This window comes from Streptomyces sp. NPDC030143 (genome assembly GCF_055573695.1).
Genome location: NZ_JBVIAY010000011.1, coordinates 125062 through 181887, shown reverse-complemented (window position 1 = coordinate 181887; position 56826 = coordinate 125062). Strand labels below are relative to the sequence as shown.

The 56826-nt window shown below is 73.7% G+C and carries 48 protein-coding genes and 3 pseudogenes (1 of these 51 only partly in view); 19 read left to right on the top strand and 32 right to left on the bottom strand.

The genetic code is table 11. From position 1 onward, the window contains the following. Window positions 1-122, bottom strand: partial view of a hypothetical protein gene (locus tag ACZ4YY_RS20765; protein WP_468291985.1) — the beginning only. The gene continues 220 nt to the left of window position 1, outside the view; the window shows 122 of its 342 coding nt (coding positions 1-122); the start codon lies at window positions 120-122; its stop codon lies off the left edge, out of view. Between the two features lie 95 nt (window positions 123-217). On the opposite strand from ACZ4YY_RS20765, the gene ACZ4YY_RS20760 reads away from it, so the two are divergent. Beyond that, a complete protein-coding gene (locus tag ACZ4YY_RS20760) occupies window positions 218-433 on the top strand; it encodes a hypothetical protein (RefSeq protein ID WP_468291982.1) in 216 nt (71 codons plus the stop codon). A 288-nt stretch (window positions 434-721) separates the two neighbouring features. Here the strand turns inward: ACZ4YY_RS20760 and ACZ4YY_RS20755 are convergent. From ACZ4YY_RS20755 to ACZ4YY_RS20735, 5 genes and pseudogenes are all read right to left on the bottom strand, one after another. Next, window positions 722-1153: pseudogene (locus tag ACZ4YY_RS20755) on the bottom strand (ATP-binding protein); the annotation flags it as partial. A gap of 184 nt (window positions 1154-1337) precedes the next feature. Further along, window positions 1338-2099: a DUF6193 family natural product biosynthesis protein gene (locus ACZ4YY_RS20750; RefSeq protein WP_468291980.1), complete on the bottom strand. Its 762-nt coding sequence runs from the start codon at window positions 2097-2099 to the stop codon at window positions 1338-1340. 151 nt (window positions 2100-2250) lie between these two features. After that, the gene (locus ACZ4YY_RS20745) at window positions 2251-2544 is read right to left on the bottom strand and encodes a putative quinol monooxygenase (RefSeq protein WP_468291977.1); all 294 of its coding nucleotides are present in this window, start codon (window positions 2542-2544) and stop codon (window positions 2251-2253) included. A gap of 26 nt (window positions 2545-2570) precedes the next feature. Continuing rightward, window positions 2571-5132, bottom strand: coding sequence for a GH32 C-terminal domain-containing protein (locus ACZ4YY_RS20740; protein ID WP_468291974.1), 2562 nt, complete (start codon window positions 5130-5132; stop codon window positions 2571-2573). Window positions 5133-5349: 217 nt separating this feature from the next. Then, on the bottom strand, window positions 5350-6312 hold the full coding sequence (locus tag ACZ4YY_RS20735) for a carbohydrate kinase family protein (RefSeq protein ID WP_468291971.1): 963 nt from the start codon (window positions 6310-6312) through the stop codon (window positions 5350-5352). 249 nt (window positions 6313-6561) lie between these two features. On the opposite strand from ACZ4YY_RS20735, the gene ACZ4YY_RS20730 reads away from it, so the two are divergent. The 4 genes from ACZ4YY_RS20730 (at window position 6562) to ACZ4YY_RS20715 (ending at window position 10703) form a co-directional block, all read left to right on the top strand. After that, a complete protein-coding gene (locus ACZ4YY_RS20730; RefSeq protein WP_468291968.1) occupies window positions 6562-7584 on the top strand; it encodes a substrate-binding domain-containing protein in 1023 nt (340 codons plus the stop codon). Between the two features lie 154 nt (window positions 7585-7738). Further along, on the top strand, window positions 7739-8752 hold the full coding sequence (locus tag ACZ4YY_RS20725; RefSeq protein WP_468291964.1) for an ABC transporter permease: 1014 nt from the start codon (window positions 7739-7741) through the stop codon (window positions 8750-8752). Beyond that, the gene (locus ACZ4YY_RS20720) at window positions 8749-9585 is read left to right on the top strand and encodes an ATP-binding cassette domain-containing protein (RefSeq protein ID WP_468291961.1); all 837 of its coding nucleotides are present in this window, start codon (window positions 8749-8751) and stop codon (window positions 9583-9585) included. The genes ACZ4YY_RS20725 and ACZ4YY_RS20720 overlap by 4 nt, the downstream gene beginning before the upstream one ends. 77 nt (window positions 9586-9662) lie before the next feature. Then, the gene (locus ACZ4YY_RS20715) at window positions 9663-10703 is read left to right on the top strand and encodes a LacI family DNA-binding transcriptional regulator (protein WP_468291958.1); all 1041 of its coding nucleotides are present in this window, start codon (window positions 9663-9665) and stop codon (window positions 10701-10703) included. A 63-nt stretch (window positions 10704-10766) separates the two neighbouring features. On the opposite strand, the gene ACZ4YY_RS20710 is transcribed toward ACZ4YY_RS20715, so the two are convergent. Next, window positions 10767-11411, bottom strand: coding sequence for an NADPH-dependent F420 reductase (locus tag ACZ4YY_RS20710; protein WP_468291955.1), 645 nt, complete (start codon window positions 11409-11411; stop codon window positions 10767-10769). 856 nt (window positions 11412-12267) lie between these two features. Between ACZ4YY_RS20710 and ACZ4YY_RS20705 the strand changes: the two genes are divergently transcribed. Further along, on the top strand, window positions 12268-12816 hold the full coding sequence (locus ACZ4YY_RS20705; RefSeq protein ID WP_468291952.1) for a DUF1062 domain-containing protein: 549 nt from the start codon (window positions 12268-12270) through the stop codon (window positions 12814-12816). Between the two features lie 598 nt (window positions 12817-13414). Here ACZ4YY_RS20705 and ACZ4YY_RS20700 read toward each other — a convergent pair. From ACZ4YY_RS20700 to ACZ4YY_RS20665, 8 genes are all read right to left on the bottom strand, one after another. Further along, a complete protein-coding gene (locus ACZ4YY_RS20700) occupies window positions 13415-14611 on the bottom strand; it encodes an NAD(P)/FAD-dependent oxidoreductase (RefSeq protein WP_468291949.1) in 1197 nt (398 codons plus the stop codon). 157 nt (window positions 14612-14768) lie between these two features. Further along, entirely contained in the window at window positions 14769-15713 is a 945-nt protein-coding gene (sigJ, locus tag ACZ4YY_RS20695; protein WP_468291946.1) for an RNA polymerase sigma factor SigJ, read from the bottom strand. Window positions 15714-15954: 241 nt separating this feature from the next. Then, complete coding sequence (locus ACZ4YY_RS20690; RefSeq protein ID WP_468291944.1) at window positions 15955-17844, bottom strand: ATP-binding cassette domain-containing protein; 1890 nt, start codon at window positions 17842-17844, stop codon at window positions 15955-15957. Between the two features lie 228 nt (window positions 17845-18072). Further along, the gene (locus ACZ4YY_RS20685; RefSeq protein WP_468291941.1) at window positions 18073-20979 is read right to left on the bottom strand and encodes a poly(A) polymerase; all 2907 of its coding nucleotides are present in this window, start codon (window positions 20977-20979) and stop codon (window positions 18073-18075) included. Beyond that, the gene (locus ACZ4YY_RS20680) at window positions 20979-22703 is read right to left on the bottom strand and encodes an RNA ligase family protein (protein ID WP_468291939.1); all 1725 of its coding nucleotides are present in this window, start codon (window positions 22701-22703) and stop codon (window positions 20979-20981) included. The genes ACZ4YY_RS20685 and ACZ4YY_RS20680 overlap by 1 nt, the downstream gene beginning before the upstream one ends. 410 nt (window positions 22704-23113) lie before the next feature. After that, on the bottom strand, window positions 23114-23758 hold the full coding sequence (locus ACZ4YY_RS20675; RefSeq protein WP_468291936.1) for a dihydrofolate reductase family protein: 645 nt from the start codon (window positions 23756-23758) through the stop codon (window positions 23114-23116). A gap of 87 nt (window positions 23759-23845) precedes the next feature. After that, window positions 23846-24049, bottom strand: coding sequence for a hypothetical protein (locus ACZ4YY_RS20670; RefSeq protein WP_468291933.1), 204 nt, complete (start codon window positions 24047-24049; stop codon window positions 23846-23848). Window positions 24050-24378: 329 nt separating this feature from the next. Next, a complete protein-coding gene (locus tag ACZ4YY_RS20665; protein ID WP_468291930.1) occupies window positions 24379-24672 on the bottom strand; it encodes a hypothetical protein in 294 nt (97 codons plus the stop codon). A 240-nt stretch (window positions 24673-24912) separates the two neighbouring features. Between ACZ4YY_RS20665 and ACZ4YY_RS20660 the strand changes: the two genes are divergently transcribed. The 6 genes from ACZ4YY_RS20660 (at window position 24913) to ACZ4YY_RS20635 (ending at window position 29966) form a co-directional block, all read left to right on the top strand. After that, entirely contained in the window at window positions 24913-25323 is a 411-nt protein-coding gene (locus ACZ4YY_RS20660) for a VOC family protein (protein WP_468291927.1), read from the top strand. A gap of 159 nt (window positions 25324-25482) precedes the next feature. Next, entirely contained in the window at window positions 25483-25932 is a 450-nt protein-coding gene (locus ACZ4YY_RS20655) for a helix-turn-helix transcriptional regulator (protein ID WP_468291925.1), read from the top strand. 105 nt (window positions 25933-26037) lie between these two features. After that, entirely contained in the window at window positions 26038-26313 is a 276-nt protein-coding gene (locus tag ACZ4YY_RS20650) for a hypothetical protein (RefSeq protein ID WP_468291922.1), read from the top strand. Window positions 26314-26560: 247 nt separating this feature from the next. Next, window positions 26561-27736, top strand: a complete 1176-nt coding sequence (locus ACZ4YY_RS20645) for a spore photoproduct lyase family protein (protein WP_468291919.1) — start codon at window positions 26561-26563, stop codon at window positions 27734-27736. Between the two features lie 165 nt (window positions 27737-27901). Next, window positions 27902-29599, top strand: coding sequence for an aa3-type cytochrome oxidase subunit I (gene ctaD, locus ACZ4YY_RS20640; RefSeq protein ID WP_468291916.1), 1698 nt, complete (start codon window positions 27902-27904; stop codon window positions 29597-29599). A 19-nt stretch (window positions 29600-29618) separates the two neighbouring features. Then, window positions 29619-29966: a cytochrome C oxidase subunit I gene (locus ACZ4YY_RS20635; protein ID WP_468291913.1), complete on the top strand. Its 348-nt coding sequence runs from the start codon at window positions 29619-29621 to the stop codon at window positions 29964-29966. A gap of 144 nt (window positions 29967-30110) precedes the next feature. Here the strand turns inward: ACZ4YY_RS20635 and ACZ4YY_RS20630 are convergent, their stop codons facing one another. Then, window positions 30111-30686 (bottom strand): nSTAND1 domain-containing NTPase, encoded by a 576-nt coding sequence (locus tag ACZ4YY_RS20630; RefSeq protein ID WP_468291910.1) that lies wholly within the window; start codon window positions 30684-30686, stop codon window positions 30111-30113. 176 nt (window positions 30687-30862) lie between these two features. On the opposite strand from ACZ4YY_RS20630, the gene ACZ4YY_RS20625 reads away from it, so the two are divergent. Further along, the gene (locus tag ACZ4YY_RS20625) at window positions 30863-31084 is read left to right on the top strand and encodes a hypothetical protein (protein ID WP_468291907.1); all 222 of its coding nucleotides are present in this window, start codon (window positions 30863-30865) and stop codon (window positions 31082-31084) included. A gap of 471 nt (window positions 31085-31555) precedes the next feature. Then, window positions 31556-33211 (top strand): sigma-70 family RNA polymerase sigma factor, encoded by a 1656-nt coding sequence (locus ACZ4YY_RS20620; protein WP_468291904.1) that lies wholly within the window; start codon window positions 31556-31558, stop codon window positions 33209-33211. 373 nt (window positions 33212-33584) lie between these two features. Here the strand turns inward: ACZ4YY_RS20620 and ACZ4YY_RS20615 are convergent, their stop codons facing one another. From ACZ4YY_RS20615 to ACZ4YY_RS20595, 5 genes are all read right to left on the bottom strand, one after another. Next, window positions 33585-34403, bottom strand: a complete 819-nt coding sequence (locus ACZ4YY_RS20615; RefSeq protein ID WP_468291901.1) for a class I SAM-dependent methyltransferase — start codon at window positions 34401-34403, stop codon at window positions 33585-33587. A gap of 447 nt (window positions 34404-34850) precedes the next feature. Further along, entirely contained in the window at window positions 34851-35963 is a 1113-nt protein-coding gene (locus ACZ4YY_RS20610) for an ADP-ribosylglycohydrolase family protein (RefSeq protein ID WP_468291898.1), read from the bottom strand. 743 nt (window positions 35964-36706) lie between these two features. Next, on the bottom strand, window positions 36707-38827 hold the full coding sequence (locus ACZ4YY_RS20605) for a SpoIIE family protein phosphatase (protein ID WP_468291895.1): 2121 nt from the start codon (window positions 38825-38827) through the stop codon (window positions 36707-36709). Window positions 38828-39087: 260 nt separating this feature from the next. Beyond that, on the bottom strand, window positions 39088-39234 hold the full coding sequence (locus tag ACZ4YY_RS20600) for a hypothetical protein (RefSeq protein WP_468291892.1): 147 nt from the start codon (window positions 39232-39234) through the stop codon (window positions 39088-39090). A 104-nt stretch (window positions 39235-39338) separates the two neighbouring features. After that, complete coding sequence (locus ACZ4YY_RS20595) at window positions 39339-39824, bottom strand: DUF4265 domain-containing protein (protein WP_468291889.1); 486 nt, start codon at window positions 39822-39824, stop codon at window positions 39339-39341. Between the two features lie 632 nt (window positions 39825-40456). Between ACZ4YY_RS20595 and ACZ4YY_RS20590 the strand changes: the two genes are divergently transcribed. From ACZ4YY_RS20590 to ACZ4YY_RS20580, 3 genes and pseudogenes are all read left to right on the top strand, one after another. Continuing rightward, window positions 40457-41185, top strand: a complete 729-nt coding sequence (locus ACZ4YY_RS20590; protein ID WP_468291887.1) for a hypothetical protein — start codon at window positions 40457-40459, stop codon at window positions 41183-41185. A 108-nt stretch (window positions 41186-41293) separates the two neighbouring features. Continuing rightward, entirely contained in the window at window positions 41294-42454 is a 1161-nt protein-coding gene (locus ACZ4YY_RS20585) for a hypothetical protein (protein WP_468291884.1), read from the top strand. Between the two features lie 194 nt (window positions 42455-42648). Further along, a pseudogene (locus ACZ4YY_RS20580) lies at window positions 42649-42795 on the top strand (helix-turn-helix domain-containing protein); the annotation flags it as partial. A 9-nt stretch (window positions 42796-42804) separates the two neighbouring features. Here ACZ4YY_RS20580 and ACZ4YY_RS20575 read toward each other — a convergent pair. Both ACZ4YY_RS20575 and ACZ4YY_RS20570 read right to left on the bottom strand, forming a co-directional pair. Continuing rightward, complete coding sequence (locus tag ACZ4YY_RS20575) at window positions 42805-43551, bottom strand: class I SAM-dependent methyltransferase (RefSeq protein WP_468291881.1); 747 nt, start codon at window positions 43549-43551, stop codon at window positions 42805-42807. 61 nt (window positions 43552-43612) lie between these two features. Continuing rightward, window positions 43613-44200, bottom strand: coding sequence for a tetratricopeptide repeat protein (locus tag ACZ4YY_RS20570; protein ID WP_468291878.1), 588 nt, complete (start codon window positions 44198-44200; stop codon window positions 43613-43615). 190 nt (window positions 44201-44390) lie between these two features. Between ACZ4YY_RS20570 and ACZ4YY_RS20565 the strand changes: the two genes are divergently transcribed. Further along, window positions 44391-44831, top strand: a complete 441-nt coding sequence (locus tag ACZ4YY_RS20565; protein WP_468291875.1) for a hypothetical protein — start codon at window positions 44391-44393, stop codon at window positions 44829-44831. Continuing rightward, window positions 44828-48739, top strand: coding sequence for a hypothetical protein (locus tag ACZ4YY_RS20560; protein WP_468291873.1), 3912 nt, complete (start codon window positions 44828-44830; stop codon window positions 48737-48739). Before ACZ4YY_RS20565 ends, ACZ4YY_RS20560 begins: the two co-directional genes overlap by 4 nt. A gap of 147 nt (window positions 48740-48886) precedes the next feature. Here the strand turns inward: ACZ4YY_RS20560 and ACZ4YY_RS20555 are convergent, their stop codons facing one another. From ACZ4YY_RS20555 to ACZ4YY_RS20515, 9 genes and pseudogenes are all read right to left on the bottom strand, one after another. Then, window positions 48887-50065 carry an acyl-CoA dehydrogenase family protein gene (locus tag ACZ4YY_RS20555; RefSeq protein ID WP_468291870.1) on the bottom strand — a complete coding sequence of 393 codons (1179 nt, stop codon included), beginning with the start codon at window positions 50063-50065 and terminating at the stop codon, window positions 48887-48889. 122 nt (window positions 50066-50187) lie between these two features. After that, the gene (pqqE, locus tag ACZ4YY_RS20550; protein ID WP_468291867.1) at window positions 50188-51321 is read right to left on the bottom strand and encodes a pyrroloquinoline quinone biosynthesis protein PqqE; all 1134 of its coding nucleotides are present in this window, start codon (window positions 51319-51321) and stop codon (window positions 50188-50190) included. Next, a complete protein-coding gene (gene pqqD, locus ACZ4YY_RS20545) occupies window positions 51318-51539 on the bottom strand; it encodes a pyrroloquinoline quinone biosynthesis peptide chaperone PqqD (protein ID WP_468292150.1) in 222 nt (73 codons plus the stop codon). The genes pqqE and pqqD overlap by 4 nt, the downstream gene beginning before the upstream one ends. 629 nt (window positions 51540-52168) lie before the next feature. Continuing rightward, window positions 52169-52882, bottom strand: a pseudogene (gene pqqC, locus ACZ4YY_RS20540) (pyrroloquinoline-quinone synthase PqqC); the annotation flags it as partial. Further along, window positions 52879-53793, bottom strand: coding sequence for a pyrroloquinoline quinone biosynthesis protein PqqB (pqqB, locus tag ACZ4YY_RS20535; RefSeq protein ID WP_468291864.1), 915 nt, complete (start codon window positions 53791-53793; stop codon window positions 52879-52881). The pseudogene pqqC and the gene pqqB, both read right to left, overlap by 4 nt. A gap of 9 nt (window positions 53794-53802) precedes the next feature. After that, on the bottom strand, window positions 53803-53943 hold the full coding sequence (gene pqqA / locus ACZ4YY_RS20530; RefSeq protein WP_468291862.1) for a pyrroloquinoline quinone precursor peptide PqqA: 141 nt from the start codon (window positions 53941-53943) through the stop codon (window positions 53803-53805). A gap of 85 nt (window positions 53944-54028) precedes the next feature. Then, window positions 54029-55162, bottom strand: a complete 1134-nt coding sequence (locus ACZ4YY_RS20525) for a PQQ-dependent sugar dehydrogenase (protein WP_468291859.1) — start codon at window positions 55160-55162, stop codon at window positions 54029-54031. A 313-nt stretch (window positions 55163-55475) separates the two neighbouring features. Beyond that, window positions 55476-56261 (bottom strand): FAD-dependent monooxygenase, encoded by a 786-nt coding sequence (locus tag ACZ4YY_RS20520; RefSeq protein ID WP_468291856.1) that lies wholly within the window; start codon window positions 56259-56261, stop codon window positions 55476-55478. Further along, the gene (locus tag ACZ4YY_RS20515) at window positions 56252-56569 is read right to left on the bottom strand and encodes a hypothetical protein (RefSeq protein WP_468291853.1); all 318 of its coding nucleotides are present in this window, start codon (window positions 56567-56569) and stop codon (window positions 56252-56254) included. Before ACZ4YY_RS20515 ends, ACZ4YY_RS20520 begins: the two co-directional genes overlap by 10 nt. Window positions 56570-56826: the final 257 nt, after the last annotated feature.

The following is a 56826-nucleotide window of genomic DNA, read 5'->3' as shown; positions in this document are numbered from 1 at the left end:
TTCGGAAGCTCCACGTCGGCGCCCTCGGCCAGCCTGCGGGCGGCCGCGAACCTCTCCCGCACGGGCTGCTTGCGGACCAGCTCGCGCTGCTCCCTCCGCCGGTGCCGCGACTCCTTCGACATGGCAGACCTCCGTGCCGGCCTTCCCACCCCACCAGCGTACGAGCGCGCCGAGCGCCCCGCATGCGCCGGACGGGCTCACGCCGCACGCTGGTCGCATGGCCTCCCCGAAGCCCATCGTCGTCTTCCCGCCGGCCTCGGACGGCGGTCGGCGGGTTCGCGTCGACGGCCGGTTCCTGGGGGTGGCGTACGGGCTGCTCGACCTCGTCGAGTTCCTGCTCGAGGCGGGGATCGAGGGCGCCGACGAGACATACGTGCACAGGTCCGGGCTGATCGAGTGGCGCGGAGGCGGAGCCGATGTGTGGCCTCGGTGATCCGCGTACGGCGGCGTCGCCGCTCGGTGGTGGCCCCGGGGTGCGAGGTGTCAGGGATCGTCTCCGTCCGGAGGCGCCCCGACGGTCCGCCGGGCCCTCGGGGCGGCCGGGGGTCGGCGGTCCTTCTCCGTGTCGGGAACGGGCGCGCCGGCGGCCCGGTCGGCGGCGAAGCGGACCACCCCGTGGAACGGGAGGCCCTCCCCCGGCTTCGACGGCCGTTGCGGTGGCGGCCGTTCGGGCAGCACCGGCGGGAGGCAGCAGGTGGCGGGCTGCCGGGGGACTCGTCGATCAGCGCCCGCGCCCCTGGCCGGGCGCCGGTGCGGGGGAGCCGGTGGGCTCGCCCAGTTCGGCCCGGACCGTCTTGCCCCGGCGGGCGTGGCGGGTTCCCCACCGTTGGGCGAGCCGGGCGACCAGGAGGAGGCCGCGGCCGCCCTCGTCGAGCACGCGGGCCCGGCGCAGGTGCGGTGTGGTGCTGCCGGCGTCGGAGACCTCGCACAGCAGGGTGCGGTCGTGGAGGGGGCGGAGCCGCACGGGAGGCCGGCCGTAGCGGATGGCGTCGGTGAGGAGTTCGCCGACGACGAGTCCGGCGGTGAAGTCGAGTTCCTCCCGTTCCCAGGCGCTCAGCTGCCGGGAGACGTGCGCGCGAGCCGAGCGCGTGCGCGGCACGTGACAGCAGACCGCCGGCCGTGGGCTCGACACCGACGACGGTACGCCGTCCGCGGGCGTACCTCCCGGGGGCTGCTTCTCCCCCGGCCCGGGAGGAGAAGGGCGGGTCGCCGCCCCTGCACGGGGCGACCGCGGCGGGGTTCCTCGGGCGGAGAAGGCCGCCGACGCGCAGGTGCGGGGCCGCGCGCTCCGCGGGCGCCGAGGCGGTCGCCGTGCGGGCCCCGGGAGGACGACCGCCTCAGGGGCTGTCGGCGGGGACCGCTCCGGACGTGACGGGGCCGGACCGGTGCGGAAGATGACGGACGGCCGCCGCCACCGCCTCCCGCGCCGTGGTGGTGCGGGCGAGGACCTCCGTGCCGGTGAACGTCGCACTGACCGTGTACCGGTCGACATCATGGGCGAGCAGGCACGGCCCGAGGACGGTCAGGTACGGCCGGGTGGTGATCGAGAAGCGCAACGTCCAGTGACTGGTGAACGGGTAGAGGCCGCGCAGGGCCGGCTCGGCCCAGGCCGCCTCCACCAGCGCGCGATAGGCGTCCCCCCACGGCAGGTCCACCTCCCTCGCCTCGGTGCGCAGATGCCGCCACTCGGACTCGGTCAGACGCACCGGATCGTGGTCGGGCACCTCGAAGCGGCCGGTCAGGTGCACGAACGGCGCCGCGTTGCGGATGTCGCCCAGGGCGGCTCCGTCGTGCCACGCCTGCGCGGCCCTGGCGAGTTGCGGCAGATCGTCGGTGTCGCCGTCGACGAGTGCCATGCCCTGGATGGTCTCCTCGCCGCGGATCGACCAACAGCGTTCGACCGCCCACGCGCTGACGAGGAGAGGCGCGCGGTGCGGCAGCCTGCTCGCGACGGTGGCACGGGTCAGCGGCCTGGAGTGCGAGGCCGTGACGGGGAGGCGGAAGCCGCCCTCCTGCGCTGCCGCTCGCAGCGCCGCGGCGAGGCTGCCTCGGGTCGCGATGTCGGGGTACAGGGCGACGGGATCAGGATGGTGGGCCACGGCCGCCGATTGTGCCGCAACAGGGCGACGGTCGCCCAGCCGCGGCACCGGGGCCGTGCCGCTTCCAGCCGCGGCGGACACCGCCGGCCGGGCAGCACTCGCCGCTGCCCGGCCGACGGCGGCCGGACTCGGCTCTCAGAGCTCCGAACTCTCAGTCCCTCGGGTCGAGGAACGTCAGGACGGAGGCGTCCTCCTCGATGAGCGGGACGAGTGCCGCGTTGAACGGGCCGCCGTACGGGGCGTTCAGGTGGGCCTGGAAGGCCTCCTCGTCGCGGTACACCTCGAAGATCCAGTAGGCGCGGGGGTCGGACGCCTTGGTGTAGACGTCGAAGGCAAGGTTGCCGTCTTCCTCGCGCACCGTCCGCGCGTAGTCCCGCAGCAGACGGGCGACCTCGTCCTCGGCTCCCTCGCGGGCGGTGAACTCGGCGAGCAGGGTCTTGTTCACGATGTGCTGTTCCTTCGTGGTCGGGGTCAGTCGCGGGAGGAGTCGAGGTGCCAGACACGGGCGCGGTCCAGCTTCACGGAGCCGTTCTCGGCGAAGAGCCGCACGCCCAGGCTCGCGGGGTCGGGGAAGATCTGGTCGGTGATCACCGCTTCGCCGCTGCCGCCGAAGACCTCGACGGACGACCAGTCGACCAGGATCCGCAAGGTCACCTTGCCGTTCTTCGCCTTCAGGGGCGCGGTCTGGACGCCGGGGAAGGTGCCGGCGAAGTCCACGGCGCCGGAGCGGGTTCGATCGACGTACAGTTCCTGCGTCGTGGTGTCGTAGCCGATGACGGTCTCCTCTCCCCCGGCTCGGGTGCGCACCTTCAGGCCGAACCGTTCGGCGTCCTGCAACGAGAAGGTCGCCTCGATGTCGAGCGCCCTGCCGTCGGCCGCGCGGCCGGTCAGGGGCCGCGAGGTGTTCCTGACGGTGACCCCGGTCGCGGACACCGGCGGGCCTTGTCGCAGGGACGTCAGACTGTTCACCGGGGTGCTGGTCAGCCGGACGCGGCCGTCGACGGTGCGCAGGGCCATCTCCCGGGGGACGCTCTGCGCGCCGCGCCAGGGGGAGGTGGGGACGGCGCCGGCGTAGTCCCAGTTGTTCATCCAGCCGATCATGTACCGCTTGCCGCCCGGGGCGTTCTCCCAGGAGACCGCCGCGTAGTAGTCCTTGCCGTAGTCGGCCCAGTCGGCGCGCTGCACGACGGAGAGGGCGGGAGCACCGGCGGCGGTGAACCGGTCGGCGAGGACGTGGCCCCAGCCGGCGGTGTTGTTGTCGACGATCTGGATCCGCGCCTGCCTGCCGAGGTAAGGGCGCATGTCGAAGGAGGCCCAGTCGAGGGTCTCGCTGTCGGAGCCGGTGGCGCTGCGGACGATCTGGCCGTCGACGACCAGGTTGACGGAGGTCTCCCGGGACACGGGCCGGGCCCGGCTGTCGGACAGCACGATGTGGTCGACGTTGATGTGACCCCAGCCGCCGGTGCTGTCGTCGACGATTTTGATGTGCGCCTTCTTGCCGACGAGGTCGCGGACGTCCCAGGAGGACCAGTTGAGGGCCTCGGCGTCCTGTCCGGTGGCGCTGCGCACCACCTGGCCGTCGACGAGGAGTTCGATGGCGGTCGGGTCGGTGGAGCCGGCGGGGTGGTTACCGCCCCCGATGAGGAAGTTGACGTAGTCCTTGTCGAGGGTGAACTCGGGGGAGGTGAGGGTTCCGGTGGTGGAGTCACCGTTGACGAAGGTGTTGACCAGGCCGCTGCCCAGGAATCCGGAGACCTCCTGCTGGCCCGGGAGGGTGCCGGGGGCCGGTGCCGGGCCGAACGCGTCTCCGGTCGTCGTCCAGTCGCCGTAGGTGCCGCCCTCGAAGTCGGCGAGGACCGTCCCCTCGGGCGGCGGTCCCTGTTCCATGGCGGTTCCCGGTACGTGCGGGTGCCGGCCGCCGCCGACCTTGAAGTTCAGGTAGGGGCTGGCGACGGTGAAGGAGGGCGAGGTGAGCGTGCCGGTGGTGCCGTCCCCCGAGTGGAAGCTGTTGGCGAGGCCCTTGCCGTCGTAGCCGTCGACCGTGCCCTGCCCGGTCAGTGCCCCGGCCGCCGGTCCCTGGCCGAACGCGGTGCCGGTGGTGGTCCACGTTCCGAAGTCGGTGTTCTCGAAGTCCTGCGTGACGGTGCCGGCGGGCGGGGTGTATGTGCCCTTGTCGTCGGCGGTGAACTTCTTGCCGTCGAAGTCGCCGATGAAGTACTGGGCGGCCGAACCGCCCGCGATGCCGCCGGGGTTGATGTTGACGACGAGGACCCACTTGATGCGGTTCGGGTCCCCGTCGACCGCGAGGGGGAACAGGTCGGGGCACTCCCACACGCCGCCCGTCGCACCGGCCGGCCCGAACTCGCTGAGCAGGCTCCAGTCCTTGAGGTTCTTGGACGAGTAGAACCGCACCTTGTGCTCGGTGGACAGCGACACCGTCATCAGCCAGCTCCTGGTCGGCGCGTACCACTGGACCTTCGGGTCGCGGAACTCCTTGGAGCCGATGTCGAGTACGGGATTGCCCTGGTACCTGGTCCAGGTGCGGCCGCGGTCGGTGCTGTAGGCCAGCGACTGGGCCTGGATGCCGGTGTCCTTGGCGTGGCTGGTGTAGATCGCCACCATGGGCGGGTTCCCCGGGGTGCCGAACCCGGTGGTGTTGTTCCAGTCGACGACCGCGCTGCCGGAGAACACCATCTCCTCGTCGTCGTGCGACAGGGCGAGCGGCAGTTCCTTCCAGTGCACGAGGTCCGTGCTCACCGCGTGTCCCCAGGACATGTCGCCCCAGGAGTTCCCGTTGGGGTTGTACTGGTAGAAGAGGTGGTATTCGCCCTTGTAGTACACGAGGCCGTTGGGGTCGTTCATCCAGTTCTTCTCCGGGGTGAAGTGGAACTGGGGCCGGTAGGTCTCGCTGTACGGCGGGGTGTCGGCGGCTGCGGCCTGAGGGGTGAGCGCGGCTGCGGCCAGGGCGCAGACGGTCGCCACCGCCGCGACCGGGCGCAGGCGGGCATGCCGGGATACACGTCCAGAGCTCATGCTGTCTCCTGTGCTGCGGCCATCCGCACCGCGCAGCCCGCGGTGGACGGTCCGAAGAGTGACGCCCCGGCCGGCGGTGTCGTCCACACCGCCGACCAGGGGTGTCATCGTTGACATGTGTCATCGATGACATCGAGTGGCCCGATGACTATGAGCGCAGTCCGGCCGACGCGTCAACGGCCCGGACGGGATTCGTCCGGCGCCACCTCCCCGTCCGTCAGGCGCCACCGGCGGCGGCGAGCGGCGTCAACTGCCGCTGCCACGGCGGGTTGGGGCCGGCGACCGAGCAGGTCAGGGCGGCCACCCGGGTGGCGAACCGGCAGGCGTCCTCGACGTCGTCGAGACCGATACCGGTCAGCCGGCCGCCGAGGAGACCGCGGCCACCGAGGCGGTGCAGCAGCCCGGCGGTGAAGGAGTCCCCCGCGCCGACTGTGTCGACGACCCGCGCCGTCACCGCGGGCACGCGTACCCGTTCGCCGTCGAGCGAGGCCAGGGCACCGTCGGCGCCGAGCGTGATCACGACGAGCGGCACCCCCGCCTCGTGCCAGGTGTCGCACGCCTCCTCGGGTGAGGCGCCCGGCAGGAGAAGGCGCAGGTCGTCCTCGCTGAGCCGCAGGAGGTCCGCGAGGCCGCACCAGTGCGCCAGCCGGGCGCGGTAGACCTCGGGGCGCACCAGGAGGGGCCGGACGTTCGGGTCGATGCTGACGGTGGCCCGGCCCGAGGCCGCCGCGAGGAACTCCTCCACCACCGCCGCTCCGGGCTCGCGGACCAGCGCCAGCGACCCGGTGTGCACACAGGATGTTTCCGACAGATCGACTCTCGCCAGCTCCTCCGCGGTCCACTGCCAGTCGGCCGTGTTCTGGGCGTGGAAGGAGAACGCGGCCTGCCCGTGGGCGTCCAGCTCGGCCACGGCCAGCGTGCTGGGCTCGGCGGCCGCGACGGTGTACGACAGGTCGACGCCGGAGGCCTCCAGATGGGCCCGGAACAGCCGGCCGAAGACATCGCCCGACAGGCGGGCGAGGAAGCGGGCGGGGGTGCCGAGCCGGGCCAGGGCCACCGCCGTGTTCGCGGGTCCGCCGCCGGGCAGCACCCGCAGGGCGAGTTCGTTCGAGGCGCTCGCGGTTTCGGTGAAGGCGTCGGCGACGCACTCCCCCAGGACGGTGATCTGACGCGGACTCATGGGCTGCTCTTCTCTCGGGCGGACGGGCGGACGGGACGGGCCGCGCGCGGGTCACCGGTCGGCCGTGGGCCGGCGGCGACCGTGGGCGTTGCCGATTTGTGACGGGCGGAAGGCATTGACGTTGCCGGGACGGGGAGTCCATCATCCTCGCCATGCAGTGTCAACGATGACATAAGTCAACGCTGACACCCGGGGCGGCATGCTCCGTTCCCAGCCCCCGTGCCGCTCGCTATCCCACAGGAGTCGATCATGTCTCGCAGCATTCGCCCGTCCTCCTCCGTCCTCAGAGCCGCCGCCGTCACCGGCATCGCGGCCCTCACCCTGACGGCCTGCGGATCCGGCTCCGGATCGGGTTCCGCCGGCGCCGGTTCGGGCGACGTCAAGGTCGGTCTGATCACCAAGACCGACACCAACCCGTTCTTCGTGAAGATGAAGGAGGGCGCGGAGAAGACCGCGAAGGCCGAGGGCGTCGATCTCATGACCGCGGCCGGCAAGTTCGACGGCGACAACGCCGGTCAGGTCACCGCCATCGAGAACATGGTCGCCGCCGGTGTGAAGGGCATCCTGATCACCCCGAGCGACTCCAAGGCCATCGTGCCGGCGCTCGAGAAGGCCCGCGCCAAGGGTGTGCTGGTGATCGCCCTGGACACGCCGACCGACCCGGAGAGCGCGGTCGACGCCCTCTTCGCCACCGACAACCTCAAGGCCGGCCAGCTGATCGGCGAGTACGCCAAGGCCGCCATGAAGGGCAAGGCCGCCAAGATAGCCACCCTCGACCTCGCGCCGGGCGTCTCCGTCGGCGTCCAGCGGCACGACGGTTTCCTCAAGGGCTTCGGCATCGGCGAGAAGGACCCGGCGGTCGTGTGCTCCCAGGACACCGGAGGCGACCAGTCCAAGGGCCAGACGGCGATGGAGAACTGTCTGCAGAAGGAGCCCGGCATCAACGTCGTCTACACGATCAACGAACCGGCCGCCCTGGGCGCCTACACCGCGCTGAAGGCCAAGGGCCGGGAGAAGGACGTGCTGATCGTGTCCGTCGACGGCGGCTGCACCGGCACGCAGGCGGTCAAGGACGGCAAGATCGCCGCGACCTCGCAGCAGTACCCGCTGAAGATGGCCGCCGAGGGCGTCAAGGCCGTCGTGGCGTTCGCCAAGGGCGGCAAGAAGGCGTCCGGGTACACCGACACCGGCGTCACCCTGATCACCGACAAGGCGCAGAGCGGTGTCACGTCGAAGGACACCGCCTTCGGTCTGGAGAACTGCTGGGGCTGAGCCGCCGGCCCCCGGACCGTACGACGCCGCCCCTCCCCCAGCGGGGCGGCCGGCCCCTCCCGCCCGGACGGGGACGGCCGTCCCCTCGTCCTCTTGTCCTCCTGTCCTGCGGCAAGGAGCGGCAAGGACTTCTGTCTTCCGACAAGGACCTCGCATGACTGCCACGTCCACGCCACCGTCCACGTCCGCGCCGTACGCGGAGCTCAAGGCACCGACCACGGCCCGCCGACTGCTCACGGCACCGACCACCGGGCCCCTGGTCGCCCTCCTCCTCGCCTGCGTCTTCTTCTCCCTGTCGACCGACCAGTTCCTCACGGGCGGGAACTTCTCCCTGATCGTGCAGCAGGTCATGGTGGTCGGCACCCTCGCCATCGGACAGACCCTGATCATCCTCACCGCGGGCATCGACCTGTCGTGCGGAGCCGTGATGGCGTTCGGCAGCATCGTCATCGCCAAGATGGCGGCCGAGGGTTCCCTGCCCCCGCTGGTCGCCATCGCTCTGGGCCTGGCCGTCTGCGGCGGCTTCGGTCTGCTCAACGGACTGCTGGTGCAGAAGATCCCGCTGCCGCCGTTCATCGTCACCCTCGGCATGCTCAACGTGGCGTTCGCGCTGACCCACATCTACTCCGAGGAACAGACCGTCACCAACCTGCCCGGCCCGCTGACGGCCCTCGGGCAGACCTTCCCGCTCGGCCGCACCGACATCACCTACGGTTCGCTGGTCACCATCGCCCTGTTCCTGCTCCTCGCCTACGCGTTGAGCAGCACCGGCTGGGGCCGGCACGTCTACGCCCTCGGCAACAGCCAGGAGGCGGCGCGGCTGAACGGCATCCGCACGTCCCGGCTGACCATCGGCGTCTACACCGTCGCCGGCCTCCTCTACGGCATCGCCGCGCTGCTGCTCATCTCCCGCACCGGAGTCGGTGACCCGCAGGCGGGGCAGACGGACAACCTCGACAGCATCACCGCCGTGGTCCTCGGCGGCACCAGCCTCTTCGGCGGGCGCGGTTCGGTGCTGGGCACCTTCATCGGCGTCCTCATCGTCGGCGTCTTCCGCAACGGACTCCAACTGATGGGCGTCGCCTCCATCTACCAGACGCTGATCACCGGTGTGCTGGTGATCCTCGCGGTGACCGTCGACCAGATCTCCCGGAAGAAGGCCCGATGAGCGCCACCTCCTCCCCCACCCCCGTTCTCCAGGCCCGTGGTCTGGTCAAGCGCTACGGTCACGTCACCGCCATCGACGGCGCCGACTTCGACCTGCTGCCGGGCGAGGTGCTCGCCGTCATCGGCGACAACGGCGCCGGCAAGACCAGCCTCATCAAGGCCCTCACGGGAGCCGTGGTCCCCGACGCGGGCGAGATACGCCTCAACGGCGAGCCCATCACCTTCTCCGGTCCGCAGAGCGCCCGCGCGCACGGCATCGAGACGGTGTATCAGGACCTGGCCGTGGCCGCTTCGATGGACATCGCCTCGAACATGTTCCTCGGGCGCGAGCTGCGGCGCCCCGGTGTCCTCGGCAGTGTCTTCCGCATGCTGGACAAGAAGCGGATGCGCCAGGAGGCCGCCGAGCACATGGCGGACCTGAAGATCGGCCTGCGTTCGCTGACCCAGTCGGTCGAGACGCTCTCCGGCGGGCAGCGGCAGGCCGTCGCGGTCGCCCGGTCCGTCGCCTGGGCGCGCAGTGTCGTCGTCATGGACGAGCCCACGGCCGCGCTCGGCGTCAAGGAGTCGGGCCAGGTGCTGGACCTCATCCGCCGCGTCCGCGACAAGGGCATGCCGGTAGTCCTGATCAGCCACAACATGCCGCACGTCTTCGAGATCGCCGACCGGATCCACGTCCACCGCCTCGGCCGGCGCGCCGCACTCATCAAGCCGTCCGACTACTCCATGGCGGAGGTCGTCGCCATCATGACCGGCGCGCTCACCGTGAACGAGACCGGCGGTACTGTCGTAGCGGATTCCGAGGCCGCGAAGGCCGCGGGAGTCCAGGCCACCTGACCGCACGACCCGAGCACTCACAGGTTGCCGGCCGAGGCCGCGGCCGGAACCGACGAGCACAGGAGACGGTTTCCTCCATGGCAGCGAACCGCCGCCCCACCCTGGCCGACGTCGCCCGAGAGGTGGGCGTCAGCGCCAAGACGGTGTCCCGGGTCCTCAACGAGGACGGGCCCGTCTCCGTCCGGACCAGGGAACAGGTCCTTGCCGCCGTGGCCAGGCTCGGCTTCCAGCCGAACCTGATGGCCCGCAACATCCGCGTCGGCGGTCCCGACACCACCATCGGACTCGTCGTCCCCGACCTCGGCAACCCCTTCTTCGGGGCCGTCGCCGGCGCGATCGAGGACACCGTGCTCGAGCGCGGACTGACCCTGCTCATGGGCTCGTCCGCGGACGACCCCGCCCGGGAACGCGCGCTGACGGACAAGTTCCTCGCCCGGCGCGTCAGCATCCTGATGGTGGTGCCGTCCGTCGGCGCCGACCACACGCACCTCAAGTCCCCCCGCACCGCGGGGATGCCGGTGGTCTTCATCGACCGTCCGGGCGTGGGCCTGGCCACGGACAGTGTCGTCAGCTCCAACCGCGCGGGGGCGCATGACGGGGTCGCCCACCTGATCGCCCACGGACACCGGCGCATCGGGTTCATCGGCGACCTGCCCCTCAGGCTGTACACCCGCCGCGAACGCTTCGCGGGCTACCGGGCGGCCCTGGAGGAAGCCGGCCTCGCCCACGACCGCTCGCTGGTCACCAACGCCCACGACCAGCGCGGGGCCGCCGCCGCCACCTCCCAGCTGCTCGGCCTGCCCGACCCGCCCACGGCCCTGTTCGCCGGCAACAACATGGTCGCGCTGGGCATAGTCGCCGAACTCTCCCGCAGCAGACGCAAGGACGTCGCGTTCGTCGCCTTCGACGACGTGCCGCTCTCCGAGGCGCTAGAACCGGCCCTGACCGTCGTCGCCCAGGACCCCGAGGAGATCGGCCGGGCGGCCGCGACCACCGCCCTGGCCCGCCTCGACGGCGACCGCACCCGCGCCCGGACCCTCACCGTGCCCACGCGGCTGATCGTCCGCGGCTCCGGCGAGCGCCCCGCCGCCGCGCGACGGGAGGGCGTGACGGCCTGACGGCCCCCCCCCGCCGCACGGTGAGTCGACGACGTCACCCGACCCTGTGTCCGTCCGGCCCGGTCACGGGGACGGCTGCCCCTGCGCGGTGGGGCGGGTGACCACCTTGATGTTGAACGTGTGAGCCCCCAGGCCGCCCGCGATGCCCATGAAGAGCAGGGCGAAGTGCTCCTGTCCCCGTGCGGTGGTGATGCCGCCGATGTCCAGTTGGGACGAGGGGGGCCAGCCGAGGTCGGTGAGCAGTCGGCCGGTGGTCCGTTTGGCTTCGGCGTCGTCGCCGGAGAGGAAGACGGTGCTCGGGCCGTCGAGGCCGCCCGGATCGGTCATCACCGTGGAGTCCATGGTGCACAGCGTCTTGACGACGGGGGTCAGGGGGAACGCCTCCTGGATCTGTTCTCCCAGGCTGCTGTTGGGGTGCGAGAGCTTGGTGAAGTCGTCGGAGAGCCCCACCCCGACGTCGATCAGCGGGGTACCGGCCAGCGCCTGCGCCCCGATGGAGTGCAGCAGTTCCACGGAGACGGCCCCCGGGGTGGCGTTGACCAGCACCTCCGCCTGGGCGGCCGTCTCGTTCAACCCCGCGACGGGGAGGGCGAGGTGGGTCCGCTCCTCGGGCCGGCGTGAGCCGAGGAGTACCTCGTGTCCAGCGGCGCTCCAGCCCTGGGCCAGTGCGCGGGCGACGTTACCGGTGCCAAGCAATCCTATACGCATGGCGTGACGTTAACCGTCCGCCGGGGCCCCGCGGATCCGACCGCGGGCCCGGGTGGACCGGCACCAAGGTCGTCCTCCCAGGGATGTACGACCCCGTCGGCACCCGTGGGGTCGCGCGCGTGTCGGCGTGTGGAGCGGACCGGGGGTCATGCCGGCCGACATCATCGCTCCGTACCTGCTCACGGCACTGCTCCGCGGGCCGCGCCGGCTCGTGTAACCCGAGCAGCGGCTCGCACTTCGGCGGGCGCCCATCGCTCACTCGACGACCGGCGGGGCGAGAGCGCGGGCTCGTACTCCGACAGCAAGCCCGTTCGTCACGACGCTCGCGGCCGCGGTCGCCCGCCTGAGACCCGGGTGGCGAGCAACGCCGTCGATCCGGGCTGGGTGCCGACCAGGACGGGCGGGCCGGACGCGCCGGACGGTCTCGGCCCTTGGGGAGTGCCGGAACGGGATTCAGCGGTAGCCGTCGATCACTCCGGTGACTGTGCGGGGCGGGGCGGAGTCGGCGAGTGCCGGCAGGCTAGCCGAGTGCAGCGCGGCTGCCTGGCGGTTGTGGAACGTACTGAGGGCCGGTTCCCGCGGACGCCGGCCGAGGAGACGGGCAGCGCCCGGTGAGCCGTCCGAGGTCGAGCGGACGATCACCGGTATCGGGAATCCACGCCTGGTCGCAGGCGCTCGAAAACCGGTGGAACGGCGCCGCTGCGTGCCACTACCGTGCTGCCGAACCGAGTCGTCCAGGCAAGGACATGCCGTTGTACACCGTGTGAGACCTCCCGAGCGCTGATTCGTCGCGCGTCGCGCCTGTGCGCCGCGCTTCTTTTTGCTGCGGACTTCTCACTGGAACCGGTGTATCTCTGTGCTCGAAAACTGGGTGATCGTGCCCACCTGCCTGCCGCTCGTCGTGCGCCGTTGTCACACGTGCGCGTCCGATCGCTTCCGGGCGAACGGTAAATTCCGCGTCAACGCCAATCACAAGCTCATCGACGCCTGGCTCCTCGTGCTCTGTACCGGCTGCGGGCAGACGGCGAAGCTCACGGTCCTGGAGCGGAGGAACGTGCGCTCCGTACCGCCCGAGCTGCTGGACCGGCTGCACGACAACGACCCCGGTCTGGCGGCCGATCTGCTCCGGGATCCGGTCGTGCGGCGACGTCAACGCATCGCCCTCGACTGGGACGGCGCCTGGCGCCTCGACACCGGCGGATCGGATCACCGGGACCGCGAGGTGATCGAAGTCTCGGTCCGCTTCGCGGCGCGGATCCCCGTCCGGCCGGTGCGACTGATCGCCGAAGGCTGCGGCCTCTCACGGGCCGAGGTGGAGAGACTGATCGCGGAGGGGAACCTCGTTTCGGCAGTCCGGCTGACCGGAAAGGTCTCCGGCGACTTCACCTTCACGCTCAAGCGCTGAACCCCCTTCGGGCCCCGGGGCCGTCCGGCACGATCCGCCGGACGGGCCCCGGGGAGCCTCGCCGGCCGGGCTCACCGGCCTCAGGGGCCTTTGCACTACGCCCGCCTTGGCCGCGCGGCCTGGTACCGCACCTCGCCGCGTTGCCGGAGGGCCCTGGCAGCTCCGCTGCAAGGACTCTCCCCCTTCGCGGCGAAGGGGCCCTCGGTGACGCGTAGGTGGAGGGCGGACGCGCGGCGCCGCGGGGTGAACGCCCGTCGCGGGCCGAACGGGCGGACACCGAAGGGCCGATCGTTTCACCGGCGCGGTGACGGTCGCGAACTCCTCCCGCCCGTCGAGGCATCCGATCCTGCCCGACAGGGCGACGCCCGGGGACGCGCGCCCGCGGCCGACATGGGCACAACCCCCGGGAGGTCCCGGCCGGACGACGCGCGCGTCGCCGGCCGACCGTCGCCGCTGGCCCGGGTCCGCGCCGCCTCGGCGACGGCGAACTCGTAGGGGGGCGGGGGCCGTCGCGGTGACCTGGTCGGCCAGGACCGACGGCCCGCCGGCGGGCGCGACGCGGGGCACACCCGCCGGACGGCGGGTGTGCCCCGGAGCGTCAGGCCGACGCCTTGACGGTCGCGGCCCGGACGGTCTCCCGTACGACGCGGCGCCGGCGCGTCGGCAGCCCGAGGGTCGGGTTGGCGACGCCCCAGGCCGCGCCCTTGCACACCAACTCCTTGTAGAAGGCGGCGAGTCGGCCGGTCAGGGCCGCGTCGACGGCGCGGTCGTCGGCGGTGACGTACTGGATCAGGCCTTCCCTGCGGCCGAGCGAGATGCACTGGTTGAAGTAGCGGATCGGCGTGTTCGGGAGCTTGCCCCCGGTCAGCCGCGCCGCGATGGCGTCGGCGGCCTTCCAGGCGGCGGGGGTGCCCGAGGCGCACGACATCCGCAGCGGCTTGTCGCCCGGCCCCATCGCCAGGGCCGCGTCGCCGACGGCGTACACCTCCGGGTGGGAGACCGAGCGCATGGTCTCGTCGACCACGATCTGGCCCGTCCCGGTGACCTCCAGGCCGGTCGCCTGAGCGATCGGGTGGGCCGCGAAGCCGGTGGTCCACACGGTGACCGCGGCCGGGACGGCCTCGCCGTCGGCGAGGGTGACGCGGTCGGCCTCGACGCCGGTGACGGCGGCGTGCTCGTGCACGGTGATGCCGAGCCGGGCGAAGACCTGTCGCAGGTGCCCGCGGCCCTTGTCCGAGAGCCAGTCGCCGAAGCCGCCGCGGGCGACGAGGGCGACGGCGAGGTCCGGGCGGGCCTCGGCGATCTCCGTCGCGGCCTCCAGTCCGGTGAGGCCGCCACCGACGACGACCACGGGCTGACCGGCGTCCAGGCCGGCCAGACGCTCGCGCAGCCGCAGCGCTCCGGGCCGGCTCGCGATCTCGTGGGCGTGCTCGGCGGTGCCGGGGACGCCCTGGTCGTTCCAGCCGCTGCCGAGGGCGTACACGAGGGTGTCGTACTCGAGTTCCCCGGCGCCGCCGTCCGCGTCGACGACGGCGACGGTCCTGCGGTCGACGTCGACGCCGGTGACCCGCGCGAGCCTCAGCTCGACGCCGGTCCCCGCGAACATCTCGGCGAAGGGCCGGGGCCTGAGGTCCTGGCCGGCCGCGAGCTGGTGCAGCCGGACGCGCTCGACGAAGTCGGGCTCGGCGTTGACGAGGGTGATGGCGACGTCGTCGCGGTGCAGCCGCTTGGCGAGACGGCCGGCCGCGATGGCTCCGGTGTAGCCGGCGCCGAGGACGATGATCCGGTGCTGCATTTTCCTGCTCCTGTCTGCGCGGGTCCGCCCTTGTCGTGCGCGGTTTCGACCCTTGAACCGGGCAGCCCGGTGTTTCCTGACAGGAATGCGGTGTGACGCACCTCACACCGCATGCGGACGCACGTCACAGCACCGTCATGAGCGACTCCCGACGAGGTCAGAAGGCGTGGAACAGGGGTTCCCCGTGATCGGCGGCGACCCACAGCTCGGTCGCGCGTGCGAGCTTGTCGGGGTTGACCTGGCTGCGGAACGCGGCGATGCCCTCGGCGGTGACCTCCGGGCAGATGATGCCGACGACCCGGCCGTCGACGACCGCCACGACGGCGGGGCCGCCGTTGGCGGTCGTGACCCAGACCCCGGGCGAGCCGCCGACCAGGTTGCGCTTGGACCGTGCGGGCTTGAACAGGCCCCGCATGAACGTGGCGACCGCGAGAGCGCCCTCGAAGGCCCTGGCGCGGGCCGGGACCTTCCCGCCGCCGTCGCCGATCGCGACGGCGTCGGCGGTGAGCAGCCGCACGAGGGGCTCGGTCTTCCCACTGGTGGCGGCCATCAGGAACTCCTCGACGATCCGCCGTGCGGCGGCCTCGTCGATCTCCGCGCGGGCCTTGCCCTCGGTGATGTGCTTCCTGGCGCGGTGGAAGATCTGCTGGCTGGCGGCCTCGGTGATGTCGAGGATGTCGGCGATCTCCCGGTGGGGGTAGTCGAAGGCCTCCCGCAGGACGTACACCGCGCGCTCGTTGGGGGACAGCCGCTCCATCAGGGTGAGGACCGCGTACGACACCGACTCGCGCTGTTCGGCGCTGTCGGCCGGCCCGAGCATCCGGTCCCCGTCGAGCAGCGGTTCGGGGAGCCACTGGCCCACGTAGGTCTCGCGGCGCGCGCGGGCGGACGTGAGCTGGTTGAGGCACAGGTTGGTGAGCACCTTCGTCAGCCATGCCTCGGGGACCTCGATGCGCTCGACGTCGGCGGCCTGCCAGCGAAGGAACGTCTCCTGCACGGCGTCCTCGGCCTCGCTCGCGGAACCGAGGAGACGGTAGGCGACGGCTTCCAGCCGGGGCCTCGCGAGCTCGAACCGGTCCACGTCATTCATGGTCAGCGGCATGTCACGGATCCTAGCCGGGCGACGCGCGGTCGCGGCAGCGCCCGGACGCCTGCGGCCGGGCGGCGCGGCTGCCTGCGGGCCGGCACGGGCCGCGCACGGGCGCCTCGTCCTCCCGGCCCTCGCCGGGTCCCGCCCCGCACCTGTGCCGGGACGCCCCGCGCCCGGTACAGCGGCGGTGCGGGTGGGCGGACCCTCCGGTCGCCCACCCGCACGCGGGTCACCGCCTCCGGCTCCGGAGCTCTCAGCGGTCCTTGGCCAGGGCGACGAGTTCGGCGAACAGGCCGCCGGCGTGGGCGAGATCGTCGTACCGCCCCTGTTCGATGATGCGGCCGTTCTGCATGACGACGATCCGGTCCGCGAGCCGGGTGTTCTCCAGCTGGTGTGTGACGACGATGGTCATGCGCTCGGCGGCGATGCGCCTGACCTCGAGGAAGATCTGGTGCTCGCCGCGCGGGTCCATCTGCGACGTGGGTTCGTCCAGGATCAGCAGCGGCGGCCGGCGGTACAGGGCGCGGGCGCAGACCAGCCGCTGCCACTGTCCGCCGGACAGTTCGGCACCGCCGAAGAGTTCACGGGCGAGCAGGGTGTCGAGTCCCCTGGGCAGCTTCTCGATCGCCTCGCGCATGCCGACGGCGTCGACGGCCTCCCACACCGGGGCGTCGTCGTAGGTCCTCGGCTGGCCGAGGGTGATGTTCTCCCGGGTGCGCAGCGGCCAGCAGGCGAAGTTCTGCGGCACCAGCGCGGTGCGCTCCCAGACGGTGTCGGGCCGGGCCCGGGCCAGGTCGGTGCCGTCCCACAGGACGCGCCCCTTGTCGGGGAGGAGGATGCCGGTGATGAGCTTGGTGAGGGTGGACTTGCCGGAACCGTTCTCGCCCACGACGGCCAGGATCTCGCCGCGGCGCAGGGTGAGGGAGACGCCGTCGACGGCGGGTTCCTCCTTGCCGGGGTACTGGTAGACGACCTCGTCGAGCCGGATCTCCTCCACCCGCTCAGGGACGGTCAGCTCTCCTCGGCGCGGGGCGCGTTCGGCGGCCAGGTCGAGGAAGGCGCGCATGTCGGCGAGGTAGAGCGAGGTGTGGAAGAGCGCGGCGCCGTTCTGCACGAGCTGGGTCAGCGCGGCCAACGTGCTCTGCACGGCGACGACCGCGGTGGCGGCGACGGGCAGGGCGATGCGTCCGGTGCCGGCGAGCCATGCCAGGGCGGCCCAGGTGATCAGCAGGAACACGCCGCCCAGGGCCGAGGTGGCCAGCACGACGCGGAGCGTGCGGGGCGCGGCGGTGAGGGTGCGCTGGTCGATGCGTTCGGACAGGGCGCGGTACCAGTAGACGAGGTAGCCGGTCATTCCGTTGGCGCGGACCTCGTCGCCGTGGCGCGGGAAGGTGGCCCACCAGCGCATCATGCCGCGGACGTTGCGGTCGCCGACGTTGGCGTAGTGGGTCTCGTAGTCGATGCGGGCGGAGAGCACGGCGCCCGCGCCGGCGGGGAGGACGGCGAGCAGCAGCAGCGGGAGCATCAGCCAGTGCAGCGCGGTGATCACGCCCGCTGCGGCGATCATGCGGATGAGGGCGGCCATGAACCGCTGGGCGTCCTTGACCATCGTCGTGGTGCGGGTGACGCCGACCTCGGCGGCCTCCTGCCGGTCGGCGAACCCGTCCTCGCCGTAGGCCGACGCCTCCACCCGGCAGACGGCGGAGACGAGGGCGACGTCGGCTTCCGTCGACAGGCGGGGGGTGATGCGTCCGTCCGCGTAGGAGGCCAGGGCGCTGCTGACGCGGCCGACCGCCGCCGCGGCCGTGACGACGGCGAGGGCGGGCAGGGCCGCGTGCAGGCGTTCGGGTACCGGGCCCGTGCCGAGGAGGTGCGTCATGGACCGTGCGGTGAAGCCGAGGACGAGGGCGGCCGCGGCACCGGTGAGGATCTGGCAGGTGAGCAGCAGGACGACCGCGGGCCGGTCGACCGCCCAGGCCATCCGCGCGGTGTGCCCGAGGACGGACGGCAGGCGCCCGCACATCCTGCCGAAGCCGGCCTCCTCCAGCGGGTTCTTGCCGAACTTCCCCTCGAAGCTGATGGCGGCCGGCGGTGGAGGGGGTGGTGTCTTGGAGCTGTCGGTCGAGGTGTCGCTCACGGTCACCTGCGTCTCCTTCCAGGTCGGCGCCGCACCTGGTGCGGTGCGGCACTGCCCGGGACAACGAGGGCGCGGGTGAATCGAACGCGCTCGATTCCGGACGACGTGCGGGCCCGGAATCCGGGGGCGTAGAGCACGGGGGCGCGGTGCCGTACGGCCGCGGGAGTGGCCGCGGTTGGCCGAAACGCCGATGTTCGTGACCGCTGTGACGGATGAGGTTGCGGGCAGGCGGTGTCAGCGCAGGGTGGGAACGGCCCCGCCCTCGACGTGCCTCACCTCGACGCCCGGCAGGCCCGTGGCCCAGCGGGCGGCGATGTCCGCGAGCCGCTCCGCGCCCAGGGGCTCGGGTCCGAGCCCGATCGCGTACCGGGCCCCCGCCGGGCCGTCGTCCGCCGCCGGGGGGAGCGGGCGCGGCCAAGGGTGCGCGTCCATCGCCCCCACGTCCTCCAACGCGCCGATCAGCGCGCGCAGCCGCCCGCGTACCCGCCCGTTCAGCTCGTCGAAGTCCTCCGCCCGCCGGGGCAGGACCGTCACCACGGCCCATGCCGCGTGCCGCCGGTGCATCGGGGGCGGGGCGAGCAGGTCGGGCCACGGGTCGGCCCCGGACGCCACCGCGGCCTCCACGGTCTCCCAGGCCTGGTAGAGCTCCCGGCCCAGAAGGTCCCGCAGGCCGGGGCCGACCTGCTCGGTGCAGGACCGCACGGGGGCGCTGGGCGTCAGGACGGTCAGGGCGCCGTGTGGTTCGTGCCCGTCGCCGGTGATGGCTACGGGCTCACGCCAGTCCCATGCGGCCCAGGTGGCGAAGAACCTCCGCAGGAGCTCACCGGCGTCCGCGACGTCCGGGGCCTCCCGGACGGTACGGGCCGCGAGCACGGCCCACGCCAGACCGGGCAGCCCGCCGAACGGCGCCCCGTCGAGCCCGCGCGCCCCCGCCCACGCCTTCACCCCCCGTGCCAGCGCCGCGTACCGCGACGCCGCCGGTCCGCTCACGGACGCGGTGAGGGTGTCCGCGTCGGACACCGCGCTCAGTGCGACCGCAGCGGCCTCGCCCAGCTCGGTCCGCCGGGCCACCGCCTCCGCCGCCGGCAACGCCCCCGTGGCCACGACCGCCAGGTCCACGTCGAGCCCACCGGCGTGGAACCGCAGGCCCGGCACGCGGGCGCCCACGACCTCCCGCATCCGCTCGGCGTCCGGCAGGGCGGCCGTGACCCGCGCGCGTACGGCCGCGAGGTCCACCGTGCCGGGCAGCGCCGCGACGACGTCCAGGTCCGCCCCGGCGAGCGCGCAGCCCATGCGCCGCGACCCGGCGAGGTGGACGGCCCCCTCGCCGAGGGCGTCCGTCAGGCGCCGTACGACGTGGGCGGCCGCCGTGTCGTCGGCGGCGGGCCGGACTCCGCGGTCGGCGGCGGGCGCGGCCCACTCCTCCCATCCCCGGTCCGGCCGGCCGAGGGCCGGTTCGGGCAGCCACCGAGTCTCGCCGGTGCCGAGGGCGACCGTGGCCCGCGCGCGCATCGGTTCGTCACCGCGCCGGGAGAGCAGGACCAGCCGGCCGACGCGCGCGCTCGCGGGGGTCAGACGGGCCGCGCAGTCGAGGACGACGGCGTGCGGGTCGGCGCTCCGGCCGAGGCTGAGGTGGGGGGTGAACCCGTCGTGGCGTCCACGGCAGCGCGGGAAGCGCCGCACGAGTGCCTGCCACAGCTCCGCCCACGGTGTCTCGTCGCCGGCCGCCGGGTCCAGCCACACGGTGGCGTCGTGGCGGTGTCCGAAGGTGTGCACTCCTTCCAGCCGTGCGGTGAAGGGGGCGACCTGCGCCGCCGCCGCGGCGAGCAGCGGCGCGGCCCGCTCGAAGTGCGACTCGGGGACGAACCCGAACAGCACGTTGACGTGCGGCGGCCAGCGCCGGATCTGCACGTCGTGGTCCCGGCGCACGTCCTGAAGCGCCGGCCACAGCTCGCGCGGCGGGATCCACGCCAGCGCGGTGCGGGGTGTCGGTGCGACGTCGAGCACGTCGTCGGGTGCGCCGGCGCCGCAGTACAGGTCGGCGGCGACCCCGTAGTGGTCGGAGACGTAGAGCCCTTCCGGCGTGGGTGTGTCGCCGAGCAGCGCCGCCGCCGTCACGTTCGGCCCGTCGCAGGGGCGGACGAGGACGCGGTCGAGGCGGGAGGCGCGGCCGGTCAGGGACGAGACGGCGGCCAGGGGGTTGACGCCGGGGTCGAAGGTGGGGGAACCGTCGTCCGGGCCGTGCGTCTCGGTCCAGGCGTCGAGCATGCCGAGCGTGCGGGCCGGGCCGGGCCCGCCGTCGTTGAGGTCGCCGACCAGGACCAGACCGCCCTCCACGCCCGCCAGCCCCTCGGCGAGCCGCGTCAGTTCGGCGCCGCGCCGGGCCGGCCCGTCCTCGCTGTGGTCGCTCGTGAGATGGGTGGCGGCCACGGTCAGCGGTCCGGACGCGGTGTCCACGACGACGGCGGTGACGGCCTTGTGGTGGCCGAGGCGGTGCAGGGCCGCCTCCCGCACCGGGACCCTGCTGAGCAGGAGCAGCCCGCAGTCGTCGACGTCCGTGCCGCGGGGGTCGGTGCCGACGGTGTAGGCGGCCCGCACCCACGCCGCGTCCAGCAGCATGGCCAGCAGCCCCGCCTCGACCTCCTGGAGGGCGATGACGTCCGCGTCGGCCCGCTCCAGCGCCCGCAGCAGCAGCGGGCGGCGCAGGGCGGTGTCGATGCGGTCGCTGTCGTAGCGGTCCCACAGCGTGTTCCAGGTCAGCACCCGCACCCGGTCGCGCGCGGCTTCCCGCCCGGACTCCCGCGCGGGGGGCGGGGCGGGGGTCCACCGCCCGGCGGCCGCGTCCCAGGCGTGCGGCGTGCGCGCCGTGAAGAACGGCGCGCGCAGCCGCCGCGCCTCGCGCACCCGGCCGGCGTCGGAGGCGTCGATGCGGTCCACTCCCGTGGCGCGGTCCCACACGACCTCGCCGTCGGCCTCCACGAACAGCACCCGGTGCCAGGGGATCTCTCCGCCCGGCACGAACGCCGGCAGCGGGATCCGCTTCGGTGCGGCGCCGCGCTGGTTGATGCCGAGCACGAACCGCGCGGGGTCGAACCGCGCGTCCCAGCGCACCCGGTGGTAGATCTCCTCGCTGGTACGCATCAGACGTCCTCTCCCTCGTCCAGGCCGCCGTCGCGGTCCCGCACGGTCCCGTCCGGGCCCACGTACCAGGTGCGGTGCGCCTGGCCGGGGTACGGCGGCACGAACCGGCGCAGCTGCCCCGTCAGCACGTCCAGCGGCACCGGGTGGGCACGGGTGGCGTTGCGCCGTACCAGCTCGTCCTCGTCGACGAGGACCACGGCGTGCGTGACGAGCGCGTCGCGGCGGCCGGCCACGGCGTGCACCAGGGACCGCTGGTGCGGGTTGAGCGACGTGGCGTCCCATACCACCGTGCCACCGGCGGCGAGCGCCTTGTCGAGCCGCTCCAGGCCCTCGCGCAGCACCTGGCCGTTGGCCTTCTGGTCCGCCCGCGCGCCGCGTGCCGCGCGCAGGCCGTCCAGCGCCACGCACGCCGAGACGCCCGCCAGCCGCGCCGCGAAGGAGCTCTTGCCGCTGCCGGACGGTCCGACCAGGTGCACCAGCCGGGGGAAGTCCCCCTCGCGCCACCGCCACGTCGCCGCGACGGCCTCCTCCACCGTCGACACGCGCCCGCGGGCATACGCCTCCCGCGTCTGCGCCCAGCAGCGGTCGGCCGCCGCGCCGTCGATCCCGTCCGCCCGCAGAGCCTCGCGCAGCCCGGCCCGCAGCGGGCCGAGGGGGGCCTCGTCGTGCAGTCCGGCGTCCTGCGCGTGCAGGGCGGACCACTCCACCTGCCCGCGGGCCTCGTCGTCCTCGGCGACCGCCTCCGCGACGGCGTGCAGCACCCCCAGATCGGCCGCGAACGACATCCGTACGAGCCCGGCCCGCCGTTCGGCGTCGGGGTAGGGCCGGTGCAGGGCGGTGTGCAGTCCCACCAGGTCGGCCACCCGGCGCGCGAGCGGCACACCCAGGGGCGCCGCGGTCCGGCTCATCAGCCGGGCGCGGGGGGTGCGGTGGAGCAACGCGGCGAGCACCCCCGCGAGCCGTGGCTCTCCGCCGCGCCCCCGTGCGTCCAGTCGTGCGGCGGTCTCGGCGGCCGCGTCCGCGTCCGGGTCCCCGACACCCAGGTGTCCGGCCAGCGCCGCCGCGTCGGGCGCCGCCCCGGACCGTACGGCCCACAGCGCCGCCGCCGGGGAGAGCCCGTTCGGGACGACGGCCGTGTGCATCCAGTGCGTCCCCGTCGTCACATGCCCGGGACGCACCCACTTGGCGACCCGGTCGGCGAAGTCCGCGCGGGCGAAGCCCTCGACGGTCCGCACGACGTACCCCTCCTGCCGCCCGGTCTCCACCTTCAGCCGCCGCAGCGCCGCCTCGTCGCACACGCCCCGCCACAGCACCGGCGGCACCGGTACGCCCAGACCCCGCAGGAAGCGCACGGTGGTGTCCCAGTCCAGGCACCGGTCCTGCGCGTCCCACACGGAGAAGCCGTAGAAGTAGCCCTCCAGGGCGTCGTACGGGATCGAGTGCCGTGCGTACAGGTTCTCCCCGCAGATCCGCCATCCCGCGGGTATCCGCGTTCCCACCCGGCCGTGCAGCGCCTTCACCCAGGCCCGGGAGGGGTGGTGCGCGGAATCCACGGACCGCGCGTGCAGCCCGTCGGCGTACAGCGTCGTGTTCTCCCCGTCGAGCTTCTCCGTGACGACGATCTCCCGCCCGGCGAACCCGCTCAGACCTCCGGCGCGCACATCGTCGGCAGAGGCGCCCGGTGACCAGGGCAAATGAGGGGTTCGGGGGTAAGGGGTGCGCATGCGCGGCACTATAGGACGGCGGGAAACGGCCCCTCCAGCGGATTACACACGGGACCGGCCGGGCGGTCTCCGGTCCTGGAGCAGCGACTGCATGGGCGTGAGGTCGAACCACCGGTGGAACGTGCGCCCCCGCCTCCGGGACCCGGCGAGAACAGCGCACGCCGCCCCGACGGTCACCTGAGCGCCGCCGGACCCGGCGGCTGTGACGGCCACCGACGGCCACCGACGGCCACTGGAACAGCGCCACCGCCGGACCCGGCCGCCCCGCGGCCACTACGCCACCGCCGGTACCGGTCGCTGCCGAGGGCCACTACGCCACCGCCGTACCGGTCGCCCCTACGGCCACAGGGCGTCGTCGGATCCGGGAGCGGTGGCGGGGCCGACGGCGTGCGGTCCGCAGGGCCCGGTCGTCACCTGCGCCAGAACAGATGGTGCGTCACGCCGCTCGGGCTGGGCACGACGTCGAGGTGGAAGCGGTCGAGCAGTTCGTCGGGGGACTCCCAGAGCCGCGCCCCGGATCCGAGCTTCAGCGGCGAGACCGCCACGTGCAGGGTGTCGACGAGGTCGGCGTCGAGGAACTCCCGAATGACGGTGGCCCCGCCGCCCAGGCGGACGTCCTTGCCCCGCGCCGCCTCCCGCGCCAGCGCGAGGACCGCGGCCGGGTCGCCGTCGACGAAGTGGAAGGTGGTGTCGGAGAGCGTGAACGAGGGACGCGGGTAGTGGGTCATGACGAACACCGGGGTGTGGAACGGGGGCTCGTCACCCCACCAGCCCTGCCAGTCGTGGTCCTGCCAGGGGCCGCGCTGCGGACCGAACTTGTTGCGGCCCATGATCTCGGCGCCGATGTTGTGGGCGAAGTCCCGCGTGAAGTAGTCGTCGAGGCCGCGACTGCCCCCTGGCTCGGTGCGGTTGGGCCAGCTCGCCGTGGCGCCGGCCCAGGCGAACATGGCGCCGGGGTCGGCGTGGCCGAACGGCCTCTCCAGACTCTGGTGCTCGCCGGCGCCGAACCCGTCGCTCGAGACGTTGAAGTTCTGGACTCTCAGCAGCTGTTCCATGCGGTTCCTCCTGCGTTGTCGATGACGATTGGACCGCCCGGGCCGGGAAAACTCATCGTCGGGCAGGCACACGGGTGAGACAGGGCCTCACGGCGAGGGCCGTGCCGTCGGCGCCTCCCTGCGGCCGTCGGTGGCGGGCTGTGCGTCGAGTCGCCACAGGACGAGGCCGTCGGTGTCCGGGGGCGACGCGGCGATCGGGGCCGAGAAGGTGACGCCGGCGGGGATGTCGAACCGGTCCGCCTCACGGGCGCCGCACGACCCCGGGGCCCGGGAGCGTCTGGTGGCACTCACCCACCGTCTGATCGGCGAGCACACGGGAACGGCCCGCGCGGCTGCGCGGGCCGTGAGTCGAGGCTCCCGTCCCCGTCACCTCGGAGCAGGAGGCTCCCCGCCGGATCAGGGGACGGTGAACGAGGCCACGTGGGTGTAGACGCCGCCGGAGACGGTGCGGACGTTCACCGTGTACGCCTGGTCCTCGGGAGGGTCGCCGGTCTTCGGCGGGCTGCAGTACGGCGAGGCGTGGCCGCGGGTGGTGGCGGTGCGGTCGACCGAGCCGTTGACGATCAGGTCCGCCTCGATGCCGATGCCCCCGCCGCCACCAGGCGGTCTCCCGCCGCCGCTCAGGCGTTCACCTGTCGGTTCCGGACCATCCTGCGCGGGGCGGCGTGATGGGCCGGGGCGGGAGCGCCGGAGGTCTCCTGCCGCCACAGCCACAGGGACGTCACGGACAACAGGCCCGTGAAGACCACCAGGAAGAGCAGGGACACCCACATCTGGCGGCTTCCCGGGTCGTCCCATCCCGCCCCTGCGGCCGACGCCGCCCACAGGGCGACACCGGCCGCGTAGAAAGCGCGCATCCGGCGCAGTTGCCGCACGGCCCGGACGGATTCGACGTGATCGTTCTTGGGTGCCATGCCGACCCGGGTACCCCGATCCGCCTCCTCCATCGGCCCGTTCCGGCCAGGTTGCGTTCCAAGACGGTGAGGCAGCTCGCCATGAAGTGGTCGCGCATGCCGTCGCCGGCCGGGGCGAACGCGTCCGCGGTCGGACCGCGCTCGGCGGGCTCGTCGCTCTCGCGGTGACGGGCGACGGTCCGGGCCGATCGGTCAGGAATCGAGAAGCGCGGTCACGGACCCGCCCCTAGCCTGGCCGTCATGGACATCACCATTCACACGACGGTCCTCCCGCACGACGACCCGGACGCCTCCGTGGCCTTCTACCGCGACGTCCTCGGGTTCGAGGTCCGCAGCGACGTCGGGCAGGGAAAGATGCGCTGGATCACGGTCGGCCCCGCCGGCCAGCCCGGTACGTCCATCCTCCTGGCGCCGCCGGCCGCCGACCCGGGGATCACCGAGGACGAGCGCCGCACCATCGCCGAGATGATGGCCAAGGGCACCTACGGCTGGATCCTGCTGGCCACCCCCGACCTCGACGGCACCTTCGAGAAGGTGCAGTCCGGCGACGCCGAGGTCGTGCAGGAGCCGACCGAGCAGCCGTACGGCGTCCGCGACTGCGCGTTCCGCGACCCGGCGGGCAACCTGGTGCGTATCCAGGAGCTGCGCTGAGCCGTCGGGACGCCGGCCGTGCGGCCGTGACGGCCGTCCCGCGCTCCGCCGCCGTCGAGCAGCGGTTCGTCCCGCCCGACGGCGGCGGCCCGCGTTCCACGGCTGCGACGTGCCGGTCCGTACCCGTGGGCACCTCCATCGAAGGCAGGGAGTTTCCTGATGTGTCACCCCTCGTGGGCGCGCGCACGCGTCGCGGCGCAGCGTCTGAGCGACCTCGCGCGGCTGCGCCGCGTCCGCGACCGGATCGACCGGGAGTACGCACGGCCGCTGGACGTCGAGGCACTCGCCCGCGCGGTGGGCCTCTCCCCCGGGCACCTCGGCCGCCGGTTCCGCCTGGCGTACGGCACGTCCCCGTACGCGTACCTGACGGCGCGTCGTGTCGAGCGCGCGGCGGCGCTGCTGCGGCGCGGTGACCTGACGCTCGCCGAGGTCCGCCTCGCGGTCGGCTGCCCGTCGCCGCGCGCCTTCGACGCCCGGTTCGCCGACCTGGTCGGCATGCCGCCCCACGCCTGCCGACGCCGCGTGGCGGGCGCCGCGGCGGGCCGGACGGCATCGCTCGAAGGCAGGGAGGCGTCCCCCGCCGAGCCGCACCCGGCGGGCCGGACATGACGTGCGCAGGTCCCCGCGCCGGTACCCACACCCCGGCCGGGAACCCGCCCGGGATCGGATCCGTCCGGCGCGTCACCCGGGATATCGTCGGATCTCATGAGTGGGATGACGGGGTTCGTTCGCGCCGGTTCGCTGGGGGTGGCGTTCGCGGTCCTCGACGACGGCAGCGGAGCGTGCGACCCGAACGAGGAGGTGTTGGTCGCCGCCGCGAACTGGGCGTCCGCCGCACGACGGATGCGCGAGTGCGGTTACCGGCGCGTGGCCGGGCAGCCCGGCCGGATGAAGCCGTCGCCCGACGCGGTGGCGCTCGCGATGAGCACTCCCGGTGTCGTGTACCGACGGAAGTGGATGGCGGAAGGGGAGTGGCGGGCGATCACCTGAGGCACCGCCGCGGCCCCGAGCACCCGGCTCCGCAGCACCTCCCGCGGCCGCTCGTCCCGGGCGGCTGCGGGAGCTGTCACGACCGCGTCGGTGGGGCTGGACGGTGAGACGCGTCAGGGGTTCCCCGCCGCTCGGGGAACCCCTGGTCCACACACCCGCGCGCTGCCGGGAGGCGGCGGCCCGACACCGCCAGTCCAGGTTGCGTACAGTGGACGAAGGCCCATGTCGGACCCCGAGCGGAGCACACATGAGGCACTTCTCCGCCGTGCCGGACGGCGACTCCGACGCCCTGTTCGACCTCGACGCACTCGGCTTCGACGGCCCCGCGCCGGCCACCGAGCCGCTCTTCCGCGACTCCCCCGCCGCGCACCGGCTGCTGCCGGTGCGGGCCGTCTACGCGGAGCCGGCGGCAGCCGCCTCGGCGCGCGGCCGGCAGATCATCGCCCGCTACCCCGCCGCGCGCGTCATCGAGGTGGACTCCCACTGGCGCATCCCGCAACTGCACGGCAACGAGGGCAACGTCGAGCGCTGGGTGCGCGTGAAGGGCGAGACCCTGGTCCTGGGCGAGCGCAAGTCCCTGACCACCCGGCCCAACGGCCGGTCGGCCGACTGGATCGCCCCGGGCGCCTCCAACGGTTGCGCCATGGCCTGCGTCTACTGCTACGTGCCGCGTCGCAAGGGCTACGCCAACCCCGTCACCGTCTTCACCAACATCGACCGGATCATCGCCCACCTGGGGCGGCACATCGCACGGCAGGGACCCAAACGTGAACCGAACCAGTGCGACGAGACGGCCTGGGTCTACGACATCGGTGAGAACGGCGACTGCTCGGTGGACGCGCTGATCAGCGACAACACCGCCGACCTCGTGCACGCCTTCCGCCGGTGGCCCACCGCCAAGGCGTCCTTCGCCACCAAGTTCGTCAACCCCGATCTGCTCGCCCTGGACCCTCGCGGCCGTACCCGCGTCCGCTTCTCGGTCATGCCCGCGGCGGACTCCCGGCTGCTGGACGTACGGACCTCCCCGGTCGCGGACCGCATCGCCGCCGCGGCCGACTTCCTGGACGCGGGGTACGAGGTGCACTTCAACCTCTCGCCCGTCGTCCTGCGTCCGGGCTGGGAGGACGACTGGAGCGAGTTGCTCCGGCAGCTCGACGACGTCCTGCCGGACCGGGTCAAACGGCAGGCGGCCGCCGAGGTGATCATGCTGACGCACAACCGGGAGCTGCACGAGGTGAACCTCGGCTGGCATCCGCGCGCCGAGGAGGTCCTCTGGCAGCCGGAACTCCAGGAGGGCAAACGCTCCGAGAACGGCGCGCTGAACGTCCGCTACGACCACCGCGTGAAGGCGGAGGCGGTCGCCTCCCTGCGCCGCCTCGTCGCCACGCACGCGCCGTGGCTGCGCATCCGGTACGCCTTCTGAGGACGGCTCGCCCGCTCCCGGCTTGTGCTCCATCCGTGTACAGCCGTCACCCGGGCAGCGGAGTACCGCCGACCACCGTGACCCCGTTGCTCGTTGCGACAGCAAGGATGGCGGCTGACGGACGCGATCACGCGGTGAGCCGCGAGCATGGGAAGAAGCACGCTTTTGAGCATCGTCAACGAACCTCAGGGTGCTGCGGCGCCAGGGTCCCACTACGAGGACGAGCTGCCGGTCCGGCGCCAGCGACGCGGTGAAGTCGTCGTCAAGTGGCTGAGCACCACGGACCACAAGACGATCGGCACGCTCTACCTGTCGACGTCGTTCATGTTCTTCCTCATCGGGGGCGTGATGGCGCTCGTCATCCGCGCGGAGCTGGGTCGCCCCGGCCTGCACCTGGTCTCCCCCGAGCAGTACAACCAGGCGTTCACGATGCACGGCACGATCATGCTGCTGATGTTCGCCACCCCGCTGTTCGCCGGATTCACGAACTGGATCATGCCGTTGCAGATCGGCGCGCCCGACGTGGCGTTCCCTCGGTTGAACATGTTCGCCTACTGGCTGTACCTGTTCGGCTCGCTCATCGCGGTCAGCGGCTTCCTCACCCCGAACGGCGCGGCCGACTTCGGCTGGTTCGCCTACACGCCGCTCTCGGACGCCACCCGCGCCCCCGGGCTCGGCGGTGACCTGTGGGTCATGGGCCTGGCGTTCTCCGGGTTCGGCACGATCCTCGGCGCGGTCAACTTCATCACCACGATCATCTGCATGCGCGCCCCCGGCATGACCATGTTCCGCATGCCGATCTTCACCTGGAACGTCCTGCTCACCAGCGTCCTGGTCCTGCTGGCCTTCCCGGTCCTCGCGGCCGCGCTGTTCGCCCTGGAGGCGGACCGCAAGTTCGGCGCCCACGTCTTCGACGCGGCCAACGGCGGGCCGTTGCTGTGGCAACACCTCTTCTGGTTCTTCGGCCACCCGGAGGTGTACATCATCGCCCTGCCGTTCTTCGGGATCATCACGGAGGTGATCCCGGTCTTCTCCCGCAAGCCGATCTTCGGCTACATGGGGCTGGTCGCCGCGACCATCGCGATCGCCGGTCTGTCCGTGACCGTGTGGGCGCACCACATGTACGTCACCGGTGGTGTGCTGCTGCCGTTCTTCTCCTTCATGACGTTCCTCATCGCGGTGCCGACCGGTGTGAAGTTCTTCAACTGGATCGGCACGATGTGGAAGGGCTCGCTGTCCTTCGAGACGCCGATGCTGTGGGCCGCCGGCTTTCTCGTGACGTTCCTCTTCGGGGGACTGACGGGCGTGATCCTGGCCTCGCCGCCGATGGACTTCCACGTGTCGGACACGTACTTCGTGGTGGCGCACTTCCACTACGTGGTGTTCGGCACCGTCGTCTTCGCGATGTTCGCCGGCTTCCACTTCTGGTGGCCGAAGTGGACGGGCAAGCTGCTCGACGAGCGTCTGGGCAAGATCACCTTCTGGACGCTGTTCGTCGGCTTCCACGGCACGTTCCTCGTCCAGCACTGGCTGGGTGCCGAGGGCATGCCGCGCCGTTACGCGGACTACCTGGCCGTGGACGGCTTCACCGCCCTGAACATGGTCTCGACGATCTCCTCGTTCGTGCTCGGCCTGTCGATCCTGCCGTTCCTGTACAACGTGTGGAAGACGGCGAAGTACGGCAAGCCGGTCGGCGTCGACGACCCGTGGGGCTACGGCCGCTCCCTGGAGTGGGCGACCTCCTGCCCGCCGCCGCGGCACAACTTCGTGGTCCTGCCGCGGATCCGCAGCGAGTCCCCCGCGTTCGACCTGCACCACCCCGACGTGGCGATGGCCGAGGCCGAAGCCCACGGGGTCCGGTAGCGCACGGCAGGGGACGCAGATGAGCGATGCGTCGCGCCGTGGCGTCGGGGGTGTCGGTCTCGGGGAGGAGGTCGAGGGCTATCTCCTGTGGCAGGCCACGATCGCGGAGGCGGAGCGACGGGCGCGTGAGTTCGTCGCGCCCCTGGAGTGGACGACCACGGCACAGCGCTCGGAGATCGAGCAGCTGTACGTGACGGACAGCCTCACCCGGGCCCGCGCCGACCTGGAGAGGATCGCGGCGCGTTGCGTGTCCCTGCGCGGCGAGTACGAACGGCGTTACGCGGCGCTGCGGCTGCGTTGCGTGGGCGGGGCGGTGGCCGCGGGCGCCGGGTTCGTCCTCGTGGCCGCCTCGCTCCTGTTCCGGTGACGCGTCGCCCGCTTCGGCTCCCCCGGGCGGGTGTGCGCCCGGCCCCGTCCCGCCTTCGCGTGCGGCGCCGGCGGCGGTTGCGAGGTCAGCCGCACACCCTCCGGTACAGCACGTCCGGGATGTACGTCCGCCACTGCGCCCGTGTCAGTTGCGCGTCCCCGACGCGGGCGCGGACCTGGGCGACGGTGCGGGCGGGGTCGCCGGTGCGGGGGCGGCCAGACAGGCTCCCGGCGTGAACACCCGCAGGACGGTCCCGCAGCCGCGTTCCTCGAAGGTCCGCCGCACGCGCGGCGCCAACCCCGCCCGCAGCAGCGAGGACTTGCCGCAGCCGGAGGCGCCGAACACGGCGGCGAGGCGGTGCGCGGACACCAGCCGGCCGATTTCGTCCAGGGTCCGGTCGCGGCCGAAGAACAGGGCGTGGTCGTCGTGTTCGAAGCGGGCGAGGCCCCGGTACGGCGCCGGGTCGTGCCCCTCGCCCCGGACGGGGACCGCGGCGGCCTCCCGCCAGCGCCGCGCCCACTCCTGCGGCTCGCCGCCGCACGCTCGCACGTGTCCCCGGACCACGGCGAGCGAGGGCAGCCGCTCCCCCGCCGCCGCCTGGGACAGCGTGGTCGCCCAGAAGCCGGCGTCCCGGGACATCGCCCGGTAGTAGGAGGGGCTGCCCGCCCTGCGCACCTCGCGCAGGGCGTGGGCGAGGCCCTGCACGGGACCTGCCGCCACGGCTGGGAGGCCGCGGTCCTCTGGGTGCGGCAGGGCGACAGCACGCCCGCGTACGCTCCGTCTCCGCCCACGGCGGCTACACGACCACCACGTTCGGATCGGTCTCCAGGGACGGTGTCCGGCTCAAGGTCGTCCACCACAAGGACGGGTCGAGCACGCACGCCTTCCGCTTCGCGATGGCGGGCGAGGCCGCGGAGGCCTGGGGCGACGGCGGCTGGGACTTCCCGCGCCCGGTCGGCTGGAACAGCTTCCCGGCCGGCACCAACGGCGTGGACCTGCAGACCCGGATGCAGAACGCCGCCTGGGGCGACGCGAACCCCCCGCCGAAGGACGGGCGCTTCAACCTGGAGCCGTCACGGGCCGAGCCGTCCGCCATCCCGTTCGACCCGAACGCCTGAGTCACGGGCCGACCGCAGGGGAACGGCCCGTCGGGTGCCTCGCACCCGGCGGGCCGTCCCGCGCCGGGGGCAGGGGCGGCACCGTCCGCCGGTGGTGGCCGGCCGCACCGCCGCGACGTGTCTCAGCGATGGCGCAGGGCGGTGGTGGCGAAGAACCCGGTGGCTGCGGCACTGATGAGGGCGCAGACCGCGAACAGGACGGTACGTCGCATGAGGAAACCTTTCCCGTGATGGACGGAGGGGTCCTGTACAACGCCGCCGGAGCGTCGGCGTTGTGTCGCCGGGCCGACTCCACCCGGACGGACGCGGCTTCGCGCGCCCCGGTGTGATCCACCCCCTTGCGCGGGCCGGGCAGGACAGGCCAGCCTCTCCTCGAACGGTTTTCCGAAGAACTGTTATCCAGGGCATCCGCAGTGATCTCCCTTCGTGACGGACGGCCAAACCGTTCGGCGTCGACGACAGGGAAACAGCATGAGTACACAGCACGGGGTGGATCCGGCGGCACTGGTGAGCGCCGCCCGAGCGGGCGACACGCAGGCCCAGGACGCCCTGGTCAGCACGTACCTCCCGCTGGTGTACAACATCGTGGGCCGGGCTCTGAACGGGTCGGTGGACGTGGACGACGTGGTGCAGGACACCATGCTCCGCGCCCTCGACTCGCTGGGCGCCCTGCGGGATCCGGGGAGCTTCCGGTCCTGGCTGGTGGCCATCACCATGAACCAGGTCCGGGCGTACTGGCAGGACCGGCAGTCGGCACGGGTGCCGGTGGAGCAGGCCGCGGACGTCGCCGATCCGGGCGCCGACTTCGTGGACCTGACGATGGTGCAGTTGCAGTTGTCGGGGCAGCGCCAGGAGACCGCGCGGGCGACGCGCTGGCTGGAGCCCGACGACCGGGGGCTGCTGTCGCTGTGGTGGCTGGAGTGCGCGGGGGAACTGGGCCGCGCCGAGGTCGCCGAGGCCCTGGGGCTGTCCCCGCAGCACACGGCGGTCCGCGTCCAGCGGATGAAGGCGCAGTTGGAGGCCGCGCGGGTGGTCGTCCGGGCGCTCGACGCCCAACCCCCGTGCGAGGAACTGCGCAGGACGCTCGCGGACTGGGACGGTTCGCCGTCCGCGCTGTGGCGCAAGCGCATAGCCCGGCACGCCCGGGGCTGCCCACGCTGTTCGGGCCTGTGGAACGGGCTGATGCCCGCCGAGGGGTTGCTGGCCGGTCTGGCGCTGGTGGCGGCCTCGCCCGCGCTGCTGGAGAGGATCCGCCCCGACTCGGCCGCGACCACCGTGATCGGTGCCGTCTCCCCGCTCGGTGCGGCGGGGGACGCGGGCGGGCCGGGAGGTCGTGCCGCGGGCCGGCAGGCCGGCTCCCGTGGCGCGGCCCGCCGCCGACGGCGCACCAGGCGACGGGCGGTCGGTGGCGCGGTGGTGGCGGCGTGCGTGGCCGGCGGCGGCCTCTACCTCTACCTCGACACGCGACCGGGGTCCGGGACGGAAGGGGCGACCGCGGCGCGGACCGCCGACAGCGTCTCCGTCGCCGGCCGGCCTTCTCCCGGCACCGTACGGGAGGGCTCCCTGTCGGCCTCCCCGACGCCGTCACCGTCCCCGTCCCCGTCGGCGTCGGCGTCGGCGTCGGCGTCGCCGAGCGCACGTCCCTCCCCGAGTCCCCGCCCCTCCACGAGCTCCACCGTGTCGAAGGAACCCGTCCGGCCGAAGCAGACGGCGTCGCGCGCACCTCGGGCGCGGTCGGCTCCTTCCGGCTCCGTGGCCCAGGTGATCGCGCTGGTCAACAAGGAGCGGGCGGCCGCCGGTTGCGGTCCGGTCAGCGAGGATCCCCTGCTGGACGAAGCCGCCCTGGGGCACTCCGCCGACATGGCGGCCCGCGACTTCTTCGACCACACCAACCCGGACGGCGCGGGCCCGGGCGAGCGCGTCACCGCCACCGGCTACCGCTGGTCCACCTACGGCGAGAACATAGCCATGGGGCAGCAGAACGCCGATGCGGTGATGACGTCCTGGATGAACAGCCCGGGCCACCGCGCCAACATCCTCAACTGTGCCTTCAAGGAGATCGGCGTGGGCCGGCACGACGGAGGCGGCGGCCCGTGGTGGACCCAGGTCTTCGGCACGGAGCTGTGACGGGTGTGGCGCACTGCTGAGCCGGGGACGGCCGCGCGGTCCGGGGCCCGTGGGATCGACGGCGCGGTGTGCGCGACGAGCCGGTGGCCGCGTTCGGCGGCCCGGGCTGGCGTGGAGGCGGCGGTGGTCGGCGTCGCGGCGTGATGGTTCCTCAGGTCACCCCCGCCGCCCGGGCCGCGCGGCCCGGGCGGGCACCGTGCAAGGACCCCTAAGAGCTCCGAACAAGAGGGGAGGCCGTTCAGCTCGCGGCGTCCGGTGCGTGCGATCGCAAGGCGCCGGGAGCTTTTTGTACCGGAGCTGCCAGGGGCTTTCGGCAACGCGGCGAGCGTGCGTGCCAGTCGTCGCGAGCCGGGCTCCCTTTTTGTTCGGAGCTCTAAGCCTGCGGGGGCGCTTCCTCGGGCCGGGGTGAACGGCTCACCCTGATCTTCGACTGGCCGTGCGGAAGCCGCTCCCAGTCGTCCATGAGCCGTGCGTGCAGGCCGTGTCCGCGGGCGGCCGAGAGGAGGGTCTCGGCACGGTAGTAGAAGTCCTCGCGCAGCACCTGGTGCTCCCGGCCCTCGGTCCGGTCGAAGGTGAAGTCGAAGAACCCCTTGTCGGTGAGGACCCGCCCGACATGCGCCAGGCACTCCTCGACGACGTGCGGCGGGGAGTGGGAGAAGACGCTGTGCGCGTGGACGACGTCGAAGTGGTCGCTGGGCAGGAAGTCCAGGGTGAGATCGCCGGTGAGGGTCAGATAGGGCAGTTTGTGCTGGAGCCGGCGCTCGGTGAGGGTTCTCTTCGCGGCGATCAGGATGTCGGGCGAGATGTCGATGCCGTAGTAGTTGCCGGGGTCGAGGTGGTCGATGAAGCGCCAGCCGCCGCGCAGGTTGCCGCAGCCGATGTCGAGCATCCTGTGCTCGGGCAGGAGACCGTGTCCGAGGAGGTAGTCGAACTGCATCCGCCCGAGCGCCATCCAGCGTTCGTGACTCCGGCTGCCGACGGCGGCTTCCGGGTCGCGGCGGGTGTCGCTGGCCATCACCGCCCGGTAGTAGGCCACGTGGTCGCGGTGTCTGAGCCGCAGCCAGGCGTCCCGGCCGGCGCGGCGGAGGTAGGGGGCGACGCGATCGGGGTGCAGCAGGGCGTAGCCGACCTTGTGGGTCAGCGTGGACCGGTCGCGCTCCGGTCTCCTCCAGGACTTCTCGTACTGGACCATGTCAGTGACCTCCGTGCGGGCCGGCGCCCGATGCGGGGAGGGGCCCCGGGACGGCTCTCACCCCCACGGCACCACCTCCCCCGCTCCACGGCCAGCGCACCGACCCGTCCGGGTGGACGCAGGACCGGCGACCGGCGTCCGGCGACCCGGGGGGAGGGCGCGGCAAGACGGCAAGGCGGACCAGCGACCGAAGGGCAGCGTGGCGGCCGGGCGACGGGACGGCGGGACGGCCGGACGGCGGGACTGCCGGACGGCGGGACTGCCGGACGGCGGGACGGCCGGGCGACGGGGCGGCCGGGCGACGGGGCGGCCGGACGGCGGGGCGGCCGGACGGCGGGGCGGCCGGGCGACGGGGCGGCCGGACGGCGGGACGGCCGGGCGACGGGACGGCCGGGCGACGGGACGGCCGGACGGCGGGACGACGGGACGGCCGGGCGGCGGTGAACGTCACCAGCCGGGGTAGCGGGCCCACCAGTGCGGGTCCCACCCCCGGACGTACTCGCTGCCACTGGGTGAGTCGTCGAGTTCCAGCAGCAGGTCGCGGGCCAGGGTGTCGAGGACCCAGGCCAGTTCGTGCCGGCTGAGCAGGTCGACGGGCAGCGCCTCGACCCCGTGGACGGCGCCGAGGAACGCGCCGGTGACACAGGCGACGGAGTCACCGTCCGGCGCGCCGGCCGAGAACTCCAGTGCGGTGCGCAGGTGGGCGCGGTCGGGGAACGACGCCGCCGCGTAGAGGCCGCCGAGCAGCGCCGAGGGTGCGGTGGGGTCCGGCGCGAGCCGTGCCAGCCGTCCGGCGTCCGCGGGCTCGTCGACGGCGAGCCGGAACGCCTCCGTGAGACGCCTGTGGCCGCCGTCGTCCCTCCGCGTGTCGACGGCCGGCAGAGCGGCGATCCCCGCTTCCAGCGCTGCCCGGGCGGATCCCCCGGTGGGGGCGGACCCGCCGTGTTCGGGTGCGGGGTGTGCCAGACAGTGGTGGGCGAGCACCGCCGCGTGGACGGTGGCCGTCAGGGCGGCGGGGTCGTTGTGGGTGAGGGCGGCGACCGCGCCGACCTGGGAGATGCCCCCCATTCCGGTGACCGCGATCGGAAGGCCCCGGGTCAGTGCGTGACAGCCCCGGCTGGGGGTGGCCATCCGCTCCTGGCCCAGGTCGATCCGGGACAGGGCCGTCACGGTCGCCGGGGCGCTGCCGCGCCGCTCGGCCAGTGCGGGCACGCCCGCGAGCCAGCCGTCCGGCCAGGTCGCGTGGCCGTGGGAGTTCCAGCGGTGCCGCATCTTCTCCACTTCGATGCCCTGGAGGGCGGCCCACCGGCAGTAGGCGTGCAGGACCACTCCCGGCGCGTAGCAGATCCCCTTGTGCTGGCCGCGTACCTGCGCGCGGATGATGCCCTCGGCGGTGAAGCAGGCCAGTTGGGTGCTGACGCCGGCGCGCAGCGGACCGTCGGCGGGAAGCCTGCCCCGGGCCTCTCCCAGGGTGTCTCCGAGCGCCATGCCGAGCATCAAGCCTCGTACCCGGGACTGCCTGGCGATGAGTTCCCTCTGGTGGTCCTTGTCGTGGGGCAAGGCAGCGCGCCTCTCTCCTGGTGCGTGCAAGGGCTGACCGGGTGGTGACGGGCCGGGCGGGTCCGGGGCGGGCGGGCCGGGGACCACACGGGCGGCGCCGGTCCCGCTCGGCGACCACCGTAGCGTCAGCCTCCCGGCGGACCGGTGCGGCCCCGGCGGTCGACGCGCCTGCCCACCGCCGCGACGACCGGCGCCGCGACGAGGGCGCCGCGGCAACCCGCGACGACCGGGCCCGGCCACCGCGTCGGCGACGACGTCGGCCAGACGCCCGGACGCCGCCCTCGCCGGACGGCGGGTGCCCTCGACGAAGCGTCGGAGTTCGGCGGTGCGGGCGTCCGGGTGCCGAACCGGACCAGGGGTGCGGGCGTCGGATGTCCCGAGGGGCTCTACCGGCCGTCCCGACCTCCGGGCGGGGCGCGGGGCGCGACGCGAGGCCCCGCCGACGCACGGGCGTCAGCCGGACAGAAGGCGGACGTGTTCGTGGTCCTCGCGGCCGGGGAGCGGCCGGAAGCCAGGTCGTCCGGGCAGGGCCGCACTCCGGCGTTGCCGTGCGTGACGCCCGCCGTGGCGTCGTCGGCGCCGAGCCGACCGGCCGACCGGTCCGGCGGCGGTGGCGTGAACCGCGTCGGCAGGGGCCTCGTCGGGCCGGTGCCGACGCGGCGGGTCGGCCGCGAGCGGGCGGACCGCGGCCGGCCGAACGGGGGCGTCCTCAGGGCGGGCGGGCCGCCGCGTCCCCCGGTCCGTCAGGGGGGTCCCTCGCGGTGGAGCACGAGGAGGGCGATGTCGTCGGTGCGCTGCCCGGCCGTGCTGGTCTTCCGCAGCAGGGTGTCGATGAGCAGGTCGAGGTCCCGGTCGTCGGCGTGGGCGAGGTGGTGGGCGAGGCCGGCGAGGGAGTCGTCGAGGTCGACTCCCGGGGTCTCGACGAGGCCGTCGGTGTAGAAGGCGAGCGTCATGCCCGGGACGAGCGGGATCTCCGTCAGGGGGAAGACGGCGTCGGGGACGATGCCGAGAAGCGGGCCCGGACGGACGGCGACCGGTCGGGTGTCGCGGTCGGGCAGGCGCAGGATCGGCGGTGGGTGGCCCGCGCTGGCCAGGGTCGCGCGACCGCCGGCGAGGTCGAGGTGGGCGTAGAGGCAGCTGGTGAACAGGTCGGGGCCGAGGTCGGTCAGGAGCCGGTTCGTGCGGGTCAGGACCTGGTCGGGGGCGGTGCCGAGGGCCGCGTGGGCGTGGACGGCGGTGCGGACCTGCCCCATGAGGGCGGCCGCCGCCACGTTGTGGCCCTGGACGTCGCCGATGACGGCGGCGACGGCGCTGTCCCCGAGGCGGATCAGGTCGTAGAAGTCGCCGCCGATGTCCATGCCGCGGGTGGCGGGCAGGTAGCGGGCGGCGACGCGCAGTCCGGCCACCTCCGGCAGGGCGCCGGGAAGCAGGGCCTGCTGCAGACCGTGGGCGAGGGCGTGTTTCGTGTCGTACAGGCGGGCGCGGTCGAGTGCCTGGGCGATCAGTCCCGCGAGGGACGTCATGACGGCGCGTTCCTCGGCCGGGAAGTCGTGGGGGTGGTCGTAGGAGAGCACGCAGCAGCCGACCGGCCGGCCGGAGATGATCAGCGGCAGGAAGGCCCAGGCCTGCTTGCCGCTGATCAGCGGGGCCTCGGGGTAGAGGCGCCGCAGCTCCTCCGGGCTGGCGAAAAACGCGGGGATGCCGCTGCCGAGGGCCCGCCCGGCCGGGGTCAGCCCGGTGTCCAGGGTCAGCCCGTCGAGACGTTCGATGGTCCGGGGGGCGTAGCCGCGGTAGCCGTTGATCCGCAGCCGGCCGGCGTCGGCGGTGGACAGGACCAGGCCCTGGGCGCCGAAGGCGGGCATGATCTGGTCGGCGACCAGGTCGATGACGTCCTGGACGCCGACGACCTCGGTCAGCGCGGCGGCCAGGTGGGTGAGCTGGTAGAGCTGACCGGCACGGGCCGGGGCCGCCGTGCCGACGGGCCGACGGGGTGCGGGCCAGGGCGGCGGCTCGGCGCCGCTGGGGATGATGCGCACGCTGATACCGCTGGCGTCCGGGTAGAGGTGGAACTCCAGCCACTGGCCGGGCGGGCGGCACGCGGCGAAGGACACCGGTTCGCGGCTGATGACCGCGGCCCGGTAGCGGTCCTCGTAGGTGGGGTCGTCCAGCCAGCGCAGGGACTGCCACGGCAGCGTCCCCAGCAACTGGTCGGCCTCGCGGCCCAGCAGATGGCACGCGCCGGAGGTGACGTAGGTGAAGCGTCCTTCCAGATCGAGGGAGCAGCTGCCTCCCGGCAGGCGTTCGGCGAAGTCCGCGGGGGCCGTCGCCGGGCTCGCGGGCGGGCCGCCGGCCGTGACGGGGACGACGCGGGGCCCGTCGCCGCCGACCGGGGGCCTCCCCCGCGCGACGGCTTCCTCCAGCAGCCGGGCCAGACGTCGGCAGCTGGACGCGATGTTGCCCCGTTCCCGCCCCGTCATGAACGACGGCCGGGTGGCGGGCCACATCAGCAGCAGCGCCCCCCACCGCCGTACTCCACGGACCGGGGCGGCGACCATCGCCAACGGGTAGGGCAGCGCCATCGCGGTGCGCGGGTAGGAGTGGGCGACCTCCTCCTGGCTGCCCAGCCACACCAGGCGGTCCTCGCGGACGGCGACGGCCACCGGCGCCGGGGCGGTGACCGGCACCCTGGCCCACGGCCCGGCGAACGCGGCGGGCGCGCCGCACAGCACGTCCAGGTGCAGCAACTGCTCGTCCGGCGCCAGCAGGTACAGGGCCCCGATGGACGCGCCGGTGCGGCGGACCGTGTCCGCGAACGCGGCGTCCAGTTCCCCGTCGTCGGCCGCACGACGACCTGTGCTGGTCACGTGGCACCTCCAGCAGCGCGGGGAGGCGCGCGGACGGCCACGGGCGGTCGCGGGCGGTCGTCCGTTCGGGCGCCGCACACGACTGTCGGCGGTTCCCGACCTCGCCCCCAGGGCGACCGTACGCCCCCGGGCCCGCTCGCGCCTGTGAAGGGCCGGGGGCCGCTCGAGCGCTACGAGCGGCCCCCGGCCCCTCTTGTTCGGAGCTCGCAGGGGTCCCACCCCTTACGGCGTCACCACGCCGACGGACGACGTCCGTCGGATCAGCGGCGTCCTCGGAGCTTGCCGAACAGGCGCTGGGCCTGGGCCCGGCGACGCGGGTCGGCGGAGGTGCGGCGCACCTGCTCGATGGTGCGGCGCCCCTGCGGGCTCCTGCTGAACTGCTTGATCTTCTCCATGATCCCTGGCACGACTGCCCTCCTGAATCGGTCGACGACTAGGCCGGTGCAGCAAGGCCTGTGTAACAACCCGTCTACCCCGGCGTCGTCCTCCCATCCCTCCCCTGCCCGCCGCGTCAGGCGTTCCACCACGCGTCGGTGCCGCAGCCGACCTCGTAGTGCCACCAGCCCAGCTCCCGCCCCCGGGTCAGGAGGGCCTTGACGCCCGAGAGGTCCGCGTCGGCCGGCACGGTGAGCGCCATCAGCGGGAAGTCCTCGCTGTAGACCTCGCCGCCGAGCCCGAACGCGGAGAGCCGTTCGTGCACCGCCCGGGGACTGCGCCCGAGGGGGCCGGTGGCGACCGGCAGGACGCGGATCGCGCAGTTACCGGACGCGGCGACGCGGCCGACGGCCCGGTGCAGCCCGTCGGCGTCGGTGCGGTACCGCACCACGTCCCCCTCGGCCACGCCGTCCTGGAGGAAGGGGACGTTGCGCACGCGGGCGGTGTCGTCGTCGAGCCTCGTCGCCCACAGGCCCTCGGTGTCCTGGGGGAGCCAGCCCTGGCGGGGGACGAACCGGAACCACACTTTGATCGTCTCGGCCGTCCCGTCCCTGTCGTTCATTGCGCGCTCCCGCCTTCCCTCGACCAGCGCTACAGGCTGTCGAGGAAGTTCCCGACGGCTTCCACGATCCGGTTCCGACGGCGGTGGGCCTTGCTGCAGTACCGCCGTCTGCGCCAACGCCGCCGCGGCTGCTGGACCGGTGTGCCGCACCACTCGCACGGCCACGTGCGGACCGCTGCCTGCCTCTCCATGGCGCACACCGTAGCGGCTCGGTCCGCTCGGCCCCGGACGGGGTGCGGCCGCGGGTTTCGTCGACGCGTCCCGGAAGGTGCCGCCGGTCGGAGGCACGGGCCGGCGCGAGGTGGCGGCTCGCACCGCGCCGAACACGCCACGGCACGAGCACGGGCACGGCACCGGCACGAGCACGGGCACGGCACCGGCACCCGAGGCGAGGCCGCGGCGGGCCGGGCGGGTCGATCTGATCGACGGTCGGCGCAACCGCGGGACGGCCCCCTACGGGACGACGTTCGACGACGTCCGCCGCCCGCGTCGCACCCACCGGCGTCCACGGACTTCCCGGCCGGGGCACCTGGTCCGCATCGACGCACCGGTGCGGCTCGGCCGCCCGCTCGACGGGCTCGCGGGGCGGGCCGGGACGCCGTGACGAAGCACCAGCCGGGCAGACTGGAGGCGTGGAGACCTACCGCCTCGTGGACAGACCCCCCGCCCCCGCCCGGTACGGCCGCCTGGAGGTGCGCACCGCCGATCCGGCCCCGGCCGACTGGCTGGTGGAACGGGCCGCCCGGGAGGGCGGGTTGGGGACCGTCGCGGGTGTCGCCGCGCCGGGGTTCGCCGCCTACGCGAGGATCCTGCACCCGGCCTCGCTGGAGGAACGGCAGGTGCGGTGGGCGACGGTGGCCGCCGCCGGTGGACGCAGAGTGGCCCCCGTGACGCACTGGTACGAGGCGGCCGGGCTGGACCGCGACTACCACAACGCGGCCGAGTACGGCCTGCCCGGTGTCTGGGACGAGCACCCCGCGCAGGGACCGACCCCGCCCGCCGTCGCCGAGGCCCTCATCCCGGTGCTGGCCCGGCACACCCGGACACCCGAACACTGCTGGTTCGGTCTGTGGAACGGGTACGGACGCTGGGACTTCGACCGCTTCCCCTCGTTCCCGACCCCCGGCCGGGACGAGGTGCTGCTCTCGGGCGCGCTCGCCGAGGCCGTCTCCCCCGTCGCCCTGGACGAGTACGCCGAGCTGCCCGACCTGTGGTGGCCCGACGACCGCGCCTGGTGCCTGGGCGGTGACGTCGACCTGGTCAGCACGTACGTCGGCGGATCGCGGGAACTGATCGCCGAACTGCTGGCCGCCCCGGAAGCGGAGGCGCATCCGGTGGCGCCGGGCGACACGGTGGGCTGACCTCCTCACCGCTGCCCCATTGACCTCTCGCGGCTCCGTTGCGACACTCACCCGCCCCACAGGATGAATCGATTCAGTCGAATGGATTCGACGAGAGGACAGACCCTCATGGGACGCAGAGCCGCACTCCTCGCCGCCATCGGGGCCCTCACCCTCCTCGCCTCCGCGGGCACCACCCTGTCCGCGCCCGGCCCCGCCGTCGCGGCCCCCGCCCTCGCCGCGTGCGGGGACGGGACCTTCCACGCGGAGGCCGTGCGCAACGGCGGCACCTGGACCGCTCGGCGCGGCGGCAGCACCGTCTACTCGGGCACCGACATGCGCGCGGCCGTGCAGGCGGCGGTGAACAGCCTCACCGCCAACCGCACGGCCAAGGAGCGTGTCGTCGTGCGCGGGTCGGGCTCGCTGTCCGCGGGTGCCCGCATCTCCCTGCCGAGCTACACCACGCTGGACGTCTGCGGCACGATCGACGTCACCGGCACGGGCAGCGGCGATCAGGCCCCGGTCTACTCCCGGGGCACCCGGGACGTCGAGGTGCAGCACCTGAACCTCACCGGCAGGCCGCTGTACGGGATCTTCCTGCGCAACGTGCAGAACGTCGTCCTCGGGCAGATCGACATGCGTCTGTCGGCCGGCCTGGGCGTGCGCATCGACAACCGGGGCGACACCAGCCAGTGGACGAGGAACGTCCGCATCGACAACGTCTACGTCTCCGGAGCGAGCAGCCACGCGGTGGAGACGTACGGCGTGGACGGCCTCACCGTCGGGACGGTGACGGCCCGCAACGTCGGCGAGTCCGGTCTCCTGCTCAACCAGACCGTCAACGCGACCGTGACCAAGGTCGACGCGGAGAACGCCGGCACCGGCACGGGATACGCGGCCTTCCGCATGGCCAACCGCAACGGGCGGATCGGCAGCGGTTATCCGACCAACATCCGCGTCGGCGAGGTCGTCGCCCGCGGCGGCGGACGCGGGGTGTTCTGCGTGTCGGAGAGCGGAGGCGCGGTCATCGACCGGGTGATCCTCTCCCAGACCGGCAACAACGCCGTCCTCATCGAGAACTGTCACAACGTGAACCTCGCCGCGCGGGGCGGAAGCGTCACCGGTGGCGGCGAGATCCGGCTCGCGGCCCGCTCGGAGTTCGCCAACAACTCCGACATCACCGTCCAGAACTTGACGGTGACCAACTCGGCGATCCGCGAGAACCCGTGCGGCACCAACACGACGTTCCGCAACAACACGCTGGTGAACAGCAGCCAGTCGATCTGCTGACGCGAGAGCCGCGCGGGCGTGGACGTGCGGGGCAGGGGTGCCGGCGTCAGGGTGGCCGGCGCATCCCTGCCCCTGCGCCTCCCGGCGGGGAGCCGATCGCCGCTGTCGGAACGCGGGTACCGAACGCCGTCACGCTGGAGGGTACGAGCGACCGGGCGCCGGAGCGGCCCCTCTTCGGGGCCGGTGGCAGGCAGCTGCCGGCGCACACGGACCTGAACCCGCCGCGCACGTTCCTCGCCGTGTGGCGCTCGGGGTCGTTCACGGCGGCGGCCCCGCTCCTCGGGCTGTCCCAGCCGACCGCGGCCGCGCAGATCCGCACGAGGGAGCAGCAGAGCGGGCGCCCCGAGGCTTCAGGACGCTTCGGACGGCAGCCGGTAGACCGAGACGTGGGACGGTGAGTCCACCGTGAACTCCGAACCGGACCAGTCCGCGTGCCGGGACTCCCGCTCGAATCCCGCCAGTTGGGCCATGAGGTCGAGTTCGGCCGGCCAGATGTAGCGGTGCGGGCTGCGCAGGAGACGGGCCTCACGGGTCCCGTCGAACCGGAAGTGGTGGGAGACGACCTGCTGGCGCAGCACGTCGTAGGTGTCCAGGCCGATATAGCCGGGCTCGGAGCACCAGACCGTTGCCGTCCGGTCCGGCGGGAGCCGGCGCAGGTCGGGCACCCAGAGCTCCACGACGAACCGGCCGCCGGGCGTGAGGTGGCGGGCCGCGTTGCGGAAGCACTCGACCTGTTCGGCCTGGGTGAGCAGGTTGGAGATGGTGTTGTAGACGAGATAGACGAGCGTGAACTGCCCGGGGGCCGAGGCGGTCGCCATGTCACCGACGGTCACGGGGATCGTCGCCTCGTCCGCCTTGGTGCGCAGGCGGTCGATCATCGGGAGCGACAGCTCGATGCCGCTGACGGGGACCCCGCGCTCGGCGAGCGGGACGGCCACCCGGCCGGTCCCGACGGCGAACTCCAGTGCCGCCCCGTCGCCCGCGAGAGCGGCGAGCCGGTCCACGGTCGGCCCCAGGGTCTCGGGCGCGAACATGCCCGTACCGGGTGTGTCGTAGTGCTGGGCGGTCTCCGCGTCCCAGATGTCCTCCTGTCGCATACCGACAGGGTTCGCCGTCGGCCGCGCTGATGTCCACCGGTTTTTCTGCTGCCCTCGGACCTCACCCCCCACCCCAACTGCGGCGCGCGATCCCCAGGTTGCGGACGATGTCCTCGCGGACGGGGTGGCCGTCGGGCAGGCCGCGGCTCGCCTCGTGGGCTTCCTCCAGCACGGCGACACCGCGTGCGGGGGCCCCGGACGAGAACAGGGTGGCTCCCAGCGCGGTCGCCGTGGTGAGGGTGTCCTCGTGGCCCGGGCCGAGGCGGTCGCTCCTGCGGCGCAGGGTGTCCTCCAGGACCGCGACCGCCTCCTGGACGCGGCCCTGGATCGCCAGCGCGGCCCCGCAGTTGTGCGCGCAGTCCAGCGTGGCCGGAGCGTTCGGGCCGAAGACCCTGGCGGCCCGTGTCATCGCGTCCCGGTGCGCGGCGGCTGACTCGTGCGGCCGGTGCAGCTGGAAGAGGACCGAACCCAGGAGGTCGCGCAGGCCGATCGACTCCGGGTGGTACTCGCCGAACGTGGCGTCACAGTCCGGCAGCAGCCGTCGGATCAGCGTCTCGGCCTCGTCGAGGTCGCCCTCGTCGTACAGGGCGCGCGCCAGGGCGAGTTCCCTGCGCAGGTTCCTGCGCGCCGCATGCCTGCCCCTCCACACCGCGACCACCTCCGTATCGGCGCCGGTGCTCCCGGCCGGGGACCTACCCGCAAGGCGGCGCCGGGCAACCAACCGGTGGATCCGCACCCGCTGTTCGCCGAAAACTCAGGTTCCGTCCCGCGGTTCGACGCCCCGGCTGCGGTGCGGGTGGCACCATGGGGGCACGGGGCACCACGGGGGAAGGACGCTGATGATCGACTCCATGGCGGCACTCGCCACGGCCGCGTCGGCGGCACTGGTCGGAGCGATGGCCACGGACACCTGGCAGGCCGCCCGTGACGGTCTGCTGCGGGTGTTCGGACGGGGGCGGGACGACGAACCGGCCCAGCTGGCTGCGCGGTTGGACGAGGAGGCCGCGCTGGTGAGCGCCGCGGACGACTCCGAGTCGGCGCGCCAGAGCCTGCTGCCGGCCTGGCGGCTGCGGCTCGAGCAGTACCTGCGCACGCATCCGGAGGCCGTGGACGACCTGCACGAGCTGACGCGGAGACTGACCGCCGCGCTGCCCGAGACCCAGCAGAACTGGGTGCAGAACGTCACCGCCCGTGATCACGGCCAGGCCTTCGGGGTGCAGGGCGGCAACCTGGTCATCCATCAGCACCCGTCGGCCGATCGCGCCGACCCGGAGCCGTGAGCACGCAACACGTCACGGCCGAGGGCGGGTTCGCCTACGGAGCCGTCGGCGCGGACATCCATGTCTTCGGGGACGGCACGCCCCTGTACCTCCTGCACACCTGGCGTGCGCCGGGGGAACCCGACGCGGCCTGGATCGGCGAGCAGCCCAGCCGCATGCTCAACGCCCGTTTCGCCGTCGTCCCCTTCACGGGCCGGGAGGACGAGCTGGCCTCTCTGCGCGCCTGGTGCGTCCGGGGGCCGGGGCGTGCGGCGCGCTGGCTGCACGCCCCGGGCGGCCAGGGTAAGACGCGGCTGGCCCACCGGCTCGCCCACGAGATGCGCACGGCGGGCTGGAAGGTGGTCACCGCCGTGGAGGGGCCGGGCAGCGTCCTGCCCCCGCCCGGCAGCCAGGACCTGCGGGTCACGGACGCGGCCGGACTGCTGCTGTTGGTCGACTACGCCGACCGCTGGTCCCTGACCAGCCTGACGTGGCTGTTCAGCAACGCGCTGCTGCACCGGCCGGGAGTGCCGACCCGCGTCCTCCTCCTGGCGCGCGGCACGGCCGCCTGGCCGGCGCTGCGTGCCGCCCTGGGCAACGAGCAGGTGTCGACGTCCACGCAGGAACTGCCGCCGCTGGCCCCGGACGGCCCCGGGGGCGCCGGCCCGACCGCGGGGCGTCAGGGGACGGACGGGCGGGAGCACGGGCCCGACGGCCGACGGGAGATGTTCCACGCGGCCTTGGCGGGTTTCGCCGCCCGGTACGGTCTCGATCCGCCAGCGGTGCAGCCGGACCTGACGCATCCCGACTTCGGTCTTACACTCGCCGTGCACATGGCCGCGCTGGTCGCCGTGGACGCCCTGGCCACCGGCCGTCGGGCCCCCGAGGACCTCGCGGGGCTGACCGTGTACCTGCTGGACCGTGAGCAGCTGACCTGGACGCTGATGCACGAAAAGCGAGGGCGGGGACGCATCTCGACACCGCCCGCGGTGATGAACCGGACGGTGTTCGCCGCCTCGCTGGGCGGTGCCCAGCCTCCGGACCGGGGCGCCCTGCTCGTGGACGACCTGCGGTTGGAGCACCCCACCGACGCGGTCCTCGCCGATCACGCCGTGTGCTACCCGCCGCCCGCCGCCGTGGGCCGTACCGTCCTCGAACCCCTCTACCCCGACCGGCTCGCCGAGGACTTCGTCGCCCTCACGCTGCCCGGCCACCCGGCCGACTATCCCGCCCGGCCGTGGGCGGCGCAGACGGCCGCGACCGTGCTGGAGCACGGCAGCGGACCCACTCGGCCCGTCACGGCCCTGGCCGCGGCGGCGGGGCGCTGGCCGCACGTCGGGCCCGCCTGTCTGTACCCACTGCTGGCCGCGGACCCCGGGCTCGGTGTCGCGGCCGGAGGCGGCGCCCTCACGGCCCTCGCCGACCTGCCCGACATCGCACCAGACCTGCTCGAGGCCATCGTCGACCACGTCCCCGAGCCGGTGCCCGTGGACCTCGAGGTCGGCAGGGCGTCCGTCCTGGTCCGTCTGTTCCCCCACCGGCAGGCGGCGACCGACGACCCGGACCGTCTGGCCCGTCTCCACGCCGCACACGGCAACAACCTCCAGACCCTCGGCCGTGAGGCGGACGCCCTGCGCGCCTCACGGCGCGCGGTGGAGCTCTTCTCCGAGCTGGCCGCGGGGGATCCGCTCTCCTACGAGAAGCACGTCGGCCGGACCATGACCAACGTCGCCCAGGCGCTGTCCCGGCTCGGACGGGCCGCCGAGGCCCTGAGCACCCAGGAACGGGTGCTGGACCTGTTCGAACGGCTCGCCGCCGCGGACGCCGAGGCCTACGAACCGGACCTGGCCGTCGCCCTCGCCAATATCGCGTCCGAGCTGCAACGGGCGGGCCGGTGGGAGGACGCCCACCGGGCCAACGAGCGCGCGATACGGACCTACCGTGCCCTGGCCGCCCGAGACCCGCAGTACCGTCGGGGCCTGGCGATCGCCCTGGCCAACGCGGCCGTCAGCCTGACGTTCACACCCCCGGACCGGATCGGGTGCCTGCGGGAGGCCGTCGAGCTGAGCCGGCGTCTGACGGCCGACGGCGTGCCCGTGCAGGAGACGACGCTTCTCGACTCGCTCCTCGCGCTGTCCGGCGCGCTGTCCGGTGAAGGCCACCTCACGGAGGCCGTCGAGGCGGCGCGCGAGGCGGCCGCCCTCACCCGCCGGCTGGGGGAGGCGAACCACCGGCGCTACGCCCCTCTGCACGCCCGCGCCCTGGGCGCGCTGTCCGCCTGCCTCCGCTCCGCGGGACTCACGGAGGAGGCGTCGGCCGTGAAGCAGGAAGCCCTGTCCCTGCGGCGACGGCTCACCGCCGACGCGCCCGCGCCGTACCGAGACCACCTCGCCGGCGCGCCGCGCGAACAGGACGAGGCCCTCCACGGGCTCGGTCCGCCGGGGGGTCCGGAGGCGGACGCCCCCGTGCGGCAGGTCGTCACCGCCGAGCAGGTGGTGCGCCGGCCGGCCGTCACCGTCACCGTGCACGGCTGGCAGCCCTTCCCGCCCCGGCTGCGGTCCATGGCGCCGCAGGCCCGCGTGGCCGAGGCCGACCGGCTCGCCCGCGCCCGCGACTGGCCCGGTTTCTGGCGGCTGGTGTGCCAGGCGCCCCTGGCCGAGGCGCTCCGGCTGGCGCGGCGCCTCCCCCGACGGCGCTGGTCCCCCGACGGCCTGGTGGACCGACAGGTGCTGGACTGGCTGAGAGCCACTCCGGTCCGCCGCAGCACCGCCCTCATCGCCGGCGCCGCGCGGGCGGCGACGACGACCCTCCCCGACGACTTCCACGTCTTCTCCACCCTGCTGTGCTCCTTCTCGTCCCGCCCCGGCAGCGCGGCCCTGGCGGTGGCGCGGATCGAGGCCGACCCCGGCGGGCGGGCGGACGCCGCGACCGAGACCATCGAGACCCTGGACCTCGACTCAGGCCGACGGAACGTGCTGTTCCGCGGCCCCGCGCACCACCTGTCGCTGATCTGTCTCGACGCGACCGAGGTGGTGGCAGTCCGGTCGTCGGCAGGGAACGAGTCCGGCCACGAACTCGTCCGCCACGGGCCCGACGGCACGACGGTGCTGGCACGTGACGCCATGCTGACGGGCGTGCGCGTCGCCGCCACCTTCGAGGGGTTCGTGGCGGGGCTGGCCCTCGCGCCGACGGCCCTCGTGCGAAGTCGCCGGGGGCTGCGGCAGGTGGACCTCGGCGGCTGGGGGCTCGCGTCCGGCGCCCGGAGCGCGGTGACGCCGGAAGGGGACCGGATGGTGCTGACCGACGGCGGGCGGCTCATCGCCACGGACACGCTCGTGTCCCAGGCGTTGGCCGCCGCGGCGGTGCCCCGGGACCACACGGAGGTGCGGGACCTCGTCTTCGTGGACGAGGACCTGCTGCTGACCGCGGGCCGCGGTGGTGGCGTGACGCTGTGGCGGCTGGACCGCGACGGGCTGTCTCCGGTCTCCCGGCTCGACACACCGCCGCTGGGGGAACTCGCCGCCGTGCCGGCCTGGGGCGTGGTCTGCGGGGTCGCGCCCGGCGAGGGCCGTGTGCACTTCTTCGACACGGCCGGCGGCGAACTGCGCGCGTGCTCGGCGCCGGACGTGTTCGTCGGCGACCCCCGCTGGATCAGGAGGGTGCTCGTCGCCCCCGGGGGGCGGTTGGCCGCCTACTCCGGCCACCTCGACCTCACGGCTCCGCAAGGGCAACGGTCCACCGGCCCGCTGACCAGGGTGCACGACCTGCGTCACCCGGGCTCGGTCCTGCAACGGCCGCTCGGCCCGCTCGGCGAGCTGGAAGTGTCCGCCCTGGGCTCGGCCCACAGCGACGATCCGCGACTGCGCGAGCTGTTCCGTCTGGCGTACGCCCTCGCCTCACGGTGGGACCCCTGGCTGCACCTGGACTGACGGGTCGCGGGCGCGGACGGACGGCGACGGCGGTGAGCCGGGCCGACGCGGGCGGACGGTGACAGCGGTGGGCGGGCCGACGCGGGCGGACGGCGACGTGTGGACGGGGCCGGGGCCGCCCGTTGGGCTGCGGGCGACCCGTGGGGGTCAGCGGAACGCCGCGTGACCGGTGAGCGCCTGCCCGACCACCAGGGTGTGCATCTCGCTGGTGCCCTCGTAGGTCAGGACGGACTCCAGGTTGTTGGCGTGGCGCAGCGGCGAGTACTCCAGGGAGATGCCGTTGGCGCCCAGGACCGTGCGGCATTCGCGGGCGATGGCGATCGCTTCCCGCACGTTGTTGAGCTTGCCGACGCTGATCTGCTCGGGCCGGATGCGGCCCTGGTCCTTGAGCCGGCCCAGGTGCACGGCGAGCAGCGCGGCGTTGCCCAGGGAGACGCTCATGTCGGTGAGCTTCTTCTGGGTGAGCTGGAAGGCGCTGATCGGCTTGTCGAACTGCACGCGGGAGTCGGCGTACCCGATGGCCGCCTGGAGCGCGTCGCGGGCCGCGCCGACCGCGCCGAACAGGATGCCGAAGCGGGCCTCGTTCAGGCAGGACAGCGGCCCGCGCAGGCCCTCCGCGAACGGCAGCCGCGCCGTGTCGGGCAGCCGCACGTCGTCGAAGGACAGCTCCGAGGTGACGGACGCGCGCAGCGACATCTTCTGCTTGATGTCGTGCGTGGTGAAGCCGGGCGTACCGCGCGGGACGAGGAAGCCGCGGACGCCGTCCTCGGTCTGCGCCCAGACGGTGGCCACGTCCGCGATGCCGCCGTTGGTGATCCACGTCTTGGAGCCGTTGAGGATCCAGTCCCCGCCGTCGCGGACGGCCCGGGTGCGCATCGCGGCGGGGTTGCTGCCGACGTCGGGTTCGGTCAGGCCGAAGCAGCCGATCGCCTCACCGGCGGCGAGCCGCGGCAGCCACTGAAGCTTCTGCTCCTCCGAGCCCCACTTCCGGATGGAGTACATCGACAGCGAGCCCTGCACGGAGACGAAGCTGCGGAAGCCGGAGTCGGCGGCCTCCAGCTCCAGACACGCGAGGCCGTAGGAGACGGCGTTGGTGCCGGCGCAGCCGTAGCCCTCCAGGTGCATGCCGAGCACCCCCAACTTGCCGAACTCCGGCGCCAGTTCGCGGGCGAAGTGGGCGTTCTCGAACCACTCGCCGATGTGCGGGCGCACCCGGTCGGCGAGGAACCTCGCCACGGTCGCCTGGATCTCGCGCTCCTCGTCGCTGAGGGTGGAGGCGAGGTCAATCAGGTCGAGGGGGTCCTTCATCGGCTGGGCGCCGCTCATCGTGTGCTCCCGGGGTCGGCTGCGGTCGGTTCGGGGTCTCCCCCACCCTGGCCTTCCCCGGAGCGACGGTCAACGACGGGCCGACGCGTCCTCGTGCGCGGGGCGCGTTCCGTTCGTCGAGGTCAGAGTCGTTGTGGCACCGCTCCGGGCCGGCGGTGGACGTAGGGGGGCGGCTTCTCGGCGGGTTCACCCCGGTCGGCGAGGGCGCGGACGAGGTGGTGGTCGGGGGACAGCGCACACGCCGGGTCGGTGCGCGCCGCGTCGCCGGTGAGGGCGAACGCCTGGCAGCGGCAGCCGCCGAAGTCCTCCTCCCGGCGCGGGCAGCCGCCGCAGGGGCCGCTCATCCAGTCGGTGCCGCGGAAGCGGCCGAAGGCCGGGGAGTGCTCCCAGATCCAGTCCAGCGGGCGGTCACGGACGTTGGGCGCGTCGAGGTCCGGCAGGGACGCCGCGGCCGGGCAGGGCAGGGCGGTCCCGTCGGGCGCGACGGTGAGCGAGAGGGCTCCCCATCCGCCCATGCAGGGCTTGGCGACGCCGTCGAAGTAGTCGGGGACGACCCACACCAGGTCGACACGGCCGGCGAGACCCTCCCGTCGGCGTTCGACGGTGTCCCGGGCGCGGGCCAGCTGCTCGCGCGTGGGCAGCAGGGCGGCGCGGTTGAGCAGCCCCCAGCCGTAGAACTGGGTGTTGGCGAGCTCGATGCGGTCCACGCCCCAGGCGACGCCCAGGTCGATCAGGGCGTCCACGGCGTCGAGGTTGTCGCGGTGCAGCACCACGTTGAGGCCGAGCGGCAGGCCCGCCCGGCGGACGAGGGCCGCGGCCCGCTCCTTGGCGGCGAAGCTGGAGGGGCGTCCGGCGATGCGGTCGTTGGCCCCGGACTCGGCGTGCTGGACGGAGAGCTGGACGCTGCGCAGTCCCGCGGCCCGCAACGCGGTCAGGCGGGCCTCGTCCAGGCCGGTGCCGCTGGTGACGAGCTGGGTGTAGATCCCGGCGGCCTCGGCGGCGGCGACGATCTGCTCCAGGTCCGGGCGCAGCAGCGGTTCGCCACCGGAGAGGTGCGTGTGGACGACGCCCAGCGCGGCGGCCTGCCGCAGCACGTCGGTCCACTGCTCGGTGCTCAGCTCGCTCGCGCGGCGCGCCAGTTCGAGCGGGTTGGAGCAGTACGGGCAGTGCAGCGGGCAGGCGTGGGTGAGCTCGGCGAGCAGCGCCCAGGGGCGTACTCCGGCCGCGGAGGTCGTGGGGGTCCGGGGGGTGGTCACGTGAGCCAGCCCTCCCGGCGGAGGCTGTCGAGGAAGGCGGGGACCTCGGCGGCCACCGGGGCGCCCGGGTGGCGTTCGGCGAGCTCGTCGACGATCGCGCGCACGGTGCGCGTGCCGTCGCACAGTCCGACGACCTGACCGGCGTGTCCTTGGAGGACGACGACCCGCTCGGGCAGGAGGAGCAGGTCCGTGCCGCGCACCCGGTCATGACGCAGCATCAGGGCGGGGGCGAGGACGGGACACCACGCACGCCCCGCCGCCTCCGGCTCTCCCGGCACCGCCGGTTCACCTTCCGGCACCGCCGACTTGCCCTCCGGCACCGCCGGTGCACCTTCCGGCACCGCCGGCTCGCCTCCGGGCACCCCGGGCTCACCCGGCCTTGCCGATCCACCACCCGGCACCACAGGCTCCGTTCCCGCCACCGCCGTCACGCCTGCCTCCGTCCGGTGCTCCGCCAGGGCCGGCCGTCCGACGGCACCCGGCCGTCCCGCTCCGGACGCCCGCTCCGCCAGGGTCGGCTGTCCCCCACCGGCCGCCCGTCCGTCACCGGCGGGTCGACGCCGGCACCCGGCCGGCCGCCCGCGGGCGCCCACCCGTCCGCCTCGAGGCGTCCCTCGGCCTCCGACCCGCAGTTCCGCCCGGGCCGGCCGTCCAGCGGCACCGGGCCGCCACCCCGTTCCGGCCGGCCGTTGCGCCACGGCCGGCCGTCTCCCCGCAACTGCCCGTCGCGCCACGGCCGGCTGTCTTCTTCCGGCCGCCCGTCGCGCCACGGCCGGCTGTCCTTCTCCGGCCGGCGGTCGTCTTCCGGCGCACGTACCTCGCGTTCCGGTCGTTCGGCCCGGTCCCGTTCCTCGTCCCCGGCCCGGTGCACCGCGTCGAGCAGGACCCACAGCACATCGCACTTGTACGCCAGCGCGGTCACCGCCCGCTCCTGGTCCTCTCGGGTGCGGGCCCACTGAAGGACGAGCGCGAGCGCCTCGCCGCTGTCGCGTCGGCCCTGGTCGACGCGGGTGCGGAAGTAGTCCAGCCCGGACGTCTCGATCCACGGGTAGTGGCGTTCGAAGGCGTCGATGCGCCGGCGCATCAGGTCGGGGGCGGTGAGCTCGGTGAGCGATGCCGCGACGGCCTCCAGGGGCGGGCGCAGACGGCAGAAGTTGACGTAGCCCTCCACCGCGAGCCGTACGCCCGGCAGAACCGACCCGCCCGCCCACAGGTCGCCCCGGTCCAGACCGGCCGCCTCGCCGAGCCGCAGCCAGCGTTCGATGCCGCCCTCGCCCTCCGCGCGCCCGTCGTGGTCCTCGATCCTGCGCAGCCAGGCGCGCCGCAGGGCCGGGGAATCCAGCTTGGCGGTGATCAGCGCGTCCTTGACGGGGATGTGGCGCTGGTAGTGGAAGCGGTTGGCGATCCAGCGGCGCACCTCGTCCGGACGGAGGTCGCCGTCGTGCATGCGGACGTTGAACGGGTGGCGGTCGTGGTACCGCTCCCGGCCCACCGCGCGCAGGCGCTCCTCGAACTCCGCGGGGCTCCAGGGTTCTGTCAGGGGGGCGAGTGCCGTGGTCACAGCTCGATCACCATCTCGTCGTCGGCCACCTCGAGGCCCAGTCGCGCGAGCCGCTTGTGCTGTGCCGCGGTGGGGTCGACGAGGGGGTTGGTGTTGTTGAGGTGTGTGTAGAGGCAGCGGGCGGACAGCGTGGTGAGGATGTCCGCGGTGCCGCCCGGTCCGTCGATGGGCAGATGGCCCATGCCGGTGGCGGTGCGGGTGGAGATGCCGGTGCGGCGCGGTTCCTCCTCGTCCCAGAAGGTGCCGTCGACGATGACGCAGTCGGCCTCGGCGGCGACCCGGTGCAGCGCGTCGGACCACGCGGCGACTGCGGGGGCGTAGACCACCGATCTGCCGGTGGCCGGGTCGTACAGGCGCAGGGCCACGACCCAGGTGTCGTCCTCGGGGGCGTCGGCGGCGTACCGGGGGCGCTTGGCCGAGACGGGGACGGCGCTGATCCGCAGCCCTCGGTCGGGCGGGGCGTCCGCGTCGCCGCGCAGGGACTGTGCGCCGTGACACGGCAGGTCCCGCCACGTCAGGTCGGTGTAGGGGCCGAGGACTTCGCCCAGGCGCAGCCGGTCGTCGAGCGCCCGGCGGACCGGCGGCGTGGCGTGGATCTCCAGGCCGTCCGCCTCCCGCAGTCGCGCGAGGCCCAGCGTGTGGTCGAGTTCGGCGTCGGTGAGGACCACCCCGGCGATCGGCGTCTGCCGGGGGCCGGGGCCCGGGTGGAGTGCCGGGTGGGCCTCGATCTGGTCGCCGAGGTCGGGGGTCGCGTTGACGAGGTACCAGCGGCCCTCGCCCGTGCGGACCGCGAGCGAGGCGTGACGGCGGCGCCGCTCGGGATGCGCGCGTGCCCCGGAACAGCCGGGGCACGCGCAGTTCCACTGCGGGATGCCGCCGCCCGCCGCGGTGCCGAGCACCTGCAGCAGCACGGCGGCGGACTAGCGGGCGGAGAGGGAGTAGGCGGTGACTTCCAGCGCGGTGTCGACGACCGTGTAGCCGGGCGTCTGCCAGGCGGTCCGGTCGCCCTGGTCCGCGCCGGCGCCGGCCGGCCGCTCCGTCTGCTCGGTGGTTTCGGTCATGGTGCGTACCGTCCTTTCGGGGAGGTGGGTTCGCGAGGAGTTCGCGAGGTTCGCCCCTGCACGAGGAGGGGGGCGGAGGGGGAGGTCACTTGACGGTGATCCTGAGGATGCGGTCCTTGTCGGTGCCCCGGTCGGTCGTGCCGAGCCACAGCTCGTCGGCACCGGGGACCTTGGTGAGCGCCCGCAGCCGGCCGTAGGTGCCGTTGTAGTACGCCTTGGGGGTGCCGATCGCCTTGCCCGTGCCGTCGATCGGCAGCGCCCACATCCGCTGTCCGAGCAACGTCGTCACGTACAGGACGTCGTCGACGACCGCGATCTGGGCGGGCACGCCCCCCGCGGAGGGCTTCCACACCTTCTTGGGGTTGGTCATCCCGGCCTTGGAGCAGGACCCCTCGCAGGTGGGCCAGCCGTAGTTCCTGCCGGGCTCGACGAGGTTGAGCTCGTCCCAGGTGGACTCGCCGATCTCGGTCTCCCACAGCCTGCCCCGGGTGTCCCAGACGAAGCCCTGCGGATTGCGGTGGCCGAGGCTGTAGACGCGGTTGCCGAACGGGTTGCCGGGCGCCGCTGCGCCGCTCTTCGTGATGCGCAGGATCTTGCCGTTGAGCGAGTCCTTCTTCTGCGCCAGGTTGCGCTGGAGGGCGTCGCCGACGCTGACGTACAGATAGCCGTCGGGACCGAAGGCGATCTTGCCGCCGTTGTGGTCGCCGCCCCGGACGATCCCGCCGAGCACCACCTTGTAGTCGCGCAGCGAGGTGCCGTCGAAGTGCATGCGCACGACCCGGATGTCGGACTTGGCGGTCTGGACGAAGAAGACGTCCTGGTCCGTGGTGCCGTTCCAGGCCGGCGAGGGCGCGACGCCCAGCAGCCCGCCGCTGCCCCCGCTCGGGGAGGGGTAGACCGTGTTGGGCACCGTGCCGACCTTCTTCTTGGCGCCGTCGCGTCCCTGGAGCCACACCTGTGCGGTGTAGCGCTCGGTCACCAGCGCCTTCTTGCCGTCGGGCAGGAAGGAGATGGCCCACGGTCTGGTCCACTTGTCGGAGAGGACGGAGACGGCCGAGGGTGCTCTGCCGGCGGCCCGGGCGCTCTCCTCGGTGTCCTGCGCGACGGCGACCGAGGAGGTCGGCTGAAGGACGCAGACGCCGAGGAGGGCGGCGGCGGCAGCGATCGCGGCCCTGCCCGCACGGACCCGGGGCAGAGCCGCATACGCCAAGCGTGACATGTGTTGTGCCTTTCCTGCCATGGTGGGATACCGGTGGGTTCCATACGAAGTGCACCGGCGACTGCAGTATTGGGCGCGGACTTTTCCCCCGGCCACCTGGACTCCCCCATCCTGCTGACGGAGCGTTCCGGGGATGGGCCGACCGCGGGGAAGCGGCCGTCGTCCCCCTCGGACGCCCCGACTCCCCGGTGCGGGCGGATCGTTGACCTCCCGGCGGGCCGGGCCCCGCCTGCGGCAGGCGCGGGGGACGGCGCCGCGTCCGTCGAACCGTCGCTGCCCGGCCGGCGGAGGGCGGCGGTGCGGGTGCCGTCCGTCAGTCGACGACGTCGGCCGTCCACGCGGCCGCCTGCGGACCGAACCGGTGGGCGGCCGCGTCCGCCGCCATGCGGGCGTTCCGGGCCAGGGCCCCGGGCCCGTCCGGCAGGTGGAAGTCCTCGCCCGCCTGCGCGGAGGCGGCCTGCATGCTCGTGGCGGCCGGCCGTCGCCGGCGCGCGTACCGGTCGAGCGCCTCGGGGACGTCGGCCGGCGTCGCCCGCGCGAGGGTGTCACCGAGCACGGCCGCGTCGAGGACGGCCTGCGCGGCGCCCTGGGCCTGGAACGGCACCATCGCGTGGGCGCTGTCCCCCAGCAGGGCCACCCTTCCGAGGGTCCACCGGTCGAGCGGGGCGCGGGTGTGGAGGCCGTACCGGTACACCTGCCCCGCGCGTGCGAGGACGTGGAGCACCCGCGCAGCTTGTTCGCCGGGTCGTGCCCGGGCGGTCCAGGACTCCGGCGCCGCCTCGGCCCGGACCACGGCCACGACGTTGAGCAGGCGCCCCCGCCGTACGCGGTAGTGGACGACGTGTCCGCCCGGACCGAGCCAGGCGGCGTACCCGGGCAGGTCCAGGTCGGCCACCACGTCGGCCGGGAGCAGCGCCCGGTAGGCGGTGGTTCCCGAGAACACCGGCTCGTCCGCGCCGAAGAGCCACCCGCGGGCCGCCGAGCGCACCCCGTCCGCGGCCACGACCAGGTCCGCGGCCCAGCACGCTCCGCCCGCCGTGGTCACGTGGGCGGACCGGTCGTCCTGGTCGATGCCCACGACGAGGGTGTTCAGGCGCACCGACGCGGGGGCACCGCGGCGGCCAGCACGCGGTGCAGGTCGGCCCGGTGGACCTGGAGGTAGGGCGCCCCGAACTCGGCCTCGGCCTCCCGTCCCAGCGTGTGCCGGCAGATCTCGGTCCCGTCGGACCAGGTGCGGAAGGTCAGGGCGCGGGGGCGGACGGCCTGTGCGGCGACCGCGTCCAGGAGGCCCAGCCGACGCAGTGCGCGGGTGGCGTCGGGTGCGAGCTGGATACCTGCGCCGGCCTCGGCGAACCGCGGTGTCCGCTCGACGAGCGTGACCTCCCAGCCGGCGCGACGCAGGCTCACCGTCGCGGTCAGTCCCCCGATGCCCGCCCCACGACGATCGCCCTCATGTCACGACCTCACCCGCCGGCCCCCCACACCCCGCACGGTCCGCACCGTAGACGGCCCGTCCGAACGGCGGAAGGGCGCCTCCGCCCTGCCGAGGAGCGGGGGGGGGGGGGGGGGGGGGGGGGGGGGGGGGGGGGGGGGGGGGGGGGGGGGGGGAGAGAGGGGGGGAGGGGGGGGAAGGGGGGGGTGGGGGGGGGGGGGGGAGGTGGGCG

Bases quoted from the DNA above. Each gene is read 5' to 3' on its own strand.
- ACZ4YY_RS20760 (WP_468291982.1), top strand. From the start codon at position 218: ATGGCCTCCCCGAAGCCCATCGTCGTCTTCCCGCCGGCCTCGGACGGC.
- ACZ4YY_RS20740 (WP_468291974.1), bottom strand. From the start codon at position 5,132: ATGAGCTCTGGACGTGTATCCCGGCATGCCCGCCTGCGCCCGGTCGCG.
- ACZ4YY_RS20735 (WP_468291971.1), bottom strand. From the start codon at position 6,312: ATGAGTCCGCGTCAGATCACCGTCCTGGGGGAGTGCGTCGCCGACGCC.
- ACZ4YY_RS20730 (WP_468291968.1), top strand. From the start codon at position 6,562: ATGTCTCGCAGCATTCGCCCGTCCTCCTCCGTCCTCAGAGCCGCCGCC.
- ACZ4YY_RS20725 (WP_468291964.1), top strand. From the start codon at position 7,739: ATGACTGCCACGTCCACGCCACCGTCCACGTCCGCGCCGTACGCGGAG.
- ACZ4YY_RS20720 (WP_468291961.1), top strand. From the start codon at position 8,749: ATGAGCGCCACCTCCTCCCCCACCCCCGTTCTCCAGGCCCGTGGTCTG.
- ACZ4YY_RS20715 (WP_468291958.1), top strand. From the start codon at position 9,663: ATGGCAGCGAACCGCCGCCCCACCCTGGCCGACGTCGCCCGAGAGGTG.
- ACZ4YY_RS20710 (WP_468291955.1), bottom strand. From the start codon at position 11,411: ATGCGTATAGGATTGCTTGGCACCGGTAACGTCGCCCGCGCACTGGCC.
- ACZ4YY_RS20700 (WP_468291949.1), bottom strand. From the start codon at position 14,611: ATGCAGCACCGGATCATCGTCCTCGGCGCCGGCTACACCGGAGCCATC.
- sigJ (WP_468291946.1), bottom strand. From the start codon at position 15,713: ATGCCGCTGACCATGAATGACGTGGACCGGTTCGAGCTCGCGAGGCCC.
- ACZ4YY_RS20685 (WP_468291941.1), bottom strand. From the start codon at position 20,979: ATGCGTACCAGCGAGGAGATCTACCACCGGGTGCGCTGGGACGCGCGG.
- ACZ4YY_RS20680 (WP_468291939.1), bottom strand. From the start codon at position 22,703: ATGCGCACCCCTTACCCCCGAACCCCTCATTTGCCCTGGTCACCGGGC.
- ACZ4YY_RS20675 (WP_468291936.1), bottom strand. From the start codon at position 23,758: ATGGAACAGCTGCTGAGAGTCCAGAACTTCAACGTCTCGAGCGACGGG.
- ACZ4YY_RS20665 (WP_468291930.1), bottom strand. From the start codon at position 24,672: ATGGCACCCAAGAACGATCACGTCGAATCCGTCCGGGCCGTGCGGCAA.
- ACZ4YY_RS20660 (WP_468291927.1), top strand. From the start codon at position 24,913: ATGGACATCACCATTCACACGACGGTCCTCCCGCACGACGACCCGGAC.
- ACZ4YY_RS20655 (WP_468291925.1), top strand. From the start codon at position 25,483: ATGTGTCACCCCTCGTGGGCGCGCGCACGCGTCGCGGCGCAGCGTCTG.
- ACZ4YY_RS20650 (WP_468291922.1), top strand. From the start codon at position 26,038: ATGACGGGGTTCGTTCGCGCCGGTTCGCTGGGGGTGGCGTTCGCGGTC.
- ACZ4YY_RS20645 (WP_468291919.1), top strand. From the start codon at position 26,561: ATGAGGCACTTCTCCGCCGTGCCGGACGGCGACTCCGACGCCCTGTTC.
- ACZ4YY_RS20635 (WP_468291913.1), top strand. From the start codon at position 29,619: ATGAGCGATGCGTCGCGCCGTGGCGTCGGGGGTGTCGGTCTCGGGGAG.
- ACZ4YY_RS20625 (WP_468291907.1), top strand. From the start codon at position 30,863: ATGGCGGGCGAGGCCGCGGAGGCCTGGGGCGACGGCGGCTGGGACTTC.
- ACZ4YY_RS20620 (WP_468291904.1), top strand. From the start codon at position 31,556: ATGAGTACACAGCACGGGGTGGATCCGGCGGCACTGGTGAGCGCCGCC.
- ACZ4YY_RS20615 (WP_468291901.1), bottom strand. From the start codon at position 34,403: ATGGTCCAGTACGAGAAGTCCTGGAGGAGACCGGAGCGCGACCGGTCC.
- ACZ4YY_RS20595 (WP_468291889.1), bottom strand. From the start codon at position 39,824: ATGAACGACAGGGACGGGACGGCCGAGACGATCAAAGTGTGGTTCCGG.
- ACZ4YY_RS20585 (WP_468291884.1), top strand. From the start codon at position 41,294: ATGGGACGCAGAGCCGCACTCCTCGCCGCCATCGGGGCCCTCACCCTC.
- ACZ4YY_RS20575 (WP_468291881.1), bottom strand. From the start codon at position 43,551: ATGCGACAGGAGGACATCTGGGACGCGGAGACCGCCCAGCACTACGAC.
- ACZ4YY_RS20565 (WP_468291875.1), top strand. From the start codon at position 44,391: ATGATCGACTCCATGGCGGCACTCGCCACGGCCGCGTCGGCGGCACTG.
- ACZ4YY_RS20555 (WP_468291870.1), bottom strand. From the start codon at position 50,065: ATGAGCGGCGCCCAGCCGATGAAGGACCCCCTCGACCTGATTGACCTC.
- pqqD (WP_468292150.1), bottom strand. From the start codon at position 51,539: ATGCTGCGTCATGACCGGGTGCGCGGCACGGACCTGCTCCTCCTGCCC.
- pqqA (WP_468291862.1), bottom strand. From the start codon at position 53,943: ATGACCGAAACCACCGAGCAGACGGAGCGGCCGGCCGGCGCCGGCGCG.
- ACZ4YY_RS20525 (WP_468291859.1), bottom strand. From the start codon at position 55,162: ATGTCACGCTTGGCGTATGCGGCTCTGCCCCGGGTCCGTGCGGGCAGG.